We start from the raw sequence: 57671 nt of genomic DNA, 5'->3' as shown, positions 1-57671 counted from the left end.
TGGCCCGGTGGATATTCGACTGCGCCATGTCGCCACGATAGTGCGCGGCAGAAACGCCCAGAACGATTCGCCATAGCGCGCACTGGCCGGATCGGATGGCGTCGCCACCCGCACGTAATGCCCACGATTGTGCTCGACGAAAAAATGGCCGTAAGCGACCGGCGCCAGCGTGATTCTGGCGAGCCATCGCTCGAAGCGATCGGTCTTGTGGCCGAGTTCGTGCGCCGTGTTGATCGACACGCCAATTGCCGCGTGGAGTGAGAGCGAGAGCGCGAAGCCCTGATAGTCGTGCCACGTCATCGCAGGCGTGCCCACGATCCATAAACCACAAACAAAAACGGCGGCCCAAAGGCCGCCGTCCACTACTCACACAATCGCATCAGGCCACTACTTCAGCCTCAGCTTCTCCAACCACTTCCACTTCTTCACTATTGCGGATCAGATGATCGAACGCGGAGAGCGATGCCTTCGCGCCTTCGCCCACGGCGATCACGATCTGCTTGAACGGCACCGTGGTCACGTCGCCGGCGGCGAACACGCCCGGCACCGACGTCGCGCCGCGTGCATCGACGACGATCTCGCCGTGCTTCGACAACTCGACCGTGCCCTTGAGCCATTCGGTGTTCGGCACGAGGCCGATCTGCACGAACACGCCTTCCAGTTCGATCTGCTTCACTTCGCCCGAACGCAGATCTTTGTAGACCAGACCGTTGACCTTCTTGCCGTCGCCGGTGATTTCCGTGGTCTGGGCCTGCGTGACGACGGTCACGTTCGCGAGGCTGCGCAGCTTGCGTTGCAGCACTTCGTCGGCACGCAGCGTCGCGCCGAACTCGAACAGCGTCACTTCACGCACGATACCCGCGAGGTCGATCGCCGCTTCGACGCCGGAATTGCCGCCGCCGATCACCGCGACGCGTTTGCCCTTGAACAACGGACCATCGCAGTGCGGGCAGTAAGCCACGCCATGATTGCGGTACTCGCGCTCGCCCGGCACGTTGATTTCGCGCCAACGCGCGCCCGTCGCCAGAATGATGGTCCTGGCCTTGAGCACCGCGCCGTTTGCCAGACGCACTTCGTTGATGCGGCCCGGGATCAGCGCTTCGGCACGCTGCACGTCCATGATGTCGACTTCGTAGCTCTTCACATGCTGCTCGAGCGCCGTGGCGAACTTCGGACCTTCAGTTTCCGTCACGGAGACGAAGTTCTCGATGGCCAGCGTGTCCAACACCTGCCCGCCGAAGCGTTCCGCCACCACGCCCGTCGCAATACCCTTGCGCGCCGAGTAAATCGCCGCAGCCGCGCCCGCAGGACCGCCGCCGACGATCAGCGTATCGAACACGGGCTTCTTTTCCAGTTCCTTCGCGGCACGCGCACCGGCGTTGGTATCGAGCTTCGCAAGGATTTCCTTCACGCCGCTGCGGCCCTGGCCGAACACTTCGCCGTTCATGAACATGGTCGGTACCGCCATGATCTGGCGCGCTTCGACTTCGTTCTGGAACAGCGCGCCGTCGATCGCCACGTGGCGGATGCGCGGGTTGATCAGCGCCATCACGTTCAGTGCCTGGACAACTTCCGGGCAGTTCTGGCATGACAGCGAAAAATACGTTTCGAATTGATAGTCGCCGTCGAGGTTGCGGATCTGTTCGATCACGGCGTCTTCGAGCTTGACCGGATGGCCGCCGACCTGCAACAGCGCAAGCACGAGCGACGTGAATTCATGACCCATCGGAATGCCGGCGAAACGGATGCCCGTATCCTTGCCCGGCTCGCCGATCGAAAACGACGGCTTGCGCTCGGCGTCGCCACGACGCTCGATCACGTTGACGCGCTCCGACAACGTCGCGATATCGTTCAGCAATGCCAGCAGCTCTTGCGATTTCGCGCTGTCGTCGAGCGACGCGACGATCTCGATAGGCCTGCTAACCTTTTCGAGGTACGTTTTCAACTGAGTCTTGAGATTGGCATCAAGCATGGCTATTCGATTCCGTGACGATGGGTGTTGGGTTCCCGGCGCCGCACGCTTCCGGATAGGATAGGTGCGGCCCGGGGACGTGCGAACCACTGTAAGAAGCGGTCCGCACGGTGATGCGCCGCGAGGCGCTAACTGCGTAAGGTGGTGAGACCTTAGATTTTGCCGATCAGGTCGAGCGACGGGGTCAGCGTTTCTGCGCCCGGCGTCCACTTGGCGGGGCACACTTCACCCGGGTGAGCCGCGATGTATTGCGCAGCTTGCACCTTGCGCAACAGCTCGCCGGCGTCACGGCCGATGCCGTTGTCGTGAATTTCGGCCAGCTTGATTTCGCCTTCCGGGTTGATCACGAACGTGCCGCGCAGTGCCAGACCTTCTTCTTCGATCAGCACGTCGAAGTTGCGCGAGATTGCCAGCGTCGGGTCAGCGAGCATCGGGTACTTGATCTTCTGGATCGTGTCCGACGTGTCGTGCCATGCCTTGTGCGTGAAGTGCGTATCGGTCGACACGCTGTAGATTTCGACGCCGAGCTTCTTGAATTCGGCGTAACGATCGGCCAGGTCGCCCAGTTCGGTCGGGCACACGAAGGTGAAGTCAGCCGGGTAGAAAACGAAAACCGACCACTTGCCCTTCAGGCTTTCTTCGGTGATGGTCTGAAAATCGCCATTGTGATAAGCCTGTGCCTTAAACGGTTTGACTTGACTGTTGATGATCGGCATTTACTGAGTCCTCTTTCGAAGTGGTTGGAAAGTGGAGTCAGTATGTCAGACGACGCTTAATAGGTAAAGCGGTGTGTTTTAATGGTAGCGATAGTCTGACGCTATTTATCTCGCTACGCCTGCCTATCACGCCGTGGATCAGTCCTTCAGAAGCCGCCAGAGGGTAGTGCGGCCGATTCCTAGCGCCCGGCTGGCCGCAGCGCGGTTGCCGCCAGCCTGTTCGAGGGCGTGGAGAACGTCCTCGCGGGTCGGGCTGCTGCGGTTCGGGGCGGGTTCAGCGGCGGCATTCGCGCCGTTTGTACCGTTTTTTGTGCCAATGGTGCCGTTAGTGCTCGCATTAAAGGCCGCCGCCTGCCTCATGCGCCCAAATTCCGGAAACACCGCCTGCCAATCCTGACCGGCAACGCCCGCTGCGTCGCCGAGATAGATCGCGGCGCGCGTCAGCAGATTTTCCAGCTCCCGCACGTTGCCGGGCCACGCGTACTGCTCGAACAGGGGCGCGAGAAACGCCAGCACCCGCTCGAGCGCGGCCTCCGACAACCCATATTGAAGCGCGCTGCGGCTCAACAAGTGCCGCGCCAGTTGCGGAACATCGTCGCGCCGTTCGCGCAACGGCGGCAATTCTATCTGAAGCAGGTTCAGACGAAAATACAAATCCGCGCGAAACGCGCCCTGCTCGACGAGCGCGTGCAGATCTCGATGAGTGGCGGCGATCACCCGCACGTCGACCGGCGTGGCGCGTCCCGAGCCGAGCTTCATCACCTCGCGCTCCTGCAGGACCCGCAGCAGACGGCTCTGCAGCGCCGCCGGCATCTCGCCGATTTCGTCGAGGAAGATCGTCCCCGTGTGGGCGATTTCGAACAGCCCCGGCTTGCCGCCGCGCCGCGCGCCCGTGAACGCGCCTTCCTCGTGGCCGAACAGTTCGCTCTCGATCAGGCCTTCCGGCAGGGCCGCGCAGTTGAACGCGACGAACGGATTGCCGCGCCGCCGGCTGGCGTTGTGGATGCCTTGCGCGACCAGCTCCTTGCCGGTTCCGCTTTCGCCGCTCAGGAGCACGGTCGCGTCGTGCGCCGCGCCTGCGCGCGCCAGCCGCCGCACGCGCTCGAGCGCCGCCGAGTTGCCGATCAGATCGTCCAGTTGATGCCGCGCGACCAGATGCTTCGGCCGCTGGCTGGTGCGCAGCGACCGGTCGATCCGCTGCGCGATCAGTGCGTCCTGCAAGGTCACCACGGAGCCGGAGCGCACGCCCTGCTCCACGATCGGCACGCAATTGACGATCAGCGCGCGTCCGCCGATCTGCTCGATACGCTCCTCGATCGGCAGGTCGTGCTCGAGCGTCTCACGCAGCAACGGCCCGACGGCGCGTTCGACTTGCGCCGGCACGTCCTGGTCGCGGTCGAGACCCAGCAGATCGAGCATGGCCGGATTGACGGCTTCGACCTGGCCGGCATCGTCGAAAGCGGCGACGCCGTCGCGCAGATGCGCCACGATCGTGTTCAGGCGAACGCGCTTCGATTCCTTCTGGCGGCTCACGCGCGCCAGTTCGACCGAGCGCTCGAACGCTTCTTCGACCGCCCCGAGCGAGTACAGGAAAACGCTCGCGAGGCCGGCCTGCTGGGCGAAGTCGCAAGCCATGCCGGGCCCGATGATGACGCTGCAGCCTTCTGCGGCGAGGCTGTCGACGGCGAGCCGCACTTCGTCGATCGAACGGTAGGCGCGCTGTTTCAGGCTGACTTTCAGCCACGCGCTCAGATCGGCCAGTTCGTGCGAGATCGTTTCGTGCAGCACGAGGCCGATCTGGGCGTTCGGCCACGTGGTCGTGGCGCGGGTGATCGCGCTCAGCACGTCGAAACCGTTCACCTTGACCATCACGACCGGCACGTTCAGGTTGTCGCGCAGGTAGGCGCCGTTCGATCCGGCGGCCAGCACGACATCGACCGAGCCTGCGTCCACGTAGGCCTGCAAGGCCGTGACGGCCGCGCTGTAGCCTTCCCGGACCGAGAAGAATTTTGCGCGCCCGGCGTAGCGCGGCGCGACGGTCTCGCAAAGCGACTGCAACCGGCTGATACTCACCAAGGCAATGCCTGGGCGGCCCGGATCGGAATTCGCAAGGGACGACGTGAAAGTGGACATCGCGGCACTCGGTCTATGTTGAAACGTTCCATGGAACGTTTCATGGAACAGTACGCTCATTGTGCCACAGACCGCCGCGCCGCCGCCTTCCAGCTAACTTGTTGATTGTTTGGGACAAACCACCAAGGCCGCGAAATGGCACGCTTCCTGCGATTTCTCGTTCGCGCCATTTATCCGACTTTCCTGAAAGGAGACACACCGTCATGACCACATCCGCCACCCGCCGCGCCGCCTTCCGCGCCAAAGTCAACGAACGCCAGGGCCTGCTCGTGCCCGGTGCCTTCAATGCGATGAGCGCCCGTGTAATCGAAGACGCCGGTTTCGAGGCGATCTACATCACGGGCGCCGGCGTCACCAATATGTCGCTCGGCCTGCCCGACCTCGGCTTCATCGGTCTTGCCGAAGTTGCCGAACATACGGCGCGGATTCGCGACGCGGTCGCGCTGCCGCTGATCGTCGACGCCGACACCGGCTTCGGCAATGCGCTGAACGTGCGCCAGACGGTACGCGTGCTCGAGCGCAGCGGCGCCGACGTGATCCAGTTCGAAGACCAGATCATGCCGAAGAAATGCGGCCACTTCTCCGGCAAGGAAGTCGTCAGCGCGAGCGAGATGGTCGGCAAGATCCGCGCGGCCGTCGATGCCCGCGAAGACGGCAATCTGCAGATCATGGCGCGCACCGACGCGGCCGCGGTGCACGGCATCGAGGACGCGATCGAGCGCGGCCATCGCTTCATCGAAGCCGGCGCCGACATTCTCTTTATCGAAGCGACCGAATCGCTCGCCGACATCGAACGTTTGCCGGCGCTGTTCGACAAGCCGCAACTGATCAATATCGTGATCGGCGGCAAGACGCCCGTGCAATCGCGCGAGGCGTTAGCCAAGGTCGGCTACGGCATCGTGCTGTACGCGAACGCGGCGCTGCAAGGCGCGGTGCTCGGCATGCAACGCGCGCTCGGCACGCTGAAGAGCAATGGCCGGCTCGACGAGGACGCCACGCTGGTCGCGCCGTTCAGCGAACGCCAGCGGCTCGTCAACAAGCCGCTGTACGACAAGCTCGATCGCGAGTACGCCGCGAAAGACTGAGCGGCGCAGAGAAAACAGTATTTCCGGTAGATGGGCGGATGGGCGCTCCCGCTTGCGGGCACGCCGCGTCCGCCTGCCGTCGTCAACGGTATGGCGCCGTTTATTGCGTTAGGATTCAGGGCTAGCAGTCGTTTGCGACTGCCGGCGTGCCATCTTCGATGGCTTCGCCGGCGCGTCAACTGCGGCCGCGATCCTGTCGCTCGTCCGCCTCGTCCGGATACCGGAAACACGTTTTCAAAAGGTAGTCGCAAGAACATGAAGGCCAAACCATCGCGCGCAAAGCGCCGGCACCGCATCGGCGCTGATACGCGTTCGCACGACACTGCAGGCAGCGCGGCGGGAGCAGCGCAATGAGCGGCAGCGACACGCGCAACGCGCACATCGGCTGGCTGCCGTATATCGTCGCGGCCACCTTCTTCATGGAGTACCTCGACACCACGGTGATCGCCACCGCGTTGCCGCAGATGGCGCACTCGTTCGGCGTCGGTCCCAACAGCCTCAGTCTCGGCATGACGGCCTACATGCTGGCGCTGGCGATCTTCATCCCGGCCAGCGGCTGGGTCGCCGACCGCTGCGGCTCGCGCACGGTGTTCTTCAGCGCGATCGGCGTGTTCACCGTGGCTTCCGTGTTGTGCGGCCTGTCGCAGAACGTCACCGAGTTCACCGCTGCTCGTCTTTTGCAAGGCATGGGCGGCGCGATGATGGTGCCGGTGGGACGGCTGATCGTGGTCCGCAGCACCGAAAAAAGCCGCATGATGCAGGCGATCTCGACCATCACGTGGCCGGCGATTGCCGCGCCGGTGGTCGGGCCGCCGATCGGCGGTTTCATCACGACCTACGCGTCGTGGCGCTGGATCTTCCTGCTCAACGTGCCGTTCGGCCTCGCGGCCATGGCCGTTGCGCTCGCGCTGGTGCCGAACCTGCGCGGCACCGATCGCAAGCCGCTCGACGTGGTCGGCCTGCTGCTGAGCGGCACGACGTTGACGGCGATTCTCTACGGCGCGGAGTTGGCGAGCCAGCCCGGCGAGAATCCGTGGATCGCCGGCGCGATCATCCTCGGCGGCTTGCTGATGGGCGTGGTGGCGTTCAAGCATGCGAAGCGTCATCCGCATCCGCTCGTCGACGTCTCGACGCTGAAGATTCCGACCTTCTCCGTGACGGTGGTGACGGGCTCGTTCACGCGCATCGGCATCGGCGCGGTGCCTTATCTGATGCCGCTGCTGTTCCAGGTGGGCTTCGGCTTGTCGGCGTTTAAGTCGGGGCTGCTGCTGCTCGCAAGCGCACTCGGCAACCTCGGCATGAAAGCGCTGACCACGCGCATCCTGCAGCGTTACGGTTTTCGCATGGTGTCGATCGTCGACGTGACGGTGGCCGGCGTGTTCATCATCGCGTGCGGATTGCTGAGCCCGAACGTGCCGCTCGCGCTGGTGCTGTTCGTCGTGTTCATCTACGGCGTGGCGCGTTCGATGCAATTCTCGACGCTCGCCACGCTCGCCTATGCCGACGTCGCGCAACCGCAGATGAGCGCGGCGAGCACGCTGTGGAGCGCGGCCGCGCAGATGACGATTGGTCTCGGCATCGCCTTCGGCGCCGTGTCGCTGCGGGCGGCGGCCTTCTTCAACGGTGAGACCACGGGCCGCGTCTTCACGCTCGACGATTTCCGCCTCGCGTTTCTGTTCGCGGGCCTGGTGACGCTGGCATCCGTGATCGGCTACATGGGTCTTGCACGCGATGCCGGCCAGAGCATCGGCGGCGGTTCGCGCGGCAGCGAAGATCCGGCGAAGGGTTGACGGCGAAGCACTCTGATAAAACGGGCGGAGATACGCGGTGCAAGCACAAGAACTGACGTTTTCGAATAACAAGGCCGATCTCGACATCGAGATGGTCTACACGTTCCTGTCGCAAGAAACTCCGTGGGCCAAGGGCATGCCGCGCGAAACGTTCGAGCGGGCCATCGCGGGCTCGATGTGTTTCGGCGGCTATATCGATGGCAGGCAGATCGCGTTCGCGCGCCTGATCACGGACGAGGCGACCTTCGCGTACCTGTGCGACGTATTCGTGCTGCCGGACTATCGCGGCCAGGGACATGCGTCGGCGTTGATGAAGCACGTTTTCGCCAGCCCCTCGCTGCAGGGCCTGCGAAGAATCGTGCTGGTGACGACGGACGCGCATCGCGTGTACGAGCCGCACGGCTTCACCGGACTCGCGACGCCGGAGCGTTACATGGAGCTGCACAACCCGGACGTCTACAAGACGGCCTGAGCGCGGCGCGCGGCGCGAACCTCGCGGCGCTGTCATCGGCGTGCCACGTTGGACGGTTAATTTGCTGCGGGAACACAAACCGCAAAAACAGCAAAAACCGTCCCTAGCCCATGCCACAGCATTTCGCGCGCGAGTCCCGCAGTGATTCCGTCAATGGCGGCCGCCTTGTTTAAGGCCGCCTCCGCCAGCGCGCTGCTCAATGCCTTCCTTTCGGCGATGCAGATCGCCATCGGCCTCATGGCGCATTCGGACGGGCTCTTTGCCGACGGCGTGCACACCTTGAGCGACCTCGCCGCCGACGGCGTCGTGCTGATCGTGCTGTACCTCACTACGCGACACCAGCGTACGAAGCTGCGCGATGCTGGCCACAGCGCCGACACCGGCATCGAGCAGGCGCTGGCCGCGCTGTTCATCGCCGCCGTATTGATGATCACGGCCGCCGACATGCTCTGGACCAGCATCGCGCAGACCTCGACGCTGAGCGGCGGCACCGCGATGCATATCGGCGCGCTGGCCGTGAGCGGCTTCGTGATGCTCGCCAAGGAAGCGCTGTTTCGCTATATGCGCGCCGAAGGCGCACGCACGGGTTCAGCAATTTTGCTGGCCAGCGCATGGCATGCGCGCGTCGACGCGGTGTCGGCGCTGGTGGCGACGTTGGGACTCGCCGGCAGTCTGGCCGGCATGCCGATGCTCGATCACATCGCCGGCGCGGCGATCGGCCTGATGATCATGCGCATGGGCTACGCAAGCGGCCGCGGCGCGTTGAAGCAACTGTTCGCCGGCGCGCCGGGCAACGCGCCCGCCGGCCAGCCGGTTGAATAGAATCTGGAATCGGTTTGCGTCAGCCGTAAGCGCGTTCGCGCATCCACTTCGTCATGATCCATTTGTCGCCGCCGAGCACCGGCGCGCCGCCATGCAAGGTCAGCGGATCGAGTTGACGCTGGCCGTTCATATAGCGGAAATACACCGCGCCGCCCTGCCTTGCCGCGACGGACATGCCCGCTTCGGGAAAGATGGTTTCGCCGCCGTCGGGCACGTCATTCAGATAGATCACCAGCGTGGCGACACGCTGGCCGCCCTGCGCGGTATGCACCGCGCTGCCGGGTTGATCGGGCGGGAAATAGTCGAAATGCGGGCGGTATTCGCCGGTCGTGCCGTAGTGCAGAATCTGCAGCCCTTCGCCATTTTCGACCGGCCAGTTCATCAGACTCGAAATGCGCCGGTCCATCCGTTCGATGAACGCGTCTTCGCCGCGCTGATACCAGATGCCCTCGCTGGTGCGATTGCGGATCACGTCTTCCTTGCCGGTATCGGGATTGACCGTGGTGGAGCGCTTTAACCGATGCCGCGAGCGCTCGATCATCTCGGCGCATTCGTCCGGCGACAACACGTCGCCGAATACGATCACTTGCGGCCGCTCGCAGCGCATCAGCACACGCACGTCACGATCGTACGCGCGGATCACATTGCCGCGCGCGACGGGCGGGTCGTCGTATTGGTAAGTCTGTGGCGCGGCTTTGGCGAGCGCCGCCTCGGTCGCGGCCGCCGCGGCAAAGGCCGGATTCGCCGGATTAGCCGGGTCCTGGCCGAAGGTTTTGTGCACGGCCGCGCGCGCGGCGTCGGTGGCGAAACCGGCCTGCACCATGGCGTCGACCATCGAATCGGGACTGCAGCCGCGCGCCACGTTGCTGCTCAGCCACTCTTCCCATGCGGCATCCACTACTGGCATAGCATTCCTCATTCGTCCGCTTGAAGAAATTCAGCATCACGTGGCTGAATGATAGCAAGCGGGCGTGGCTCGGCCGGGGTCAAGCCGCAGATCAACCGCGCTGCTGCCGGCGCCGGTAGAGGTCGAGTCCCTTTCGCGCCTGCGCCCGAATGGCGCGCTGCACGAGCGGCGACCAGCCGAGCAGCGTCCCTTTGAGGCCGAGCGCCTGGCGCGTCCAGCTCCACAAGTCAAAGCTGTCGCGATGTTCGACGATGCGGCCATCGCGGAACACGAAACGGGCATCGATGCGGTTGACCACCGCGCGCCCCGTCTGACTGAAGAGATAACTGGCCACCCAGTGGGCGCGGCCGCTGCGGTCGTCCGCTTCGACGTCCTCGAACGTCAGCGAGAAGTCCTGTGCGCGGGCCACCAGCATGCGCCACATGTCGCGCGCTTCCTCGCCGCGCAACTCGCCGAACGCGGGGTCGCTGAAGACAACGTCGTCCGCGTAACAGGCCACCATGGTTTCGGCGTCGCGTTGCTGAAACGCCGTGTAGAAACGCTGGATCAGTTCGGTGTTGGTGTTGGGATGGCTCATTGTTTTGATATCGTGCGATGCCCGTGTTTGAAGTCGATCCGGAAAAGGCGCCCGGCGACCATTCGACGGCGGGCACGCCGCACACGATATCGGAAAACTGAGCCCAACGGGCGACGCGGCGTGCCTACCCGTTCGAGGCCGCGCCACGCATCCGCGCGGCCTCGCTTTTGCCGGCCAGCAGCCAGACACCGGCCGCGATCGACACCGCAATGAAAGCGGCCAAACCCAGCGCGGCGGCAAAGCCGCTCGCAAAGCTCGCATGCGCAGCCGACATCAGCGTGGCCCGTACGGCGGGCGGCAAGCTCGCCGTGGCCTGCGCCGTATCGCCGGCCAACACGCGCGACATGAAGCCGGCGTCGAGCGCGGTTTTCACCTCGGGCGTCAGCGGCGCCGCGGCGAGGAATGCCGTGTGAGTGCGCGCCGCGAGCACCGCGCCGAGCACTCCGACCGACGTCACGATGGCGGTGAAGCGCGTCGTCGTGCTGATGCCGGAGGCCATGCCCGTGCGATCCGGCGGCACACAGGCCATGATCGCCTTCTGCGTGTCGCCGTTCAGAATCCCGGCGCCGAGACCCGTCACGATCATGCCGAGCGCGACCAGTGCGTAGCGTTCGTCGCTCGCGATCAACGCCGTCAACAGGTTGCCGAAGGCGATCAGCAGCAAGCCCATCGACAGCACGGCCATGCTCGAAACACGCCTGCCGAGCGCGGCACCGATGTACGGGCCGATCACCATCGACAGCGCGAACGGCAGCATGCCGACGCCCGCGGCCACCGCCGACAGACCGAACGCGTTCTGCAAATACAACGGCAGGAACGTCATCATCACCTGGGCGCAGGCGGCGTAACCGAACATGGCGAGCACCGCGGCGACAAAGCGCGGTTGCCGGAACAGCGCGAGATCGACCATCGCATGCGCTCGCACCCGCTGCACCTGAACGAACGCGCCGAACAACAGCACGCAGGCCGCGAGCCGCATGGCGGTCGGCCAGCTTGCGAGGCCGTCGGCCGGCACTTCGATCAACGCCCAGATGCCGAGCGCGAGCGCGCTGCCGAACAAAAGACTGCCGGCGATATCGAGCGGACCGGGTTTCGGATTGCGCGACTCGACGATTGCGCGCGACGCGCACCACACGAGCACCGCGCACACCGGCAGGTTCAGCAGAAAGATCCAACGCCAGCCGAACCATTGCGTGATGACGCCGCCGACCAGCGGCGCCACCGTGGTCGCGAGGCCCATGCAGGTGCCCCACACGGCCCAGGCGCGCACGCGGGCGGGGCCTTCGTGAAACGTGTTCGCGATGATGGCGAGCGCGGCGGTGAGCAGCATTGCCGCGCCGACGCCCTTGACCGCCCGCGCGATGTTCAGCACCGCAGCCGTCGGCGCCGCGCCGCAACCGAGCGACGCCAGAAAGAACACCGCCAGCCCGAGCAGCAGCATTTTCTTGCGGCCGACGCGGTCGGCGAGACCGCCCGCCGGCAGCAGGCACGACGCGAACGCGACCATGTACGCGCTGACGACCCATTCGACGTCGGCGAAACTCGCGTGGAACGAGCGCGCGATCGACGGCAACGACACTGCCACGACGTTGGTGTCCAGCACGATCAGCGCGCAGGTGGCCGACGCGGTGGCCAGCACGAATGCGGGGTTGGCCGGCGCCGGGCGGTGGTCTGAGGAAGGAGACGGCATAGGGAGGCGAATGGCGGCGAGTTGAGGTCGACTCAATGTTAGCGACGCCTCTATTGCCTGTCATTGGCATAAAATCACAAAATAATTAGCTTCAGTGGAAATACAGAAAACCATGCGGCAACTCGAACTCCGTCATATCCATGCCTTCGTTTGCGTCGCGAAACAGCTTCATTTCTCGCGCGCCGCCGACGAATTGGGAATCGCCGCGCCGTCGCTGACCAAGCTGATCCAGGAGGCGGAACGGCTGCTCGGCGTACGGCTCTTTCATCGCACCAAGCGCTCGGTCGCGCTGAGCGCGGCGGGCAGTGCCTATCTCGCCGAGGCGCTGGTCGCGCTCGATCACCTCGCGCGCGGCGAGGAGCGCGCGGGGCTGGCCGAGCGTGGCGAGCTCGGGCGCGTCGAAGTCGGCTATGTGGCGTCGGCGGCGTATGCGGGCGTGTTGCAGCGCGATGTCGGCGGATTTCGCGGCGCGCATCCGGGCGTCGACATTTCGATCCGCGAGGTGCCGATGGACAACGTCGCCGCCATGCTGCGCGACGGCCTGCTCGACGCCGCCTACGTGCGCCCGCCGATGCTGCTGGCCGACGGCATTCAGGCCACGACCGTGCATCGCGATCAATTCGTCCTCGCTTTGCCAACCGATTCCGCACTGGCTGCCTCACCGAGCGTCAAGCCGGCGCAATTGCGCGACCAGTGCTTCGTGCTGCCGGAACAGGAAGCCGGCACCTTCGAAGTGGCGCGGCGCGGGCGCTTCTCAGCGCGGCTCGGACCGCGCCCCGGTACGCTCGCCTCCGTGCTGGCGTGCGTGTCGCTGGGCGGCTACGTCGCCGTCGTGCCGCATACGCTGGCGGACTGCATCGCTTTGCCGGGTGTGGTGTACCGCGACATCACCGGTCAGCCCATTCCTTCGGAGATCGCGATTGCCTTCCGGAAGTACGAGCGGGCCCCGGCCGTCAAGGCGTTTCTCGACTTCGCACGGCATAAGTGACTCCGGTCTGAAGGCGGCGTGAAGCCTGTCCGACGGCTCAGGAAACGGCGTCTGTTCAACACGCCGGCCGCTTTTCGCTATATCCTGCCGAATATCACGGTAGGCTTCGTGGTGCGTGGCGGCGTGTCTTTCAGCGCTTCTGAGAGCCCCGCGCGACGAGGCGAAACGAGCCAGCAGGAGCCAGTAGCGGTGCGCAGTCGATCCATTTCATCCGCCCCGGCAAGACGCCGCGAGCGTCCGCCCAACGAGCTTTCATCGACCATCGTCGCGGTGAAGTCGGCGTCCGAGCGCGGCCGCGCCGAATCGATCCGCGATGTCGTCGACGCCTACCGGCGTCTCTACGGCAGCGTGCAGCGCTTCGTGCTGATGCTGACCGACGACCAGTTGAATTTCGCCTCGGTCGGCACGTCCGGCTCGCATTCGCTGAACCAGTTGCTGTCGATCCTCGCCGAGCGGGCGAGAGCCGCGGCGTTCGCGCGTCTGCGCGACCTCAAAGCGGCGATCGAGGAAGCGCGCTGCGCCGAACAACTGCGCGACGCGATTTTTTCCGACACCTTCAGCAACGACCTGGCTGCCCTGCGCAAGGTGGTCGCGGAACTCGAACGGCTCGACGCGGCCTTCGTGGGCCTGTGCGTCGGGCATGTGCTCGAACAGCACGCACGGGCTGCGAATGACATGAGCCCGGCGGCCGGCAAGCGCGCCGCCACCGCGCGAAGCCCTGCGGACAGGTCGGCCGTGCGGCGCAAAGCGCGCGTCGCCGAGCCCGCCCTCGCCCCCTCCAACGACTGATTAACGACAGCCGCAGATGAACGCTCTCTTTCGCCCATCGTTATATCTTTCCGAATATATCGTCGGCCGCGCTTGCGCGGCGAATGTGCGCCATGAGCTTCACCTGCACTTTCAACTCGCCTGACACCGAACCGGATTCGAGATTCCCATGCACACGCCCCCGTTCCGTCTCGCCCAGCCCGCGCGTCTGAAACTGTCCGGCGACGAGCTTGCCGGCACCGGCATGCACGTCGCCGACGCATGTTGCGCCCCCGCCAAAGTGTCGTTCTCGAACACCAAACGACGCGCGCGCCTCGCCGAACTCGACAGCCATCTGCATTGTTCGATCATCGGCACGTGTCTGAGCACGCACGAGTTGCGCAAGCTGGTGCCGAAATTCACGGGACTCGATCGCCGCGACGCGAGCGATCTGGAGATCCATCACTCGGCGGTCGAACTCGCTATCGAAGGCGGCGCGGCCGCGAAGGCGCTGCAGAAACTGCTCGACGAACACTATGCGGGCGCGATCCGCCGCTTCGACAAAGCCACCGACGACGTCGACCTGCTCAAGCTCTGGGACGAAGCGCTGAAGAGCGGCGACATCCCGCCCGCCTACTGGGCGTTGATGACGCATCCGTTTGCGACCATGCCCGTGCGCCAGAAAGCATTCGGCGAATTGCACATGCTGTCGCATCTGGTGGGCGCGGCCAATCGCGCGGACATTCGCCGGCTGGTCGCGCTGGAAGAGGAGAACGCCGCATTGAAAGAGAAAATCGAGCGTCAACAGAGCCGTTTGCAGGAACTCAGCCTGCAACGCGACGCGTCGATTGCGGCGCTCAACGAGCAGATCGCGCAGCTCACGGCGCAGACAAGCCGCCAGATCCCCGGCGATGTCGCCGGTCTCGAAGCCGAAACGCAACGGCTGCACGACAAACTGGCCGACGCCGATCAGCGCGTCGCGCTGCATACGAGCCGTCGCGAGGCCGCGGAACAGCGCGCGCTGCAGGAACAGGACGCGGCGCTCGCGCTGCGCAGAAGCCACGATCAGACGCTGACGCTGCTCAAGCTGGTGCAAAGCGAATGCGACGCCCTCGAACGCGCGACGGTAGACGCAGCGGACGCGGCGAGCGGAGCCGGCACGCGCCGGGCGAGCCTCGACAGCGTGCAAGGCAAACGGATCGCGTATGTGGGCGGCAGGCCGGGTTCCAACGCGGCGCTCAAGCGGCTGGTGGAAGCGGCCGGCGGCGAACTGATCGTGCACGACGGCGGTGTGGAAGATCGCAAGGGCCTGCTTGCCGCGGCGTTGCCGGGTGCGGATCTCGTCGTGTTTCCGGTCGATTGCATCGACCACGATTCGATGAATACGCTCAAGCGCGTCTGCGAGCGCCATCAGATCGACTATCACCCGCTGCGCACGGCGAGTGTGGCGAGCTTCGTCGAATTGATGGCGCGCCTGCACCCCGAGCAGCTTGCGCAATTGGGCAATCCGCCGCCTTCGGCGTTTTGCCTGCGTCACGGCTGAACGCACTTGCGCGACCGGGGACGCTCAGGAGCGGATCAGCCTGGTCAACTCGGCGATCTGTTTCGCGCAACTTCGCTGCGCCTCGACTTCAACGTCGCGGTACAGGCGAATGATGGTTTCGCCCACGGGCGTGAGCGTGCAGCCGCCGCCGCTCTGGCCGCCCTGCTCCGAATGCGTGGCAGGCGACTTGAGCGAACGGTTCAGTTCATCGATCAGCAGCCAGGCGCGACGGTACGACATATCGAGGCTGCGCGCCGCCGCCGAGATCGAGCCGAATTCGCGCACGGCTTCGAGCAATTCGACTTTGCCCGGCCCGAGCGCGACCGCGTCGCCGCTACGGATGCGCATTCTGAAGCGCACTTCGGGACGCGCCTTCGCGGCTTTTTTTGCCGCGGGTGCGGGTTTGGTTTTTGGGGTGTCAGCCATGCGCGAAAGCATACACGAACCGCCTCGTACTGCCACCCTGGCCGAACGGCCATCACAATCCTCCCTGAAGCTCCGGGAAGCAATGCCCGTAGTCTTCACAGCCGGGACAGCCTGGCGCCGGGCCAGGCTGCAAACCCAGTGACAACGCGCGTTGTTCAGCGAGGAACTTCTTCCACCGCAAGTTGGCGGTATTGAGCGCGACGAGCGTGGGGAAATAACGCGTCAGCATCCACGTGACTTCGTCGCGGCCGGCGAGGCCGAGGTCGCGCCACAGGTGATCCGGACGCAAACAGGCATGGGCGATGATTGCAGCTAGACACTGCGCGTCGTCTGCATGGATCGTGGCGCTAGCGTACGTGAGCAATAGCGCGTGGAGCGTGCGGACGAATTCCGCGTGCTCGCTCGAAGTGACCACGAGCGGCAACGCGGCCGGGACAGCGGCACGCGCGAAGTGCCGCGCCACCAGCGCGCGCCACGCCGGTTGCTGAAGTCCGAGCAGCGCGAGTTCGTTGCGCGCGTCGCGCTCTGCGATCAGTTTGGCGAAGAGTTGTGTGTCGGGTGATGCGGCATTAGTCGCTGCGTCCAGCCACTTTGTCATGCGCGCGGCGGTCAATGCGTCCTGCGGCAACGACAACGACCGCACCCACAAAGGCGCGTCTTCGCCAGTTGCGGCAACACCAACAACGCGTGCAAGCGGATCGTCAGACATGGCGGCAACGTGATAAGGATCAGCGACCCATGTTACGCCTACCGGCTGTGCCTCGCGTTCACCTACGCCAACGGTCCCAACACATGCGCCTCGATCCGCGCGAGCCGTTTGACATGGCGCGGCGCGGGCAGGATGTCGGATCCGGAAAACAGAATCGGCGCGCCGTCTTCAGCGTCGAGCGCTCGGCCGCCGCATTCGTAGGCGACCATCACGTTCTCGCCGATCGGCGTGTTGAAGAGTTCATGCCACGAAAACGTCACGACATAGCCGTCGTGCCCCACCGCGACGAACACCGTGCGCTTGAATTCGCCCGGCACGCTATTCGGCAAGCCCGCTTCCGTGATCAGCGTCGTCAGGCGCACGCCGCGATACGGCTCGACGCTGCGAATAAAGCGGTTGGTCGTATAGCAACGCAGATCGAACGGCGTGGCCACCACGCTTTCGTAGCGTTTGAGTTCATCGAGCCCGAATGAAAGCGGCCGCTGGAATCGTCCGCTCAGGACGAGCGCGCTGTCGACAGCGGGCGCGGCAATCACATTCACACTATCCATATCCGTTTATCTCCAGCATGTGCGCCTGAGCGGCTTGTTCACCCGTTATGTCCGTGTGTATATTACGCTGCGATGGCGGCTTGCGCGCAAAACCGCGTCGATACGCGTCATATCGCCGGGAATATAGCCCGGCCTCACCTTCATTCATAACAATCACGGCACGCGTGGGCGCGCCGGCATACGGCCGGTGCGCAGCCGGGCTGCTCAGGAGATCACATGCGCTTCTCACCCGCCTGGCGACGCACCACGTGTCTCGCTTTCGTCTCCCTCGGCCTGATCGCGGCGCTCGCCGGTTGTGGCGGCGACGAGATTACCGCCACGCCGCAAAAGGTCGCCGTCAGCGCGTCGCCGAACGGCATCGCGGTGCGCGCGGCGGACGGCGCCGTCTTCATCACCGACGACCAGACCAATAGCGTGCTCTCCTCGCCCGACGGCCGCACGTTCGCGCATTACGCGAGTGTGCCGGCGGTGGCCGGCCAGTCGAACAGCCTGAGCCAGTTGAGCTTCGCCGACGCGTCCACGCTGATGATCGAACGCTTCGGCTTCGGCACGGCGAGCGCGGTGTTCAGCATCACGGGCGTCGATGCGATCGCGGCGCTGAGCGGCCCGGATCCGGCGCGCCGCCGCCTCGGCCTGATCTCGATTGGCTCCAATCGTTTGCTCTCGACGTGGTTCGTCAAAATCGGCAGCAATCCGCTGCAAGGCGGGCTGAGTCTCATCACATACGATCCGGCCGCTCACACGGCGGTCGAGCGCGATCTGCTGAGCGGACTCGGCAAGCCGGTCGGGATCGCCGTGTCGGGCGACGCGGTCTACGTCTCCGACCAGGCCAACAACGACATCGTCAAAGCGAGTCTGAGCGCGTTGCTGGGCGGATCGCAGGCCGTGACGCCGAGCGGCACATTCGTGCGGATCACCAGCCCGGACTTGATGGCCGTCGACGCGGGCGGCAAGCTATACACCAAATGCAATACCACCGGCCTGTGCCGGATCGCGCCGGACGGCACGATCAGCGTGCTTGCAAACGACTTTCAGGACGCCCGCGGCGTAGCCGTCGACGCGCCGCGCGGCCGGCTGTACGCCATCGACCGCGCCGCCAGTGCGAGTGGCACCAGTTACGTGCGCAGCTTCCCGCTTGACTGATGCAGAGCGGCGTCGTCACACAAGATAATGCGATGACGTCGTAATATAGCGCTCTTAATAACGTATCGGGGTTATCGCATGATTCGCAAGCTGCTCGCTTCTCTCGTCGTTCCTCTCGTGGTCGTTACCGGCATCGTGACGGCCGCGCCTGCTTTCGCGCAGGACAACACGGTCAACGTGCTGTACGCCGGCTCGCTGGTCAATCTGATGGAGCGCAGCATCGGCCCGGCATTCGAGAAGGCCACCGGCCAGCATTTCCGCGGCTACGCGGCGGGCTCGAACAAGATCGCCAACGAGATCAAGGGCAAGCTGCGCCGCGGCGACGTGTTCATCAGCGCGAGCCCCAAGGTGAATGACAGTCTGACCGGCGCGGCGAATGGCGATCACGTCACGTGGTATGTGAATTTCGCCGAATCGCCGTTGATGATCGGCTACAACCCGCAGAGCAAGTTCGCGCCGCAGTTCAAGAGCAAGCGCTGGGACCAGGTGCTGCAGGAGCCGGGCATCCGCATCGGCCGGACCGACCCGAAGCTCGACCCGAAGGGTGCCTTCACCGTCGAGATGGTGACCAAGGCGGCTGAGCTCTACCACCAGCCGGACCTCGTCGAGAAGACGCTCGGCGCGGCGGAAAACCCCGACCAGGTTTTGCCCGAGGAAACGCTGGTTGGCCGCCTGCAATCCGGCCAGCTCGACGCCGGCTTTTTCTATTCCACCGAAACGTCCGATCTGAAGATTCCGGCGATCCGCCCCGCACCCGAATTGCAGGCCAAGGCCAGCTACACGCTGACAATTCTCAGCGACGCGCCGAACCGTGAAGGCGCAAGCAGCTTCGTCGACTTTCTGTTGAGCGCGAAAGGCCGCGCGCTGCTCAGGCAACATGGCGTGGACGTCATCAAACCCACGGTAAGCGGCAACGGGCAAGCCATGCCGCCTTCGGTGCAAGCCGTGATCGACGCCGCCGCGCAGTAAGCGCGGTGAAACGTACCGCTGCGCGTCCGCTGCTGTGGCTGGCGGCGCTGCTGGCCGTCTATCTGTGCGCTCCGTTCGTTGCGAGCGTGCCGCAGCTCGGCGCGGCGGACTGGGCGAATGTCGATTGGCGCGCGACGTGGTCGGCGGTCGGCATCTCGGCGGCGAGCGCGAGCGTGGCCTCGCTCGCGATTCTGCTGGGCGGCGTGCCGCTCGGCTATTTCCTCGCGCGTTCGACTTCGCGCAAGGTGGCGCTGCTCGGCTTCGTCGTGCAGTTGCCGCTGGCGTTGCCGCCGCTCACCAGCGGCGTGCTGCTGCTGTTTCTGCTCGGGCCGTATAGCTGGGTTGGCCGCTTCACCAATGGCGTGCTGACGGATTCGTTCGCCGGCATCGTGCTCGCGGAAGTCTTCGTCGCCGCGCCCTTCCTGATCATTGCCGCCAAGTCCGCGTTCACCGCCGTCGACCCGGTGCTCGACGACGTGGCCGCGACGCTCGGCCATCACGCCGGCAGCCGTTTTTTCCGCGTCATGTTGCCGGTCGCGTGGCCAGCGATTCGCGCGGGACTCGCGCTCGCGTGGCTGCGCGCGTTCGGCGAATTCGGCGCGACCGTGATGGTGGCCTATCACCCGTATTCGTTGCCGGTCTATACGTACGTCGTATTCGGCGGCCAGGGGTTGCCGGCGATGATGCCCCTGCTGCTGCCGACACTCGCCATCGCGATCGTCTGCGCGGCGCTGACGATTTACAGCCTTCGGCAAAAGACCACGCTCGAGCAAACCGAAAACGGCGACGACGCGCTCGAACCCGGCGCGGACCTGACGGCGAGCCGCGGCGAAACCGCGGACCTGCGCCTCGCTTTCCATTTGCAACGCCGGCTGGGCGCGTTCGATCTCGACATCGCATGGACGCCGGTCACGCGACGCCTCGCGATCATCGGGCCGTCGGGCTCGGGCAAGTCGTTGGCGCTGCGTCTGATCGCGGGGCTCGAATCCAACGCGTCGAGCAGCGTGACACTCGGCACGACGCCATTGAACACGCTGCCGCCCGAGCGCCGGCAGATCGGTTATATGCCGCAAGACTACGGCCTGTTTCCGCATATGACGGTGGCGCAGCAACTGGCCTTTCCCGTCGATGCCGATCCCGCCAGCGCGCGTTACTGGCTCGATCACCTGGGCCTCGCGCAACTGGTCGCGCGCCTGCCCCATCAATTGTCGTTCGGCCAGCGGCAGCGCGTCGCGCTCGCGCGAGCGCTGACACGGCATAGCGAACTGCTGCTGTTCGACGAGCCGTTCGCCGCGCTGGATACGCCGCGGCGGCGCCGCTTGCAGCAGTCGTTGCGCGCCTTGCAGCGCGAGATCACGGCGGTGACGATCATCGTCACGCACGATCCGGATGAAGCCGCATTGCTGGCCGATGAAGTTCTGGTCGTCGAGCAGGGCCGCGTGTTGCAAGCGGGTTTTATCGACGCCGTATTCGAGCGGCCGGCGTCGATACGAGTGGCCGGCCTGCTCGGCTTGCACAATGTAGGCGAAGGTGCGATGAACGCTCCGGGCCACGTCGAAATCGCTCAGGGCCTCGTGATCGGAACGGGCGACAGCGGACTCGATCTCGCCGCCGGTCAGCGGGTCATGTGGCGCGTGTCGTCGCATGCCATTGTCGTGACGGTGGGCGGCACGCATGCCGGTGTGGTCGACGCGGTCGAATTGCGGCGCGGCGAGCGCTATGTCCGCGTGAATATTGCCGGAGTCCGCTTCGACATCGCCAATGAAGATGCCCGCCTGCGCGAAGGCGCGCCGTGCCGGATCGAGATCCGCGCTTCAGGTGTTGCCGTCTGGCAAGCGAGCAGTCCGCATTAACCTTCGTGCGCGTGAGCGCGGCCTCTGATTTCGGCAAGCGACATATCGACCAGCAGCTTGCCGGAATCGAACACCGTCACCAGCGCATCTTCCCAATCGCCTTCGACGGTGCGCTCGTCCCAGGCAACGGGCAGCGTCGTCGTTCGATATTCGCCCGTGTGGCGATTCACCAGCAGCGTCAGGCGCCCTTTCATCGAGCGCTTTCCGGCGTCCGTGACCGGGTCCTTGAGCACGTCGTGCCACTCGTCGCCTAAACGGATCGCGGAACACTTCATCGCGAAGCGCTGCGTGTCGCGGTTGATCTGCTGCAACAACGCGCCGCCCATGCCGAACACGATGTTGTCCGCCGCGAAGCCGGCTTCGTCCATAGCGGCAAGAATCGCTTCAATCGAATCGGGGTTCACGCCGTCGCCCTGGATCACCCGCACGTTGTTGAGCACGCGCCGCCCTTTGCCGTTCACTACCGATCCGAACGACGTCTCGAGTGCCCGCAGGGTTTGCAGCACGATCGTCCGTGGATCGCCGGAGTCGGGCCGGATCACCAGCGTGCCACCGGAGTCGAGCACCGCCTGCTTCAACTCCGTGCCCCAGGCGTCGAGCGCGGCGAACAGATCGTAGGAATCGGACACCACGGAAACGATTGCCCCTGGCTTGCCGAACTGCGCAATCATGTTGCGAAACGCGTCGGTTTCGCGCTCGCGGCCCCATGACGTGATCGTGCTGTGCTCCGCCGCCGGCACGGAAAACGCCGCCATCGTCTCGTTGTAGTAGTGGTTCGCCGCGATCACGCCGAGCACGGTGTCCGAGCCCATGAAGCTGACGAGGTGCGCGGCGCCGCCGATCGCCGCCGACTCCGCGCTCGACACGCCACGCGCGCCGAAATCGTGCAGCTTGAACGGCAGTTGCGTGAGGTCGTCGCTGCTCTTTAGCAGATAGCCGCGGATCGTCTTGCGCAGATGCCAGCTTTGCGTCGCCACCGTGATCGGATACCACACGCGCAGCAGCATGGTCTCCATATACGACGCCAGCCAGAACACCTGCGGATCGTCGCATTCGACCGTGACGAGCACGTTGTGCGTCGGCACGACCGAGCCTTCCGGCACCGCGCGAATGCGCACCGGCAGATAGCCGCCGTGGTGTTCGACGATGTAGCGCCAGCCCGCTTCGTTGAACGGCTCGCCGTGCGCCGTGAAAAAAGCCTTGGCCTGCCCGATCATGGCCGGAGTCACCGGGCGGCACAGATATTCCTTGATCAGCATCTGTAGGCCGAAGAACAGCGTGCGATCGTAGCGCCCGCCGCGCGATTCAATGTAGGAGAACATCGCCGACGCTTCGGGCGGATATTGCAGGTAGTGCGACGCCTTGTACGAATCCGTGTTGAGGATCGGATTGGACAGGATCGACGCGATATCGTTGAGACCGTTGGACTCGTTTTGCATGGACGATGCTGCGCTCACAGGCGCTCTAGAGAGTAATCAGACGGGCCGCGCAGTGGCTGGCCACAACGACACGATACACTGTCAAAACACACCGGGAATCAAGCGAAAGCACAGCTTGCGTCGATACGCGCTATAGCTGCTCGCCGCGACGCTCTAACGGCGGAGTGGTCCACGTCATTGCCTATTCGTTTCGACATGCGAATTATTATTCTGGCAGGTTACGCCAACGGCTGCCCGCCTCCCATGATCGCAGCGTAGCAGCGGCACGGATCCGCTATCCAGATCATGCCACCGACGTGCGGATTCGCTTCTGACGAGTCTGTCCAGTTTGACAGAACGGCCTCAATGGCCGGGTTTGAGCTGCGGCGGCACGTTCGGCCGCGACGCGAACAGCCGGCCGAGCACGCCTTTGCGGCGCTCGGCGCTGGACGGCCACAGCATGTCCGCCAGCAGGCTGATACCTTGCGCAAGCGTGCTGTCCCGGGCCGATGTCACCAGCGGCACGCCGCGGCTGAGCGCTTCATTGGCCTGCTTTTCGTCGCGCGGAAGCTGATGCGCCACCCTCGCGCCGAGCGTCTGTTCGAGCTTCGACAGGTTGATCTGGGCGTTCTTGTCGTAATGATTCACCACCACCCGCACCTTGCTGGCCGGATAGCCCAGTTCTCTGAAAATATCGAGCATGCGACGCCCGCCGTGCAGGTAAAGCAGGTTCTGACGCACCACCATGCAGATCGCGTCGCTGCGATCGAGTGCATGGATCGTCAACGGATTCAGGCTCTGGCCGACGTCGATCAACACTGCGTCATAGCGCTCGCGCGCCAGCGCGAGAATGCTCTCCATCTGCGCGGGCAGCAATTCCGCGGCCTTGAGCGGATCGCCCGCACCGGCCAGCACATCGAGATTTGCGTGGACATGCATCACGCATGATTCGAGTAGCGCGGCGTCGAGGCGCTCCGCGTGGGAGCAGAGATCGGCAAGCGTGGTGGGCGGCGGTTTGTCGGCCATGAGCAGGCTGGCGTCGCCGAATTGCTGGCTGAGATCGATCAGCAGCACACGCCGGTTGCTCAGCGCGGCAAGCGAATACGCGAGATTCACGGCGATTAGCGTGGTACCGCTGCCACCCTTGCTCGAAGCGAGCGAGACGACACGGCCGACGCGGCGGCCGATGGCGTTTTTCCGCACGTCGGCCTGGATGAGGATGGTGGTGATCTCGTCGGCGTCGAGCGGCCACGCCAGCACATGCCGCACGCCGACACGCATCGCCGCGCCCAGCAAGGCGGTGGACGGCGCCGCCGTCATCAGCACGCAATGCAGGGCCGGCGTGCAGGCCAGCGCTTCCTCGACGCCGTCCAGGTCGCGCGCATTCAGATCGGCATCGTCGACGATCAGCATATCGGCGCTTCGAATCGCACGGTCGTGCGCCCGCACTTGCCGGGCCGTGCCGTGAGCGGTGCGCAGCCGGTAAGCCACGCCGCTTGCCTCGAGGCGAGCGACGATCTCCGGCGCGCGCTCCATGCTGGATGAAATCAGGAAGATGTCGATCATGTCGGCTCTCCGCCGGTCTGACGCCGTTCGGTTGGCGAAGCCACCTCGATAGCGATCGATGTTCTGGTTATTCGTCGGAATCGGACCGGTAAATGTCCGCACCGCGCTCATAGTTTCGTTCCTGCGACACCGGCATCTCATACACCGAGTCGCGCAACGCCTCGCGCTGAAGCTCCGCTTGCGCCCGGCGCTTGATCGCCTCGGCAATCACCAGCGTCGTCAGATCGACCGGCGGCGCGGCGAACAATGCGCGCGGCGCGGCGATATGCCGTTGATAGGCGACATCCGTTGAGTACACGGTGGTTTGACGAGCCGACTGTGCTGTGCCGGCCGGCTTGGTGAACTGTCTGGTCATGACAACCCCCAAAAAAAATCTGTTTTTTTCACTGCTCTGTCCAGGTGAGCCGTGTCCGCACATTCGCGGACACGGCGCCCGGTCCACCTCGTAAGCTGCGCCTCTCTACGGAGACTCTGGCCATTCCTCCACGCTCCATCGCGCCCGGTTGGTCCTCGACCGCGCGCTACCCCGCCGCTCTTCCTTCGCTGTCTTCTTGTTGTTGTGCGTATCGTTCGCTCACCAACTCCGCGAGCGCGGTACTTGTTGTTTTTTGCCATCCCCTTCATGTCCGCCGAAACAGACGGAAAAAGTGGCGAGGTCGACCTTTACATCGTCCGGTCACATTGACCGGTACGTTGTACCGATCATTCGCGCCGTGCTCTTATGTCGTTTGTTTTTCAGTGGCCCCGCCGCCCCCTCGTAAAACGCATTGGCTTCCCCCCGCCGCGCCTACGAAGTTTTATGTGCCGCCGATCTCTCTTCACTCCGGCTTCCCGGAGTTCGGACCGGGCGGCAACAGCATTCGCTGTGAAGTGCTTATTGCAACGGCTATGCCATGTGCCATCAAACCCTTATGCCACCGTGATCGTTGCTGCGGCGCACCCTGCCCGCGCACTCTTCGCATCTCGCGTTGATTCGAATTCGACACGCACTTAGGCGTCCGCCGACGCGCCGCGGCGACGCGTAGCTGGCCGTTGGCTCGCCGGGCAATCCGCACGTCCCGCGTGGGGCCGGGCGCTGCGTCACATCCCGGTCAAATATGCCGATGCTTCGGAACCCTACCGGGTAGTCTCGACCCCCTGTCCGATGTGTCGCAAGCGTGAGACGAGGCAAATCCCGAACTACAGTTCCGTTTCACATTTGCCGTAAAACGAATTGAGGCGCTATGTGGGATGCCGAGCATAGCGGGACTTGACCGTCTATTTTTTTACCGCAAGCACAATGGGGTGATATGAAAAACGTTTCTGAATCCAGACTTGTTTGTATGGCGCTCGAAAGCGGTTTCGCTTATCGTTAAGCCCATGCGCCAAGAAGAGTGCTTGTATCAGGCCAACGAGGTTAAAAACGGTTTGAGTGATTCGGGGAAAAGATCGTGTGACGGTTACAACGGTGAACACCGTTCCCGCCATTCGTCCGATATGTAGCACCTCGCGGCTCGCGCCGCCCGCTCCATGCCCCCCGAGATTGCCGCTACCGTGAATCGTCACCGCCGGGCGTCGAGTCGCAGAACCCCAAAGCGGTGGATCAATCCATGTCCGGGTCCGCACACGCGGACCGGCTGGCTCAGTTGGCCGGAAGCCGGCATCTTGCCGGTCTGTTGGGTACGTCGCAGAACAGTCCTGAGAGCTGCATCAAACCGGGGGTAACATGAACACGACTTGCACGCCTGTCGACACGGAACGCACTGTTCTGTATGTGTCGAATTCGCCGGATCAGAAACTCGCCGCTTTTCTGGCGGCTTCTGGCTGGCAAGCGGTGCACGCCAAAAGCACGGCCGTCGCCGAGCGTATGCTCGAGCGCGGCAATATCAAGGTCGGCCTAGTCGAGCTGCCGGGCGACTGTACCTCACAGCATCTGTCCGCACTGGCGTCCTGCATGCGGCGCGTGGAAACCAACTGGGTCGCCCAGATCGCGCCGGGCCAGGCGGAAAACGAACTGGTCAGCCGTTTCATCCTCGACTATTGCTTCGACTTCGTCACGCGACCGTGGCTCAACGACCGGCTCGTGTTCGCGCTCGGCCACGCGCATGGGCTGTCGAGCCTGCGGCATGTGGAGGTCGCGCCGGAGCCGTCGCTCGGCCGGCACGGCATGGTCGGGCAATGCGAGGCCATGCAGCAGTTGTACCGGCGCATCGACAAATGCGGCGTGACCGACGCGCCGGTGTTCGTCGCCGGCGAATCCGGCACCGGTAAGGAACTGACCGCCAAGGCGATTCATGAACGCTCGCCGCGCGCCGGGCGACCCTTCGTCGCGATCAATTGCGCGGCGATTCCGCCGAGCCTCCTGCAAGCCGAATTGTTCGGCCACGAACGCGGCGCCTTTACCGGCGCGCTCCAGCGCAAGATCGGCCGGATCGAGAGCGCGCATGAAGGCACCCTCTTCCTCGACGAAATCGGCGACATGCCGCATGAATGCCAGGCGGTCCTGTTGCGCTTCCTGCAGGAAGGCACGATCGAACGGCTGGGCGGCAATGGCCCGATCAACGTCAACGCGCGGGTCATTTCGGCGACCCACGTCGATCTGGACAAGGCGGTCGAAGACGGGCGCTTCCGCTCCGACCTGTATCACCGTCTGTGCGTGCTGCGCCTCGTCGAGCCGCCGCTACGCGAGCGCGGCGGCGACATCAAGCTGCTCGCCAACTATGCATTGAGCATGTACAAACAGGACGGCGCGCGCAAACTGCGCGGTCTGTCGAGCGACGCGATCGTGGCCATGTCGAACTATCCGTGGCCGGGCAACGTGCGCGAGCTAATCAATTGCGTGCGCCGCGCCGTGGTGATGAGCGAGGGCCGCTTTATCACGGCAAGCGATCTGGGGCTGCCGGAAGCCGACAACGGGCCGGCCGTGACGCTGGCGGAAATCCGCAGCAAGGCCGAGAAGGACGCGATCGAGCATGCGTTGCAGCGGCATGGCTACAAGTTGTCCGAGGCGGCGACCGAACTCGGCATTTCGCGGGCCACGCTGTATCGATTGATGCACGCCAACCGGCTGCATCAGGAGCCGGCAGCCGGGCGCGCGTCGAACGCCACCGGCGGCGCGGATGCCGACGGCGAGACGGAGCGGCGGGCGCCTTCGCTGGTGTGAGCAGGTAAGTTCGGCGTCGCTTCTGCTTCGCTGGGTTCCGCCGGGTCCGGTCTGAACCTCGCTCGCCCGGATGATCGCGGGCCGCGCGCGCCACCATTTCGCGCGCACCATAGGGCGAAATGACGTGACAAGGTGCGCTAGCAGCGCCTGACGCATTCTTCGCGCCTTTCGCCGACACGCCGGCATTGCTATGCTGAAGGCCGTTCATCCATCCGGGAGCGGACTTGGCCGACCAGCACGTACCGGCGCTCGAGCGCCGTTCCTCGTCCGTCCTGCCCGCTCAGGCGAGCCCGTGCGACGCGCTCGTCATTCGCGCGCAACATCCCAGCGTTGTCCATCCGTGCCGGCGTAAAAAACTCGCGCTGGCCGCGACCATTCTCGGCTCGAGCATGGCCTTCATCGATGGTTCCGTGGTCAACGTCGCCTTGCCGTCCATCCAGACCGAACTGGGCGCGAGCGTGGCGGCGATCCAGTGGGTCGTCGACGCCTATCTGCTGTTTCTCGGCGCGCTGGTGCTGGTGGGCGGCTCGCTCGGCGACAAACTCGGCCGGCGCACGGTGTTCATCGCCGGAATCGGGCTGTTCACGCTGGCCTCGATCGGCTGCGGCCTCGCGCCGGGCGCCGCCGCGCTGATCGCGGCGCGCGCGGTGCAAGGCGTGGGCGCGGCGTTGCTGGTGCCGAGCAGCCTCTCGATCATCGGCGCGGTATTCGACGACAAGGAGCGCGGCCAGGCGATCGGCACCTGGGCCGGCGTCGGCGCGATCACCTCGGCGCTCGGGCCGGTGGCGGGCGGCTGGCTAGTCGATGCGTTTTCGTGGCGGGCCATCTTCTTTCTGAACGTGCCGATCGCGTGCGCGACCGTCGCGCTGGCGGTCATGGCCGTGCCCGACAGCCGGCAGGACGACGACGGCGATCCGTCAACCCCCGCCGCCGCCACCGGACATGCGGCGGCCGGACTCGACTTGCCGGGCGCGGTCACGGCCACCGCCGGACTGGCCGCCTTGACCTACGGCCTGACTCTCGCCTCGACGCATGGCTTCGGCAACCGCTGGGTGCTGGCGTCGATCCTCGGCGGACTGCTGGTGCTGATCGCCTTCGTCGCGCTCGAAGCGAGAACCCGCAATCCGATGATGCCGCTCGACGTGTTCCGCTCGCGCGACTTCGTCGGCGCCAATCTCGTCACACTGCTGCTTTACTTCGGCTTGGGCGGCGCGCTGTTCTTCCTGCCGTTCACGCTGATCCGCGCCTATGGTTACAGCGCGACCCAGGCGGGCGCGGCATTGCTGCCGGTGCCGGTCACCATCGGACTGCTGTCGCGCTTCACCGGCGGCCTGACGAGCCGCTACGGCGCGCGAGCCTTGCTGACCGCGGGGCCGGTCGTCGCCGCGGCCGGCTTCGCGATGCTCGCGCTGCCGTGGGTACGCGGCGAGTACTGGCGCGGCTTTCTTCCCGCGTTGACCGTGCTCGGACTCGGCATGACCATTACCGTCGCGCCGCTGACGACGACGGTGATGACCTCGGTATCCGCCGCCCGCACGGGCGTCGCTTCGGGCATCAGCAACGCGGTGGCGCGGGTGGCGAGCCTGCTGGCGATCGCGGTGCTGGGGATCGTGTTCGTGTGGTCACACGATGCGGCGCTCGCTGCGCGGCTCGATGCGCTGCATGTGCCGCAGGCGGCGCGCGCAGCGGCGAGCCTGGCGCAGGTCGGCATGGATTCGGGCGCTGGGACCGATGCGTCGGAAGGAAAAGTGGGCGCAGCAGCGGCAAGTGCCGCAGCGGCGCAAACCCACGCCGATCCGGATGCAGGCGTGGCCCAAACACATGCAGAACCGGCACGAGCGCAAGCCGAGGTCGCACAGGCACAAGCCGAAGCCTTGGGCGCGGCATTGCGAGCGGTGGCGCTGGTGTCGGCGTTTTGCGCGCTGGCGGGCGCAGCGCTGGCGGCCTTCACGATCCGCTCGCAACGGCCGCTTTAGATGCCCGGCGTCTGATTCATGACTCGCGCACGGCCACCATCCATAGTTCAGAGCGCGCTGAAACATCGCCGGCCGGCGCTCGCCATACTGCAGTCATGGTGCTTCAGACCACGCCTCTCAACCGACCCGGAGCTATGCACATGACAATTACCTGCTTCATCCGCTATCAGATCGATCCTTTCCAGCGCGATGCCTTCGACGAATACGCCCGCAACTGGGGCCGCATTATTCCGCGCTGTGGCGGCCACCTGATCGGCTACTTTCTGCCGCACGAAGGGACCAACGACATCGCGTGGGGCTTGATCGCGTTCGACAGCCTCGCGGCGTATGAGACATATCGCGCGAGACTGCGCGCCGATCCCGAGGCACGCGACAACTTCAAGCTGGCGCAGACGAAGCGCTTCATTCTGCGCGAGGAGCGCACCTTCACCGAAATCGTGGAAGGCACCTTGGGCGTGCCGGCGGTGCGCGCGTCGGCAGCGACGGAGTAATTGCGAGGGCTTGCGATTGCGATTGCGGCGGTGAAGGTATACGCACGGGCCGGGGGGAATTCCTGCGCGTCGCAGCCGGCATGGGACAATCGGATACTGTCTGACAGGCAAGTTTTTTGCTACCGCAAGGTGCCGCTGCACGGGGCTCGCCGGATTTCCGGCGCCTCGCGCCACGGCGGCTCAAGGAACTTGTACGGCCAAAACCGTGTCGGTTCATGGTCACGCCGCCGAACCGGTCCGTATGTATTGGCACAGCCGTCCGCATCTGTCCCCCGCTTTACACCCTATGCGCAAATTATTCCAGGTCTGGTTTTTCGTTCTTCTCGCCTTCATCACCGCGCCGGTTTTCGCCGCAACAGCGCCGGCCACGCCCGCGTCGTCGGCCTCCGGCGTCGGCGTCACGCTGACGCCGGAGCAGGCCCGCCAGGCTCTCGCCGTTCTCAATGACCCCACGCGCCGCGCGCAAGTCGCCGACACGCTGCAGGCCATCGCCGCCGCCGGCGCGCTGAGCGCGCCGCCCGCTTCCGCGCCCGCGGCCGCCTCGGCGCCCGCTGCGGCGAGCGGCGCCGCCGCCATCGTGCCGGCGGCGTTCAAGTCCAACGGCCTCGCCTCGCAACTGGCCCGCCAGGGCGCGCATTGGGCCGTGGACCTCGGCAAGTCGTTACGCAGTTCGGTCGCCGCGCTGCTCGACCTCGCGTCGGTCCGCGCCTGGTGGAACTGGCAATCGACCAACCCGCAAGCGCGCGCCGTGCTGGGCCACGTCGCGTGGTCGCTGCTGGCCGCGCTGATTCCCGCGCTCGTGCTCGAATGGCTGGCGCGCCGCCTGCTGCGCCGCGCCTACCGGGCGCTGGCCGCGCGCCGCGAACTGGCAGACGAAGACGACGCCGCGCAAGCCGACCTGCCCGTCGACGTCGCGCCACAACCCGCCGACGCGCCGAACGCCGCGCCGCCCTTGCCCGTTTCGCCGCCCTCGCCGGTGAGTACGGCAGAGGCGCGAGCCGCGGCCGTGCCGTCCGGCACATCCGCCGCGACGAAGGCCAAAGGCCGGGTCAACGAAGCCAAAGGCAAGCAGAACGCCAAACATCACTGGACGCTGCTGCGGCGCCTGCCGCGCGCGCTCCTCTCCATGGCGCTGCGGCTGCTGCCGCTCGTGGTGTTCGTCGGCGCGGCGAGCGCGCTGATGTCGATCTTCGCCGACGACGGCACGCCGCAAGACCGCGCGCTCGATTCGCTGGTCGACATCTACGTGCTGTGCCGCGTGATCGTGATCGTCAGCGGTTTCTTCCTGCAACCGGCGGCGCCGCGTCTGCGTCTGCTGCGCATGAGCGACGCGTGGGCCGCTTTCGTGCAACGTTGGATGGTGCGGATCGTCAGCGTGGTGGGCGTGGGTTCCGCGATCGCCGAGATCGCGCAGTCGCTCGGTCTGAACGACGCGGCGCATCTCGCCTTGATGAAAGTGGTCGCGCTCGCCGGCCACGTCATGATCTCGATCCTGCTGCTGCAATGCGCGACCCCGGTCGGCGAATTGATCCGCAAGCGCCTCGCCGCGCGCAAGTCGCTGGAGATGTTCGGCAACGTATTCGCCGAAGTCTGGGCGTGGGCCGCGGTGTTCGTCGTCATGGCGCTGTGGTTCATCTGGGCGCTCGACGTGCAGAACGGCTATCACGCGCTGCTGCATCTCGGCGGCATTTCGCTGGCGGTGCTGGTGGGCGCACGGGTCGTGTCGATCGTGGTGTTCGGGGCACTGGCCCGGCTCTTCAATGTGCAGGACGACGCGGCCAAATCGCTCGTGCATCAGCACGCGTACCGCTATTACCCGCTGTTGCGCCTCGTGGTGGCGTGGCTCATCGGCATCGTGACCGCGCTCGCGCTGTTGCAGGTGTGGGGCGTGCATGTGGGCGACCTGTTCCGTACCGGCACGATCGGGCACCGGCTCGCGTCGGCGATCATCACGATCGGCGTGGCGGCCGTGATCGCGCTGCTCGTGTGGGAAGGCGTCAACGTATCGGTCGAACAACGGCTGGACAGTTGGACCACCAGCGGCGACCTCGTGCGCGCCGCGCGCTTGCGCACCCTGCTGCCGATGCTGCGCAGCGCGCTCTTCTGCGCGATCGCGCTGGTGGTGGTGCTCACCGGTTTGAGTGAACTCGGCGTAAACATCGGGCCGCTGCTGGCGGGCGCCAGTATCTTCGGCGTGGCGCTCGGTTTCGGCTCGCAAAAACTGGTGCAGGATTTCATCACCGGCATTTTCCTGTTGATGGAAAACGCGATGCAGGTCGGCGACTGGGTCACGCTCGCGGGCGTGTCCGGCACTGTCGAATATCTGTCGATCCGCACCGTGCGGCTGCGCGGCGGCGACGGTTCGCTCTACACGGTGCCCTTCAGTTCGGTATCGACGGTGAACAACACCAACCGCGGCATCGGCAATGCGGCAGTGAAGGTCAATATCGTGTTCGGCGCGGATGTCGATCTCGCCATCAACACGCTGAAGGAAATCGGCGCCGCCCTGCGCGAGGACGACAAGTTCAAGGACGGCATTCTGTCGGACTTCAGCTTCTGGGGCGTCGATGCGCTGGACGGCTCGGCCATCACGCTGGCCGGCCAGATCCAGTGCCGCGACAGTGCGCGCTGGGGCGTGCAGCGCGAATTCAACCGGCGCATTCTCGACCAGTTCCGCGAGCGCGGCATCGAGATCGCGAACCCGCAGCGCAATCTGCTGACGTGGGACCCGGAAAGCGCACCCGCGAGAATCGAAGCGGATGACACACACAAAGACGCACCTGACGCAGTTGATGCACCGAAGGCCGCGCCGCCCGCCGCTGCGCCGTCGTCCGCCGCAGCGGCGCAGAAGGACGCGCCGGTGGAAGACCAGTTGCCCGTCGACCCTAAACCGGCTGGCGGCCCAGGAACGCCAGCAAATCCCGGTTCAACCTCTCCGCATGAGTGAAGTAAAAGCCGTGACCCGCGCCTTCATAGACATGCAGTGACGCGCCGGGTATCAGCGCCGCGGTGGGCCGCCCGGTCAGTTCGAGCGGCGCCGACGCGTCACGATCGCCATGCAGGATCAGCGACGGCACCTCGATCTTCGCCAATTCCGCGCGGAAATCGGTGATGGTCTGCACGCGGGCCAGTTCGAGCATCGCCTGATGCGAGGTTTGCAGCATCATGCGGATCGTCCAGTCGAGCGGCGCGCGCGACACGCCCGGCCCGAAGTACGGCGCCGCATTCGCCTCGATCCAGTCGGGAAAGGAACGGCTCAGCGCGAGGCGGCCTTGCTCGAATAAAGCGGCGTCGATGCCGTTCGGGTTGTCCTCGGTTTTCAGCAGATACGGCGTGGCCGCAGGCGCTATGAACGCGACCCGGGCGACGCGCGCCGAACCGTAACGCGTCAGATAACGCACCGCTTCGCCGCTCGCAATCGAATGTGCGACCAGGGTGACGCCGCTCAGATCGAGCGCGCTCAACACGCTTTCCAGATCGTCGGCGAGCGTGTCGAAGTCGTAGCCGCGGCCCGGATCGCTCGAACGGCCATGCCCGCGCCGGTCGTACGCTATGCAGCGGCAATCGAGACGCGACAGCGGTTCCATCTGGTACGCCCACATGTCGGAGTTCAGCGTCCAGCCGGAGAGGAACACCAGCGGCGTGCCCTGCCCCCAGTCGCGGTAGAAAAGACGCGTGTTGTCGGCGGTGCGGATGGTGTTCGGTTCGTCGGCGAGATACGGTGCGGTCGCGTTCATGGAAGTCTCCTTGCCTCAAGTGGGAGTCGTGATGCCGTGACGCCACTGTGCCGGGCGACGGTAGGCAGGTCGATTACCTGGGAGGTAAAGAGGCGCGCTAATAACGCGCCGGGCTGCCGCGCTATTGCACGTCCCACCAGCGCGGCAGCAACCGCCGCACTTCCGGCCGCCGGTAGCGGTCGTCGATCAGATGCACCACACCCTGGTCCTGCTCCGTGCGGATCACGCGTCCGGCCGCCTGCACCACTTTCTGCAAACCCGGGTACAGGTACATGTAGTCGTAGCCGTTGCCGAACTTCTCCTCCATCGTGCGACGCATCTGTTCGTTGATCTCGTTCATCTGCGGCAAACCGAGCGTGGCGATGAACGCGCCGATCAGTTGCTGGCCGACCAGATCGACGCCTTCCGAAAACGCGCCGCCGAGCACCGCGAAGCCCACGCCCTGATTCATGGTGCGAAAGCGCGCGAGAAACGCGTCGCGCGCCGCTTCGTCCATGCCGGGTTCCTGCGCCCAGACCGGCAAGTCCGGATGCCGCTCGCGCATCAGCGCGACCACGCGCTGCAAATACTCGAAGCTGCTCAGAAAGCCCAGATAGTTGCCCGGCTGCGCCGCATATTGCCGCGCGATCAGATCGACGATCGGCACGAGCGAACGCTCGCGGTCGCGCCAACGCGTCGATACGTTGCCGGCCACGCGCACCTGCAACTGTTCGGCGCGAAACGGCCCTTCCACGTCGAGCCATTGGGTTTGTTCAGGCAGGCCCAGGGTGTCGCGATAGAAATGATGCGGGTTGAGCGTGCCGGAGAACATCACCGTGGTGCGCGCGGCCGCGTAGCGCGGCGCGAGGAACGGCGCGGGAATCACGTTGCGCACGCAGAGCGTGGCATTCGTTTTGTCGCGCGGCGCGTAACGGTCCGCGGTCAGCGTGAGATCGAAGATCGAATGCTCGCCGAACTGCTCGGCCAGCGCGACGAAATGCATCGCGTCGAAGAAAAAGCGCAGCGACGCTTCGTCGATGGAAAGCGGTGCTTCCGCCAGCTGATCGGTGACGGCGCCGATCAGATTCTGCGCGGCCGAGAGCAGTTTGCCGGGGACGTCGGCATAGACCTGATAGGTCGCGGTCTGCGCGCGCTTGACGGCGTTCCACTCGCGTTGCAGCCGTTCGAGCGGCTTGCGCAAGGTGGCCGGCGCCGTTTTGCGCGCGAGCCGGAACGTCGCCTGATCGAGCGACGCGGTGTACATGCGGCGCGCGCGGTCGAGCAGATTGTGCGCCTCGTCTACCAGCACGCCCACGCGCCACTGGTTGATCTGCGTGAGCGCATACAGCATGGCGCTGCTGTCGTAGTAGTAGTTGTAATCGCCGACCACCACGTCGGCCCAGCGCGTGAGTTCCTGCGCCAGGTAGTACGGACAGACGTCGTTGGCGAGCGCCGCTTCGCGCACCGCCGCGCGGTCGAGGCGCGGAGCGGCCAGCGCCGCGCTGCGGGCCGCGTCGAGCCGGTCGTAGAAGCCCCGCGCAAGTGGACAGGATTCGCCGTTGCAGGCTTTGTCGGGATGCTCGCAGGCTTTGTCGCGCGCGACCAGTTCGAGGGTTCTCAACGGCAGGCGCGTGACGCCTCGATGGAGCGTTTCGATCGCATCCAGCGCCAGCGCGCGGCCTGGCGTCTTGGCGGTCAGGAAGAACACCCGGTCGATCTGGTCCGACGCACACGCTTTAAGCAAGGGGAAAATCGTTGCGAGCGTCTTGCCGATGCCAGTCGGCGCCTGCGCCATCAACGGCTTGCCGTCGCGTGCCGAACGATACACCGACACCGCCAGCTCGCGCTGTCCGCTGCGAAACTGGCCATGCGGAAACTGCAGCGCGTCGAGCGCCGCATTGCGCGCGGCCCGATGCGCTTCTTCCTGAACTGCCCAATCGAGAAACCGCTCGCATTGCTCGACGAAGAAAATCTCCAGGTCGCGCGCGGTATGCGTTTGCGTTAGCAACACTTCTTTCTGGGTGCCGATATCGAAGTACACCAGCGCTACCGTCAATTCCGTGAGTTCGCGTGTCCGGCACAGCAGATGTCCGTAGACGAGCGCCTGCGCCCAGTGCAGCGTACGGTGATTGGCCGGCATTCGTTCGAGATCGCCGCGATGCGTCTTGACCTCTTCCAGCCGGTTCGCGCTCGGGTCATAGCCGTCGGCGCGGCCGCGCACGGTCAGGCGGCGATGCGTGCCTGTCAGCGTGATTTCGGTTTCGTAGCCGTTCGCGCGCCGGCCGGCGACCGTCATGTGGCCCGCCATGCCTTCGAGCGAGGTCGGCGCCGGCGTGAAGCGCAGGTCGAGGTCGCCGCGCCTTGCGGTGAATTCGCACATCGCCCGCACGGCGACCATGTAGGTCATGCGGTGGCCTCGGTGGTGGCTTTGGCGGCGACCTCGATGGTGGCCGCGGTGGCGGGTTCGGCAGTGGCCTTGGCGGTGAGCTCGCCGGTGGCCTCGGCGGCAACCTCGGTGGCGGCCTCGGTAGCAACTTCAGCCACGCCACCTCCTTCCGCGACTACGGCTTCATCGGCCCAGCGCACGTCGAGCACGCGTACCGGCATGCCGTGCTGCGCGCAATACGCGAGCCAGCGAATCTGATTGTCCTGCAAGCGGTCGCCGGGGCCTTTCACTTCGATCAACTCATAGCGACGCTCGGCCGGCCAGAATCGGATCAGATCCGGCAAGCCGGACCGATTACCGCGAATATCGCGCAGCAAACGCTCGAACCACAGTTTCAGATGTGCGGCCGGCAGACAGTCGAGCGCCAGCGCGACGAGTTCCGGCGTGAGCATCCCCCAGAACACGAACGGCGATTGCAGCCCCGCCTTGCCATGCAGATGCCGCAAAATCGTCTCGCGATAGACGCCGCTATCGAGTTGTTCGAGACACCCGGCGAACTGATCCGCGCGGCGCGCATGAAAATCCGGCGCGTGCAGATCGGCCGGACCACGCTGGAACGGATGAAAAAACGCCCCCGGCAACGCCGCGAAAACCGGCTCCCAGCACAGCAGCCCGAACAACGAGTTGATCAGCGCGTTCTCGACGTAATGCACCGGTGCGGTCTCGCACGTCAAATGGTCGCGGGCGACGTACTCGACCGGTATCGGCGCCTCGGGCCGCGGCAGCACCAGCGCGCTGCGCTCGACCGGACGGGCCGCCGGCACACGCGCGACCGCCTCGCCACGCTTGCGCTGCAAACGCGGCAGCATGCGCGCGAGGCGTTGCGCCTCTTCTTCGCTTTCAGGCGCCGCGGAGGCTTGCAAGGCCAGCGCGAAGGCATCGTCGAAACGCTCGCTGCGTTCGAGCACGCGCATGCGCCGATGGCGCGCGCCGGGCCACGCACAACGCTCATAAACCGCGAGCGCGGCCGCCCAGTTCTGCCGACGCTCGCACAGATTGCCGATGCGGAACAGCAATTTCGCGCGCCGCGTCTCGAGCCAGGGGTTGGCAGTCTCAATGGCGGCGACCGACGTGACAAGCTCGTGGATTGCCGCCGCTTCCGCGTCGCCACTGGGCAGCCATTCGAGCGCCTCGCGGCACGCATGCAAGGCGAGATAGACGTCGACGTCCGCGCGCTGCTGGAACGCACGCGACGAAGGCGCGAACGCCACTTTCTCGTACTGGAACACACCGAGGTCGGCGAGCACGAACTCCGACCACTCCTGCTGCAAATTGCCGAAGAACATCAAACGCAAACGTTCGCAAAGCGGCGCGATCGCCACGTGAAGGACGCGGTCTTCAGTTCGACCGTGCCATGCCGAAAGCGGGCGCGCCGTGGCACCTTCCTCGTCGCTCTCACTCGCATAGAAAGGGCGCAGTGTTTCCAGCAGGTCCGGTTTGCGCAGGCTCCTCGCGCCCGGAATCAACGCGATGGTGTCCGCGAAAATCTCCATCAACTCGGCACGCGTGGTGAGCGAGAACAACTCGTCGAGCGTCAGACACGGTTCGGTATCAACCCAGCCGAGCGCCGCGATCGGCGCGGCCGCCTGCAACGGGCAGCCGATCTCGTCGTAAGACAGGCGGCTCGCGCGGAACAGCGTACCTTTGCGCATCAGCATGCGAACCAGCAGCGCGCGCGAAGACTGCGGCAACGCGGCGAACTCGCGCAGAAACGCGCGTTCGTGAGTGTCGAACACATCGTCGTAACGCTGCGCGAGCCACGCCAGGGCGCGCTCGAAGTTCAGCAGATAGTAGAGAGCGTAGGGAGAGACAGGTGTTGCCACGGCACTTTCATGAAACCTGTATGTTTATACAGTGATGATAGCAAAATCCGTGGAGAGCCCGCCCAGATTGCCTCAAAGGCAACGTCATGGTGCGGCGTCAGCGTACTGCCATTCGAATCCGTCCGCGCCGCGCCTCACCCGCCCCGCCGATGTCTGCGGAAAATGCGCGGTGAAGAGCGTCGCGTCGCGATCGGCCGCGTAGTTCAGCAACCAGTGCCGCGAGTTACGCGCAGACGCCGCATCGAGGCAGAACGTCGAGTTCCACTCCGGGCGGTAGACCTGGATGGGGTTATGCATCACATCGCCGGTAAAGATCGCTTCCTCGCCGCGCGAACGGATCGATATCGATATATGTCCGGCGCTATGCCCCGGCGTGGGATGAAATACGATACCTTCGCGCCACGTGCCGCCCTCGGCAGGAATCGTTACGGCTTGACCGGATTCGATCACAGGCACGACGCTGTCATCGAAAACCACGCGGCGGCTGTCACCCGCCGGGGTCGCGAAGAAATCCTGCTCCGCTTGCGGGAACACGTATTTCGCGTTTGGGAAGGTCGGCTGCCAGCGGCCGTCGATCCACTGCGTATTCCAGCCGACGTGGTCCGCGTGCAGATGCGTGAGCAGCACCTCGTCCACCTGCGCCGGCAAGATGCCCGCGTCGGCGAGACGCTCCAGATACGGGTTGTTCAGCTGATGAAACAGCTTGCTGAACGGCCGCTCCTTGAAATTGCCGATGCCGGTGTCGATCAGCACGGTCAGGCCATCCATCTGCACGACCCAGGTGTGCACGCTGAGCGTCACTTCGTTGTGTTCGAGGTCGAGACTTGCCGACGACAGGCGGCGGCCCAATTCGTCGGCTGCCGACGACGCCCACTCCGGATAGAGGACCGTAGGCGCCAACGGAAAGCAGGTTTCGCTGACGCGGGTGATGCGCGCGTCGCCTATTCGGTGCGTGAGGACCTCAGTCGGCATCATGTGACTCCGTGAAAAGTGCGGCGGCAGCGAGTGGATCGGTTTTGCCACTCTTCTGCGGTGAATGGCTTCACTATCGCAAATCCGTGGCTTGCCGGCTAATGCCGTTTTCTGCGTATGGCGATGCTTTGTGGGCATCGCCATGTGAGGCTCGGTGTCCATCGGTCTACGGGGGCGCGACGCGCCTCCATGCAACCATCTCTTGCGCCGGTTCACGCGGCCGCCACCATGCGGGCCATGTCATGCACCGATTCACGCGGACGCGGCCATGCAAGCCGCGTCATGCGCGAGCCAACACCGGCGTGCGTCGCGCCGCCACGCCATACAGCAGCGCGCTGAGCGCAGCCGCCACACCGCCGACGCACGCCAGCGCCACGCCCAAACCAGCGCTTTGCCCGCCGAGCCGCTCATTGATGAAGCCGACCGCGAACGGCCCGAGTCCGCCGCTGATCGCGTTGGTGAGAAACACCAGCAACGCAATCGAACGTCCGCGCATACGATTCGGAATTGCGATCTGGATCGGCACCGGCGCCAACGCCATCGCGACACTCGCAGCAAACGCGGAGGCGCCATACAGGACCACCGCGATATGCACATCGCCGACGAGCGGCATCGCAATGGCGGCCGGCACGAGCAACGCAGCCGCCGACGCGGACAGCACCAGCACCTTGCGCACGGCGGCGGCATCGCTGACGCGCCCTGCGAGCCAGCCCGCGCTCAGCACACCGAGTATGCCGCCGAACATATAGGCCGGCGCTGCCATCTGTCCGACTACGCGTGGCGTCAGATGAAAATGCCGGATCAGCAGCGTCGGAAACCAGGCCGCGTGTGAGTAGAACAGCGTGATCAGCGCGACATAGGCGGCGAAGTACGGCAGGCAGAAGCGGTTCTTCACGAACAGTTCACGCAGCACGTCTTTCAGCGGCGGCGTACTGTCTTGCAAGGCCTCGGCCACCACAGCGGCCGATGGCGCAGTTTCAGTCGGGACGACACCCTGCGTGGCCGGGTCCGCGGCCACGTTCCGAAGCGCGGACGACACCCCGCGCCGTTGCGGCTCCCGCACCGACAACGCGACGATCGCCGCAAGCGCCAGCCCCGGCAATCCGACCGCGACGAACACCGCCTGCCACCCGTTCAAACCCATGCCCGCGAGCCACGCAGCGCCCGCGCCGTGCTCGATCGAACCGAGCAGCATGCCGCCGCCGAACAGAGCGACGCCACCGCCGATGTACGGTCCCAGCATGAACACGCTGCTTGCCCGAGTGACTTTGCGCGGCGGATACAGATCGCTGAAGATCGACAGCGCCGCCGGGCTCAGGCCCGCTTCCGCGATCGCCGTCCCCGCACGCGCCGCGAGCAGTTCGCCGAAATTGTGCGCGAACCCGCACAGCGCCGTGGAGACCGCCCAGATCGCCACGCACACGGCAATCAACCGCACGCGATTGGAGCGATCAATCAAGCGCGCGATGAACACGCCCGCCGTCGCGTAGCACAGCGTGAACGAAAACCCTTGCAGCAGGCCGATTTGCGTATCGGTGAGCGCCAGCGTTTCCTTGATCGGTTGCACGAGAATGCTCACGATCTGCCGGTCGAGATACGAAAACGCAAAGCAGACAAAGAACAGGACGACGACGTAGGCGTGCCCACGACGCGCATCGGCGGCGTCGGCATCGGTCACGGTGGTGACTGCATTCATGGCGAATCTCCGGCTGGCTTCTGTTCGATGGACGGGGTCATTGCCACTGCGCATCCGCGGCCAGCACGGCGATACAGTCGCCCGGTTCGACGCGTGCGAACGAACGCATGCAGACCACCACACCATCGCCCGCAAAACGGATCTCCTGCGGTTCGCTCCACGGCGCGTACGGATCGAACACCCGCGCGGCCAACTGATCCTTTTTGACCTGATCGCCGAGTGCGAACACGGGTTCGGCCACGCCCGCCCGCGAGGCGAACACGTAGTGCCGCGCGCCGTCCACTTTCAACCAACGCGTGTCGTGCCGCGGCGCAGGCGGACGATCGTCAGGCGTGACGCCGAGCGTATGCAGCACACGCCGCAGACCATCCTCGACGATCGCGACGCCGTCGGGATCGCAGGCCGCGTAACCGCCGAATTCACCGCACAGGAACAGCTTGCCGTGCCGCTCTACGGCCGCGCCATACGTGCGGTCCTCGCCGAGCAGATCCATGAGCATGGTTTGCGGCGCGGCAAACGCCTGCACGAGCCGCCGGTATTCGGCACGGCGCGACGCGTCGGCTGGCGGCGCCGCGAGCAAGGCTGGCAGATGATTGAACGACGCGCCGCCCGCGTGCAGATCGATCACGACGTCGGCGCGTGGAAACAGTTCGGTGTCCGCATAGTGCGCAATCATTTCGGTGATATGGCCGTTGCGCGTGCCGGGAAAAACACGGTTCAGGTTGCCCTTGTCGATCGGCGAGGTGCGCGAGCCGTTGATAAAGGCCGGGAAATTCAGCGCCGGCACGACGATCAGCCGACCGTTAATCGACATCGACAGCATGCGCCGGATCAGTTTCATCAGCGCGACAGGGCCTTCGTATTCGTCGCCGTGATTGCCCCCGGTCAACAGTACGGTAGGACCGTCACCGCCCTTGAGCACGGTGATCGGAATCGGAATGTGCCCGTACGCGGAGCGGTCGTGCGAATACGGCACGCGCAACGTGCCGTTTTGCAGGCCGGGGCGTTCGTAGTCGATGTCGGTGGAAATCAGCGATGGTGTGGACGGCATGGTTGTCTCCCGATAAGAAAGCGGACCACGGCGCTGTCGTCGGATGACGCGCCGTGGTCGTGCATTCAATATCGTCGAGGCAAAAAAGCAGCGCCAATGCCGATTTTTAGGGAAGCCGATGCCTTAAAGGCATCACAGCAAGGTATTGCCAGCCGCTCACTTCTGCGCCTTGAGCAAGGCAATGAACTGCGCGAGCGCCGGATTGCGATGCTGCTCGTGATAGGCAAAATGCAGCGGCAGCACGATCGACAGATCGGACAGTGTGAGGAATTGCACCAGCGCGGGCGGCCGTTCGCGATTGGCCGAGTTGACGATCGCCGCGCCCACACCCGCCGACACTAACGAGAGAATCGCGGCTTCCGTCGACACTTCCTGCACCACGTCGAGCGTCAAACCGGCGCGCTCGCATGCGCCGATCAGGCGGTCGTAGTAAGCGGGATAAACATCGCGCGGAAACGTGATGAAGGGCTTGCCGGCCAGTTGCGCGGCAGGCACGGTCTTGCGCCGGCCGAACGACCACGAAGCCGGCGCCGCCAGCACGACACCGTTTTCGAGCAAGGGCAAGCTGGCGAACTGTTCGGGCAGCGCGCCGAAGTGGTAGATGAAGCCGCCGTCCAGCTGACCCGCGTCGATCGCGTCCAGTTGCTCGGGCGTGTTCATCGGCGTGAGTTCGATGCCGACCTGCGGCGCCTTCTGCTGGAACGCTTGCAGCGCGTTCGGCACGAGGCCGCCCCACACCGCGTTTTCGACGAACCCCATGCGCACATGACCCGACACGCCTGCCGCGACTCGTTGCGCGACGCGCGCCGCTTGCTCGACCTGCTGCAGAATGCCGCGCGCCTCGCGCAGATAGGCGTCGCCCGCCAGCGTCAACTTGAGGCCGCGTGGCGTGCGCTCGAATAGCGCGACGCCCAAGGTTTCCTCGAGGTCCTGGATTTGCCGCGAAATGGCCGGCTGGGTCACGTGAAGTTGCTCGGAGGCGCCGCGCACGCTCGCGTGCTCCGCAACGGCGACGAAGTATCGGAGATGCCGGAGTTCCATGTCAGCAGAGTGGCAGGCTTATCGAACGGGATGCCGCATTGTGCCATTCGATCACGCCGCGGTTACTGCATTTTCATTGCGCCGCGAGCCACACCACCGTCAACGACCGCACGCCTTGCGCGCCGCGAATCAGCACGCCCTCGATATCCGCCGTCGCCGAAGGTCCGGTGACGAGCGCCGCATAACGGGCGTCACGAAAATCATCGCGCCGGTACACGTCCTGCAAGCCGTCGATCAATTGCGCCGGGTCGAGCAGCACGACCAGATGCTGCACGATGTAGCCCAGCGCGTTGACCACATACTCGCGTTCGCTGAACCACACCGAGCCGGTTTCCGCAACGCCGAAGCGTGCCCGCACCACGCCGACGTCGATGTCCTGCAACGAGGCGGGTTCCGTATCGGCTGAGAGCGCGCGCGTGCCTGGCACTTCGGCAGTCGCCGAAGCCACCGATGCCACCGCACCAAAGCGCTCGCGAATCAGCCCGCTCACATCGGCTGCGGAACTGGCTTCGACGCAGGCGCCGCCCATTGCCTGCAAGGCCGCCGTGAAGCGCGCGCGCAGATCGCCTCCTGCCGAGTCGAACAGCGGCACTTCGGGTCGTGGCCGCGACGGCGGCTGCGCCTGCCGCACCTTGTCCAGAAAAGCCTCACGCGTTGCCATTGTCGCCTCCACGATTCTTCTTGTACCAGGCGTGGAAGGTCAGCTTGGGCGCCTCGGGCAACTCGCGCTGCTTGCCCCAGATATTGAGCGGGTTATACAGCACGAAGTTCGGCAGCCGCCGCAGCGCGCTACCCATCGACGACACCGTCGCGCGATACAAGGTCGGACTCGCCAGCAAACGCCCCGCCATTTTCAGCACTTCCTGCTTCACGAACGGCACTTCATGACGCTCGGCGATCACCGTGCGCCACTTGTAGATCTGCTCGTGGATATTGATCTTCACCGGACACACGTTGGTGCAACTGCCATTGAGCGTCGACGCGAACGGCAACGCGCTATAGCGCTTCAGATCGAAGGTCGGATTGATGATCGCGCCGATCGGCCCCGAGTACGTGCCGCCATACGACAGCCCGCCGCTGCGCCGGTACACGGGACACGTATTCATGCAGGCGCCGCAGCGAATGCATTTGAGCGAGTACCAGAAGTCCTCCATCGCGAGCCGCTCCGAGCGGCCGTGATCGACGAGGATGAAATGCATCTCCGTGCCTGGACGCGGCGCGCGGAAATGCGAGGTGTATTGCGTGATCGGCGAGCCGAGCGCGCTGCGCGACAGCATGCGGATGAACACGCCGAGGTCCGACACCTTCGGAATCAGCTTCTCTATACCGATCGACGCGATATGCAAAGGCGGCACGTTCGCCGACAGATCCGCATTGCCTTCGTTCGTACACACCACGACCGTGCCGGTCTCCGCCACCGCGAAATTACAGCCGGTCATGCCGGCCGTTTTCTCGCGCACGAAGTACGGCCGCGTGTTCATGCGCTGGCTTTCCGCGAGGTAGTGAATGTCGCTATTCTTCGGATCGGTGCCGATGGTGCGGCCGAACAGTTCGGCGACATCGGCGCGCAGTTTATGCACCGCCGGCACCACCATGTGGCTCGGGTCCTGATGATCGAGTTGTTGGATGCGTTCGCCCAGATCCGTTTCCATCACCGTGATGCCGCGCGGTTCGAGATACTCGCGCATCTTGCATTCGTCGGTGAGCATCGACTTGCTTTTGACGAGCGTGGTCATGCCGCGTTCCGACATGATCTGGTGCACGAGCGCGTTGTGCTCTTCGGCGGTGGCGGCCCAATGGACCGTCACGCCGTTGGCCTCGGCCGCCGCCGCGAACTGTTCGAGATATGCGGACAGATTAGACAGCGTATGTTCCTTGATACCCGATGCGAGTTCGCGCATCGTCTCCCATTCAGCAATGCCGTGCGCCTGCACATCGCGCTTCTCACGCAAATCCCACAGACGCTTGTCGTGAAACGCCACATGCTCCGTCTTGCTGATAAAAGCGCCCGCGGCTTTCGCGTGATCGATCCGGTTGCTCATACGCGTGCTCCATTGAGGACCTGCGCGATATGGATGAAACGCGCGTCGGCTTTCATGCGTTCCGCGCAGCCTTGCTGATGCATGAGGCACGACATGTCGCCCGACACGATGTATTCGGCGCCCGCGTTCAGATGATCGCGCACCTTGTCCTGTCCCATGCGCACGGACACCGGCTCTTCGGTGACGGAGAAGGTGCCGCCGAAACCGCAACATTCGTCAGGCCGCGCCAGCTTGACGAACTCGATGCCCTTCACGCCTTCGAGCAAGGTGCGCGGCTTCGAAAACGGCGTGCCCGCCACTTCCGAAATCGACGCTTCCTTCAGATGCCGCAACGCGCTGCAACTGTTATGCAAGCCTACGCGATGCGGAAACTCGGCCCAGGGAAATTCACGCGCGCCGACCACGTCGTGCAGAAACTCGACGAGTTCGTAAGCGTTCGCGCGGACCTGCTTCACTTCGTCGGTTTGTTCGAGCGCGGTCAGATGCTCGCGCACGTGGTGGATGCAACTCGCCGACGGCCCGACGATGTAGTCGTAGCCCGCGAAGTTGCGCGCGAACACACGCTCGGTGCCGGCTGCCTCGGCATGCGCGCCGCTGTTGGCCATCGGCTGGCCGCAGCAGGTTTGCTCCTGCGGATAGTCGACCTCGATGCCGAAACGTTCGAGCAATTCGAGCGTGGCGATCCCCACTTCGGGATAGAACGCGTCGATGAAGCACGGGATGAACAGGGCGACTTTCATAAGCTTATTGAAAAGAAAAATGGCAGCCGGCGACCACCTACTCTACTGCGGAATCGCGCCGGGGAACCAGTACGGCGTCGCGGCGGCATGGATCGACCTTGACAAGGTTTTCGTCGTTCCAGTCAGACTGGTAAGGTTGGTCTGACCAAGAATATAAGGGAAGTTGTGAGAGGGTGTCAATCGCGGGATCGCGACGGATTAGCGGCGATCAGGAACGATAAGGCCGCGCCGTGCGCGCAAGCATCCGCGGCAATGAACCAGCACTGAAGGGGATTTAAAGCGAAAGATTGAAACCGCGACCACGTGGGCGCCAGGCTAGCGTCCAGACAGCATTCAAGCGCTTACGCAATCAAGAAACCGCACTCGACGAAGGCTTCGCCGCGTCTTCCTTGTAGATCTCGCGCACGAAAGTCAAATGACGCTCGGCGGCCTTGCGCGCCTTTTGCGCGTCGCGCGCCATGACGGCGTCGTAGATGGCCTGATGCTGACTCATCAACTGCTTTTCCATCGCGTCGTCGTAATCGATCAGCCGATGGTACTGGCGCATGCCTTCGCGAATCAGCGTATGGATGCCGTGCATCACATGCGCGAGCGCGATGTTGTGCGTGGAGTCGGCGATCGCGAGGTGAAATGCGGCGTCCAGTTCCGCGAGGTTCACGCGATCCTGCGACTGCGAGCCGGCCTTCAATGCTTCGAACGCCACGCTGATCTTTTTCAGGTCGGCGGCCGTGGCGCGCTCGGCGGCATACACCGTCGAAATCGATTCGAGCCCCTGGCGCAATTCCAGAATATCGGCACTGGTACGTGGATTTTGCAGCAGCAGCTCGGCAAGCGGCTTGGAGATGATCGGCGCCGTGACGTCGACCACCGTGAAACCGCCGCGCCCGGAGGTCTCGATGTAGCCGTCCGCTTCCAGCCTGATCAGCGCCTCGCGCAACGACGGCCGCGACACGCCGAGCTGCGTCGCCAGATCGCGCTCGGCCGGCAAGCGGTCGCCGGGCATCAGCGTGCCGTCCGAGATCAGTTGCTTGATCTGGTCGGACACCACGTCGGACAACCGTTTGCGTGTGAAGGACTGGATCGGGAGAAATGGCATGGGCAGCGGTGAGTGAAGCCGGTTGAGCGAGCGGTTTTCAGGCGGTGGAAGCGTCCAGGCGCGGTGCGCTGAAACGTTGCAGTCATACCGCGACGTTGCAACGAATTATACCGTTCAACCGAACACGCCGAATCCGCTTGTAAGGCAAGCCCCGACCGCCGCGCGAGTTCTTCAGAGCCAGCTAGCGCGCCCCCGCCGCATAGAAACTCGCCAGATCGCGCTTGAGCGTATGCAATGCCGCGTCGTCGAGATAGATCATGTGACCGGTCGGGTAGTAGGCAATTCGCACATTGGCGCGCAGCGGCCCATCCACGCCAAGATGCGCAAGCGCATATTCGGTCGCATAGAAAGGCGTGGCCAGATCGAAATAGCCGTTCACCGACATCACGCGCAAATGCGGATTCTGTCGCATCGCCTCGGCCAGATCACCCGCCGCGTATGGCACAGGCAGATGCTCGCCCCACCATTCGCGATGCTTCCAGTCCCACTGCGCCAACGCTTCGTCGTTGAAGACGCGGTAGCGCTCGGCCGGCGTGAAGTGCAGATCCTGAGCGAAATGCTGGTGCAGCGCCGCGTCGAAAGCACTCGAGACACTGCTTACCGACGCATCGTAATCGGGACGCTCGGATACGCTGTCGAAGTCGATGCCTTCGAAACGCGCATCGTAACGGCCGACGCTGCGCGCCTGATCGCGCAGCAATTCGCTGCGATAACGAGACGGATAGAGACGCAAGCGGCTGCGCTTCACATAGCCGACATCGAGGCCGGTGAACTGCGCGACGCGCGCCGCGATCGCGTCGCGCTCGGCGTCGGGCAGCGCATCACCTTGCGCGAGCGCCTGCGCATACGGGCCGCGCGCGAACGCGCGGGCTTCGTCGAGAAAGGCCGGCAGACTGGTCGGCTTCGGCACGATCTTGTCGTGATACCAGGCGATCGCCGCGAAACTCGGCAGATAGCTTTCGCTTTTGAAATCCGAGCCGGCCGAAAACGCGGCCGAGTCGAGCACCGACGACATCAGGATCACACCGTTGAGCGCGATATTGTTCTGCCCCAGTTGATACGCGAGCATCGCGGCGCGCGCGGTGCCATACGATTCGCCCAGCAGGTACTTGGGCGAATTCCAGCGCTGATTCACCGTCAGATAGCGGTCGATGAATTGCGAAAACGCGCCGAGATCCTTATCGACGCCCCAGAAGTCTTTGCCGGTGCCATGGCCGACCACCCTCGACAGGCCCGCGCCGACGGCGTCGATGAATACCAGGTCGGTCGTATCGAGCAGGCTGTCGGGATTGTCGGCGAGCGTGTAAGGCGCGGGCGGCGTGATGTCGGGACTCGCGGTGCGCACCCGCTTCGGTCCGAACGAGCCGATCATCAGGAACACGGTGCCGGCGCCGGGGCCGCCGTTAAACAGGAACGTGACCGGCCGCTTTTCCGGCGTTTTGCTAGCGACGGTGTAAGCGACATAAAAGACGCTCGCGTTGGCCTGCCCCGTCCTGTCGCGCAACAACAGGTTGCCGGCGGTGGCCGTGTAGTCGATCTTGCGGCCATCGAGCCGGATGGAATGCTGCGTGACCGACGAGGTTTCAGGCGGTACCGGAATCGCCGCCGGCTCAGGTTTCGCGTTGCGCTGCGCCGTGCTGCCCGATGCTTCGTTCTGCGTCGTCGCGGCGGGGCGTGGCTGGCGAGGCGTGCGCTGCGGCGGGGCTGCGTGCGACTCATCGAGCGGTTGGTCGTTCGCCTCCGCGCGTTGATTGGGCGTGCCGCTCACGATGCGTGGCGCGTCCGGCGCAGATGCCTCGACGTCCGTGCTTGCAGCGGCTTCCGGCGAATCGTCTGGTTCAGCCGCCGCGCACATCGTGCTGAACGTGGCGAGCGCGAGCAGCACGAGCGCCATCGCGACGAGCGCGGCCGCCATCGATCCTGCCATCAGTGATTGGCGCAACCAGAAGGTGAAGCGAAGGCCCATGAGTTTCCCGACCGAGAGTCGATAGGCGCCGAAGTCCGGAAGGTCAATGGTTAAGACGAACTCGGCGCTCGATTTTTGACGCAAGCATTTGCGGCGTCAATCGAAAACTGGCGAGGACGCGCACTCCTCCCATAGCGCATCGCTGCGTGACGCTAATCGAAAAGCAAACGAAATGTTGACGAAAGACTCAACGACGCGGCAATGCACCGACGAATACAGCGATCCGCTCGCACGCATCGATGAGGCGCGCTTCGTCGACGACGAATCCCAGCCGCACGAACCCATTCGCCGTCTCGCCGAAAGCGCTCGCGTCGAGCAGCGATACGCCCTGCGCGCGAAACAGTTGCCAGGTGAAATCGACCGTATCGAGGCCCGTGCCGCTCACGTCCATCATCATGAACATGCCCGCCTCGGGCAACAGGCACCGCAAGCCCGGCACACGATGCAAACGCTCGAATACCACGTCGCGCCGGCGCCGGTAGATCTCACGCATCTCGGCGGCGATCTGAGCCTTGTGCTGCAACGCCGTCAATGCGGCCTGCTGGATGAAGCCGGGCAAGCCGTACAGCATCGCAAGCGCGAGCCGCCCCATATGCTCGATCAGTTCGGTGGGCCCGATCGCCCAGCCCACGCGCCAACCCGCCATCGCATGCGATTTCGACAGACTGCCGAGCGTCACGGTGCGCTCCGCCATGCCGGGCAGCGCGGCAATGCTCACGTGCTCGCGTTCGAAGGTCAGCTCGGCGTAGACCTCGTCGGACAGCACCCATAGGTCGTGCTCGCAAGCGAGCCGCGCGATACGTTCGAGATCGGCGCGTTGCATGACCACGCCGGTCGGATTGCATGGCGTCGCGAAGAAAATGGCCTTGGTGCGCGACGTGACGGCCGCCTCCAACGCGTCGCAGTCGACGTGAAACGCCCGCGCCGCATCGACCGGCACCGTCACGAGCGTGGCGCCGGCCGCGCGCACGCAGGCCTCGTAGGTCAGATACATGGGCTCCGGGACGATCACTTCATCGCCCGCTTCGAGCAGACACAACGATGCGGCGAACACGCCGTTCTGCGCCCCCGCGGTCAGGATCACGTTGGCGGCGCTCGCGGCACAGCCGGTCATGCGCGTGTGTTCCGCGGCAATCGCCGCGCGCACCGGCTCGCGGCCGGACACGGCGCTGTAGTGCGTGTCGCCGCCGCGCAAGGCCTCGATTGCACGCTCGACGATCGGCGCGGGCGTGGCGAAATCGGGGTCCCCCACGCTCAGCACGATGACGTCTTCACCTCTCGCCTCCGCCTGTTGCGCGACACGATGGATTTCCCACGCGGAGGTGCGCCGGCCCTGCAAGCGTTCGACCAGATTCGAGTACTTCATTGACCCCACCCCGTTTCCCATGGACCCGCCAATGTAAAGGGGCACGCGCGAAACGTCCAGATACGAAAAAGCGCCACGCGAGCGAACAGCCTCGCGTGGCGCTTGAGCGTTGCCCCGTTTTAAGGGGCGGCGCGTTAAAGCTGGCGGCGCAACTCCGCCGGCGGTACCTTCATCAGGTGCCGGTATTTCGCCACGGTGCGGCGCGCCACCAGCACGCCCTGATCGGCGAGCATTTTGGCGAGCGTCACATCCGAGAGCGGATCGCGCGTGTTTTCCGCGGCGATCATTTCCTTGAGCAGCGCGCGCACGGCCGCGGCCGAACACGTACCGCCGCTTTCCGTGCCCAGTTCGCGCGGGAAGAAGTGCTTGAATTCGAAAATACCGCGCGGCGTGGCCATATATTTGTTGCCGGTGGCACGCGAGATGGTGGACTCGTGCAGGCCGAGTTCCTCGGCGACGTCGCGCAGCACCATCGGCTTGAGCGCGATTTCGCCGTACTGGAAGAAGGCCTTCTGATGCGCGACGATGCATTCGGCCACGCGCTGAATCGTGTCGAAGCGTTGCTGCGCGTTACGGATCAGCCAGCGTGCTTCCTGCAGTTGCTGCGCGAGCGGCGAACGGCTCGCGCCGGCCGACTGCGCGAACAGTTCCGCATACATGCGATGGATGCGCGCGCGCGGCTGCACCGCCGGGTTGATCGCTACGACCCACTTGTTGCGGACCTGACGCACGATCACGTCCGGCACCACGTAGTTGTCTTCGGTACGGCCGTAGCTGTTGCCCGGTTTCGGGTCGAGCTTGCGCACCAGCGCGCAGGCCACCCGCAATTCTTCGGCGCTGCAGCCGATCTGCTTTTGCAGTTCGGCCTGCTCGCGGCGCGCGAGCCGTTCCAGATGATGTTCGACGATTTGCCGCGCGACTTCGCGCCCCGGCGTGTCGGCGGGCAACGCGTTCACCTGCAGCGACAGGCACTCGGACAACGAACGCGCGCCCAGACCCGGCCGATCGAGCGATTGCACGAGACGCAGCGCCACCAGCAATTCTTCTTCGGTCAATTCGGGTTCGAGATCGACGCTGTCCGCGAGATCGGCGAGTTCCTGGCGCAGATAACCGTCGTCGTCGAGCGCCTCGATGATGAAGCGGGCCACCGCGCGGTCACGGTCGTCGAGTCGGTAAAGGCGCAGCGAATCGTGCAGTTGCTCGCGCAAGGTCGGCTGCGAGCGCGCCCATTCGGCCGGGTCGCTGCTGTCCGAGTCGCCGTTCTGGCGAGTCGAACTGCGGCTGCTGTAATCGCCGGAGAAATCGCCCGGCATGTCGTCCTGGCCCGCGCCTTCCAGCGTATCGTTGGCGCCGGATTCAGCCTGCACCGAATCGGGTTCGGCGTTTGCGACGGTGTCGGCGGCGGGCAGCGCGCCGCCGTCTTCGCCGGAGGTTGCGGTTGACAGCGCAACGTCTTCCGTCTCCGACGAGTCGTACTCGAGGAACGGATTGGTGTCGAGCGCCGTGCGCAACTCCTGCTGGAACTCCAGAGACGACAACTGCAACAGACGCACTGATTGCTGCAGACGCGGCGTGAGTGCGAGAGACTGCCTTGTGCGTAGTTCAATTGAAGGCATTGTAGTGAGGTCCCGTTAATAGCCGAAAAATGGTGAGTAACCTCCCAAGAGCAACTGTCGTACCAGCTCGCGCAACGCCCTGTTTTTTCTACGCTTTGCGTTTTCAGGCCCGCCAATTGCGCAGGCCGCCAGGCGCTTTTTTTACAAGCACCCGGCAAATTCCGGTCCCTCCCGCCGCGAGCCGCCGAGCGTGCCGCCCGCGCTTCGCGGCGGCCCATTCCTCAGCCTAAATACCTGTGTCGTAACGGCTTTCCTGCGACGGCAGTCTTTTGACGCCATGGCGGGCACACCGCTTGCGTCCAGGCACTATGTGGACGGACGCCGGTCTTTGCATGCAACGCGCAAGCGCAGCGGATGCAGACCGTCATTCGGTGTCGATAACGGGCCCTGACGGAACCGTAGCGGCAACGATCCCACGCGTGTCATCGGCGGTTCCGGCCGCGATCGACCGCAGGCAACAAGACCGCAATTTTCATCAACACCCGAAGGAGAAACCATGAAGACCATCCAACTTTTGAAGACCGCAGGTAGCATCGCTTGTGTCGCTTTCGCACTGAACGCGACCAACGTCATGGCGCAGAGCAGCGCTCCGTCGGCGGCGTCCGAAACCATCGGCCAGCACGTCGATGACGGCACCATCACCACCAAGGCCAAGGCAGACCTGCTGGCCGCGAAGAACGTCAAGTCGACGCACATCCACGTGAAGACCCGCAAGGGCGTGGTGTGGCTCACGGGTACGGTGCCTTCGGCCGACGACAAGGCAGCAGCCGGCGAAGTCGTAGAGGCAGTGAAGGGTGTCTCGAGCGTCAAGAACCATCTGAAGATCGCTGCTGAATAAGAGCGGCCGATCGACCCGGGAAGTGCCGGCTTCGGTTGGCGTTTCCTGGTGCTTCTGGTTCAGGAAACAGAAAAGCCATCCGCGTTGCGGATGGCTTTTTTATGTGCAATCGGCTGCCGAATTGAAGCCGGTCGCAGTTAAGGAAGAACAATAACCGGCGCCCTATCGAGCGCCGATTGCTCAGCCACTTTTAGCGCTTGGCCGCCGCATATTGATCGCGCAGATCACGCACGCGGTCATGATTCTGCAGCACGCCCTGGTACTGCCGCTCGACGATCGCCCGCACATCCGCCGGCAATTCCTTTTCGAGCGCATCGTGATAGCGCTTCTTCGCGACGTCCTCGCCCTTCTCGCACTCGGCCAGAATCTCGTGGTCACTGCGATCAGTCACGGCCGACTTCACGTCGACCCAGCCGCGATGCAGCGCGCCGCTCATGCTGCCGCCCGTTTCGGGCTTGCCGCCCAGCCCTTGAACCACGTCCTGCAGCTCACGCGCGCCGCGTGTGCAGTCTTCCGCACGCGACAGGAACAGCGTTTTCAGCTGCGCGTCGTGCGCATCTTCGGCTGCTTTGCGAAAGCCCTTCTCGCCGTCCTTCGACGTTTCGACCAGATCGTTCAGCACGGAAACAACGTTCGTAGCCATTCAATACCTCCAAGGGTTTCGTTAGTCATGGAATCCGTCGCCGGAGAATCGTCGCGCTGTTGCAAGGCGCTCGCCCTCCAACGATGGAGTTCATACATCTATTCGCACGAGGCGTGCCCGACGGCTATCGCCGTGGACGTATTGCGCGCTGCGTCGACGACGCACGTGCAATCTTGCCAACGCGCGTAAATGTTGCCCGCCGCGAAGCCTCGCGACCGCCCGCAAAGCCCCGCCCAGTGGGCATCCGCTCGATGGCACAGCGGTTGCTTTATATGCTCCGCCCCCAGCACGCGTGCAACGCAACAACACACTGCAAGACGTGCCAATGGATTGAAAACAATGGGCAGGCAACAACGACAGGGACTATCACTATGAAGATCAGGAGCGCAGAATTTCTGGCCGCCGTCGCGATCATCACCTCGGCCGCCGTGATGCAGATTCGAGAACATGTGCAAGTGCGGGAAGCGCCGTCCGCTAATGCTCAGGCAACGTCGCCCTCGTGTGGCGTTATGCATGATGGACTCGTGCCGGCTGCTTGCGAGCCGACGCGCGACGAGCGCCAGGTGGATCGCGCGCCGCAGCCGCAACGCAATGCGCCGCAAGTCTGGGTCTGAGCAGCGTGCTGATTGTTCGCAGGCACAAAAAACGGCCCGATTGATGTCGGGCCGTTCTGCTAGTGACCGCAGCGAAAACGCGCGTCAACTCAAGCGCTCCTCTCGCTGAACTCACTGAGCGGCACAGGTTGCTTCAACGGATCGAAATCGGCCCAGCGTCCCTGCTGCCAGCGTCCGCTTGCCCGCTCGATCGCCATGCCGCCTGCTTCGCGCAAAACGCGCGCGGCATCGAACTGATTATCCGGCGAGACGTGCACGGCCACGAGCACGCCGGAATCGCGCGTCTCCTCGTGGAATGCCGGACGATGGCCCGTATGGCCAGCGTCACGCGTTCGCGACATTGCCCCGACCAACGAGCCGACATACGCGCCGACGCCCGCGGCAATCAACGACACGATGATCGGCGCGGAGAACGCCGCGAAGATCCCGACGCCCACCACGGCGCCGACTACCGCCCCGATGGTGACGCCCATGCCGGCACCTTTGGGCGCATCCCTCGCGCCGGCATCAGTGCTGGTGTCGCCGCCGATCGGAAAACGCGCGTGCTGGCCACGCGGATTGACGAAGAACAGCGTGACGTCTTCCTCGACGAAACCTGCATTGAAGAGCTTTGCCGCCGCATCTTCAGCGGCGGGAAAAGTCGTAAAGCGTGCTGCGACGATGAGTGACATGAGGCCTCCTTGCATCGTTGGATAGCGTTTGCGGACCATGCCGCCGCATTTCGCCGCGCCGCACAGCGCGCGCAAGCGACGGCACGCGCCGGCACTACGCCGTGGTGCCGCGATCCGGTTCCATGCCTTCCACTCTGAACAGTCCGCTATGCAACACTACGCCTTCACCGTCGTTCTGGTCGAGTGCTTCTGCGCAAACCGAACGGATACGTTGACGGCCTTTGTCGAAGGCGGCCATCAGCGCGGCTTCCAGGGCGGAATCGGCGCCGAAATGATCCTCGAGCGCTTCGGCGGTAATCGTGCAGACGACCGGTTCGCCATCCACCCGCGCCATGAAGCGCACGGTCAGATTCGCTCCGTCGAAGACCGGCTTGTCGTCGGAAAAAGTGATCTGCATAAGGGAATCCTCATAGGCCGGTCGCGGCAGGATCGCGTTCATGGCGAACCCTTCATTGCGCCGGCGAGTTGCTGCGCCATCGCGAGATGATGTTTGATGGTCGGCAGCGCGTGCAGAGCCGCCGCCTTGAGTTGCGCATCGGTGCCGCTGGTGCTTTCCTGCTGGAACAGATCGACCGCTCGCTGATGCGCTTCCACTCCGATCTGCTCGACGTAGGCTTGATCGAATTCCTTGCCCTTGAGCGTCTGGAGTTTGCCGACCAGCGCGGAATCCGCCGACGGCGTCGACGTGAAGCCCTTCTTCGAGACGAGCGCCGCCATCGCGTGGGAGAGTTTCGTGTGGTCCGTAATCATCTGTTGCGCGAATTTCTTCACTTTTGGATCGCTGGAATTCTTCAGCGCGACCTTGCTGGCCGCGATTTCGGTGGCGTCGGCCTGCGAGGCGTCCTGCACGAATTGCTGATCCGCTGGCGAAAGCTTCGTGGCGCTGACCGGTGCATCGCTCGCCGGAGCGTCGCTGGCTTGCGCGTAGACCGCGCCGATGGACGCCGCGCTCAAACTCAGCGCGACAGTCATCGCTTGTAGGGAATACCGGAATTTCATGCACTTTCTCCCAGGTCGACGGATACACCGAAGCGGAACTGCTGACACCAGGCGCGGCTTTCATCCCATCCGCGCGCCGGGTTCATTACTCCGCTCATGCCGCCTTGCGCTTCGACAATTGCGCAACGAGCGTTCTGTTAAAAGCCGGCAGGTCGTCGGGTTTGCGGCTGCTAATCAGATTACCGTCCTCGACCACTTCCTGGTCCACCCACGTGCCGCCCGCATTGCGAATGTCGTCCTGCAAGCTCGGCCAACTCGTGAGTGTGCGGCCCTTGATGATGCCCGCCGACACCGGCAACCACCCCCCATGACAGATCACGGCGATCGGCTTCTTCGCGTTGTCGGCGGCTTTGACGAAAGCTTGTGCCTGCGGCAGCAGACGAATCGCGTCGCCGTTCACCACGCCGCCCGGCAACACCACGGCGTCATAGTCGTCGGCGCTTGCCTTGTCGAACGTCGCGTCCACCTCGACGGCGTCGCCTTTGTCCACGTGCTTGAAACCCTGGATCTTGCCGGGCTTGGCTGAAATGACGTGCACCGTTGCGCCTGCTTCAGCCAGTGCGCGTCTTGGCTCGATCAGTTCTGCCTGCTCGAAACCGTCCACCGCGAGTACCGCCACCTTGTAACCCTTCAGCGTGTCAGACATGCATACTCCCCTTCCTGTAGGTGCTGGACCGGGCTTGTCGCGACGCCCGACCTCATCATTAATGTCATTTCAGCAAAAGACGTGCCCACGCATTCGACCGCCTGCCCGAGCCATGCGCCCATCTCTGATCGCTGCCCGAAGCAGAATCAAAGACCTTGCGGGTCATCGTCGAGGCCATCATCGTCGTTAGCCAGCGGATCGATCACCCGGTCGGGCTCGATATCACCGTCCGGCACAAGCGTCGAATCACCGTCGGCAGCGGCGCGTTCGCCTGTGCCGGCACGATCCGTATCGCTGCCAAGTTCGGTGTCGCCGGTTTCGAGCGCGTGGTTGTCCAGTTCGGTATCCACGTCGAACTCATGACGCTTCGCACCGGCGACGTCGCTGCCGCTATCGGACGAATCGCTCGGACCGAGCGCGCCGGTCGTGCCGGCAGTTTGTTTGACGACCTGTTGCGGCTCTTCATCGGGATTCAGTGTGCTGCTCATCGCGCTCTCCTTGGTTCGTTCGTTCATTCAGTACCCGTAGCGAGAGTTCGCAAGGACTGTTCCGCTCGTTCACGAAGCAACCAGAAGCAACCAGCAGCAGCCATGCGCGCCACGCCGCAGGCAGTGCCAGGCATTGCCTTTGCTTGCAGGCACAGTCACCGGCGCAAAGCGCGCCCTCTGCTTGAAACTTCTACCTGCGACGATGGCTGCCACACCTACTTCGATTCAACGCCGCCCTGACCGCGCGGACGACGACAACGCGAAACAGCCCGCGCCGGCCGCCATGCCGCCGGGCTTGCGCCATGCCGACGATACGAAAGCCGGCATCACGCGTCAGCGTGAAAAGGACGGCTTCGCGTATTTCGATGTGGCGGGCAAACGCATCGACGATGAAGACGAAATCAAACGCATCAACGCGCTCGCGATTCCACCGGCTTATGAGGACGTGTGGATCTGCCCGGATGCGCGCGGCCATATCCAGGCGACCGGCCGCGACGCGCGCGGCCGCAAGCAATACCGCTATCACCCGCGCTGGCGTGAGACGCGCGATGCCGACAAATACGAACGCATGGCCGAGTTCGGCCGCGCGCTGCCGAAAATCCGCGCCCGCGTCGCGCGTGACCTCAACCTGCCGGGCATGCCGTGCGACAAAGTCATCGCCGCGATCGTGCAGTTGCTGGACACGACGCTGATCCGGATCGGCAGTGTCGAATACGCGCGCGACAATCAGTCGTACGGATTGACGACGCTGCGCAAGAAGCACGTGAAGATCGAAGCCGGCCAGTTGCGTTTCAGGTTTCGCGGCAAGAGCGGCATCGAACACGACGTGACGGTGAACAATTCACGCGTGAAGCGCATCGTGCGGCGCTGCGCCGAACTGCCGGGCCACGACCTGTTCCAGTACCTCGACGAAGACGGCACGCGCCGCACCGTCGGCTCCGCCGATATCAACGACTATCTGCGCCGCGCGAGCGGTGCGGATTTCACGGCCAAGGACTATCGCACGTGGGCCGGCAGCGTCTATGCGTTTGCCGCGTTGCGCCGCTTGATGTGCAGCAGCGCGGCGGAAGCGCGCCGTCATATCGTCGCGACCGTGAAGGATGTGGCGGCGTTACTGCGCAATACGCCGGCCGTGTGCAAGCGTTGCTACATTCATCCCGCGGTGATCAGCTCATTCGAAGCGGACGAATTGCAGAGCCTCGCGCCCGCTCAACCGCGCCGCGGGCTGAGAGTGGACGAGGTCGCGTTTGCCGCGCTGCTTGCGCAAGCCGAGAAACGCGCGGCGAAGCTCGCGCGGCAGGCCGGCGCGAAGGGGCGCAAGGCGCGCGAATCGGCGGTGGCCGACAGCATCGGCGATTCGATCACTAGCCTGCTGAAGAAGTCGCGTGTGGTGCGTAAAGCAGCGGCGGCAAAGGCCGATGCAAAGGCTGGTGCGCAAGGAACCCGGCGCGCGACTGCATCTCGGGTTGCAGGCGTGGGGGGGGCGGGGGGGGGGCGGCCCCGCCAACACCCCCC

Annotated in this window: 49 protein-coding genes and 1 pseudogene; 17 read left to right on the top strand and 33 right to left on the bottom strand. The window is 64.6% G+C overall.

Going from position 1 to position 57671, the window contains the following annotated elements; translation table 11 throughout:
- Positions 1-18: 18 nt before the first annotated feature.
- The 4 genes and pseudogenes from P0D73_RS36735 to prpR all read right to left on the bottom strand — a co-directional run.
- Positions 19-348, bottom strand: a pseudogene (locus tag P0D73_RS36735) (alkane 1-monooxygenase); the annotation flags it as partial.
- A gap of 31 nt (positions 349-379) precedes the next feature.
- Positions 380-1972 carry an alkyl hydroperoxide reductase subunit F gene (gene ahpF / locus P0D73_RS36730; protein ID WP_132377360.1) on the bottom strand — a complete coding sequence of 531 codons (1593 nt, stop codon included), beginning with the start codon at positions 1970-1972 and terminating at the stop codon, positions 380-382.
- A 152-nt stretch (positions 1973-2124) separates the two neighbouring features.
- Complete coding sequence (gene ahpC, locus P0D73_RS36725) at positions 2125-2688, bottom strand: alkyl hydroperoxide reductase subunit C (RefSeq protein ID WP_408180035.1); 564 nt, start codon at positions 2686-2688, stop codon at positions 2125-2127.
- A 138-nt stretch (positions 2689-2826) separates the two neighbouring features.
- Complete coding sequence (gene prpR, locus P0D73_RS36720; RefSeq protein ID WP_408435064.1) at positions 2827-4821, bottom strand: propionate catabolism operon regulatory protein PrpR; 1995 nt, start codon at positions 4819-4821, stop codon at positions 2827-2829.
- Between the two features lie 203 nt (positions 4822-5024).
- On the opposite strand from prpR, the gene P0D73_RS36715 reads away from it, so the two are divergent.
- The 4 genes from P0D73_RS36715 to P0D73_RS36700 all read left to right on the top strand — a co-directional run bounded on the left by P0D73_RS36715 (position 5025) and on the right by P0D73_RS36700 (position 8990).
- Entirely contained in the window at positions 5025-5906 is an 882-nt protein-coding gene (locus P0D73_RS36715) for an isocitrate lyase/PEP mutase family protein (protein WP_408180033.1), read from the top strand.
- Between the two features lie 350 nt (positions 5907-6256).
- Positions 6257-7696: an MFS transporter gene (locus P0D73_RS36710; protein ID WP_408314428.1), complete on the top strand. Its 1440-nt coding sequence runs from the start codon at positions 6257-6259 to the stop codon at positions 7694-7696.
- Between the two features lie 37 nt (positions 7697-7733).
- Positions 7734-8168 (top strand): GNAT family N-acetyltransferase, encoded by a 435-nt coding sequence (locus P0D73_RS36705; protein WP_408314426.1) that lies wholly within the window; start codon positions 7734-7736, stop codon positions 8166-8168.
- Positions 8169-8333: 165 nt separating this feature from the next.
- Complete coding sequence (locus P0D73_RS36700; RefSeq protein ID WP_408314424.1) at positions 8334-8990, top strand: cation diffusion facilitator family transporter; 657 nt, start codon at positions 8334-8336, stop codon at positions 8988-8990.
- Between the two features lie 19 nt (positions 8991-9009).
- Here P0D73_RS36700 and P0D73_RS36695 read toward each other — a convergent pair whose 3' ends face one another.
- The 3 genes from P0D73_RS36695 to P0D73_RS36685 form a co-directional block, all read right to left on the bottom strand.
- On the bottom strand, positions 9010-9897 hold the full coding sequence (locus tag P0D73_RS36695) for a 2OG-Fe(II) oxygenase (protein WP_408314422.1): 888 nt from the start codon (positions 9895-9897) through the stop codon (positions 9010-9012).
- A 91-nt stretch (positions 9898-9988) separates the two neighbouring features.
- A complete protein-coding gene (locus P0D73_RS36690) occupies positions 9989-10474 on the bottom strand; it encodes a nuclear transport factor 2 family protein (protein WP_408314420.1) in 486 nt (161 codons plus the stop codon).
- Positions 10475-10598: 124 nt separating this feature from the next.
- A complete protein-coding gene (locus tag P0D73_RS36685) occupies positions 10599-12164 on the bottom strand; it encodes an MFS transporter (RefSeq protein ID WP_408314418.1) in 1566 nt (521 codons plus the stop codon).
- Positions 12165-12276: 112 nt separating this feature from the next.
- Between P0D73_RS36685 and P0D73_RS36680 the strand changes: the two genes are divergently transcribed.
- The 3 genes from P0D73_RS36680 (at position 12277) to P0D73_RS36670 (ending at position 15442) form a co-directional block, all read left to right on the top strand.
- On the top strand, positions 12277-13152 hold the full coding sequence (locus tag P0D73_RS36680; RefSeq protein WP_408314582.1) for a LysR family transcriptional regulator: 876 nt from the start codon (positions 12277-12279) through the stop codon (positions 13150-13152).
- Between the two features lie 18 nt (positions 13153-13170).
- Entirely contained in the window at positions 13171-13941 is a 771-nt protein-coding gene (locus tag P0D73_RS36675; protein ID WP_408314416.1) for a hypothetical protein, read from the top strand.
- Positions 13942-14089: 148 nt separating this feature from the next.
- Positions 14090-15442 (top strand): DUF2325 domain-containing protein, encoded by a 1353-nt coding sequence (locus tag P0D73_RS36670; RefSeq protein WP_408180024.1) that lies wholly within the window; start codon positions 14090-14092, stop codon positions 15440-15442.
- A 24-nt stretch (positions 15443-15466) separates the two neighbouring features.
- On the opposite strand, the gene P0D73_RS36665 is transcribed toward P0D73_RS36670, so the two are convergent.
- The 3 genes from P0D73_RS36665 to P0D73_RS36655 all read right to left on the bottom strand — a co-directional run bounded on the left by P0D73_RS36665 (position 15467) and on the right by P0D73_RS36655 (position 17128).
- Positions 15467-15868, bottom strand: a complete 402-nt coding sequence (locus tag P0D73_RS36665) for a winged helix-turn-helix domain-containing protein (protein ID WP_243658296.1) — start codon at positions 15866-15868, stop codon at positions 15467-15469.
- Positions 15869-15920: 52 nt separating this feature from the next.
- Positions 15921-16466, bottom strand: coding sequence for a nitrogen fixation protein NifQ (locus P0D73_RS36660; RefSeq protein WP_408180044.1), 546 nt, complete (start codon positions 16464-16466; stop codon positions 15921-15923).
- A gap of 173 nt (positions 16467-16639) precedes the next feature.
- Positions 16640-17128, bottom strand: coding sequence for a molybdopterin-dependent oxidoreductase (locus tag P0D73_RS36655; protein ID WP_408180023.1), 489 nt, complete (start codon positions 17126-17128; stop codon positions 16640-16642).
- 216 nt (positions 17129-17344) lie between these two features.
- Here P0D73_RS36655 and P0D73_RS36650 point away from each other — a divergent pair, with 216 nt between their 5' ends.
- The 3 genes from P0D73_RS36650 (at position 17345) to P0D73_RS36640 (ending at position 21093) form a co-directional block, all read left to right on the top strand.
- On the top strand, positions 17345-18271 hold the full coding sequence (locus P0D73_RS36650) for an NHL repeat-containing protein (RefSeq protein WP_408291072.1): 927 nt from the start codon (positions 17345-17347) through the stop codon (positions 18269-18271).
- A gap of 78 nt (positions 18272-18349) precedes the next feature.
- Complete coding sequence (locus P0D73_RS36645; RefSeq protein ID WP_408435061.1) at positions 18350-19240, top strand: extracellular solute-binding protein; 891 nt, start codon at positions 18350-18352, stop codon at positions 19238-19240.
- Positions 19241-19245: 5 nt separating this feature from the next.
- Positions 19246-21093, top strand: coding sequence for an ABC transporter ATP-binding protein/permease (locus P0D73_RS36640; protein ID WP_408435059.1), 1848 nt, complete (start codon positions 19246-19248; stop codon positions 21091-21093).
- Here the strand turns inward: P0D73_RS36640 and P0D73_RS36635 are convergent.
- The 3 genes from P0D73_RS36635 to P0D73_RS36625 form a co-directional block, all read right to left on the bottom strand.
- Positions 21090-22532: a nicotinate phosphoribosyltransferase gene (locus tag P0D73_RS36635; protein ID WP_408435057.1), complete on the bottom strand. Its 1443-nt coding sequence runs from the start codon at positions 22530-22532 to the stop codon at positions 21090-21092. The two genes, P0D73_RS36640 and P0D73_RS36635, sit on opposite strands and share 4 nt — an antisense overlap.
- 342 nt (positions 22533-22874) lie before the next feature.
- Complete coding sequence (locus P0D73_RS36630; protein ID WP_408180018.1) at positions 22875-24077, bottom strand: CpaE/TadZ family protein; 1203 nt, start codon at positions 24075-24077, stop codon at positions 22875-22877.
- Between the two features lie 67 nt (positions 24078-24144).
- Complete coding sequence (locus tag P0D73_RS36625) at positions 24145-24432, bottom strand: hypothetical protein (RefSeq protein WP_408180017.1); 288 nt, start codon at positions 24430-24432, stop codon at positions 24145-24147.
- Between the two features lie 1350 nt (positions 24433-25782).
- Between P0D73_RS36625 and P0D73_RS36620 the strand changes: the two genes are divergently transcribed.
- The 4 genes from P0D73_RS36620 to P0D73_RS36605 all read left to right on the top strand — a co-directional run bounded on the left by P0D73_RS36620 (position 25783) and on the right by P0D73_RS36605 (position 32633).
- Positions 25783-27219 carry a sigma 54-interacting transcriptional regulator gene (locus tag P0D73_RS36620; protein WP_408435054.1) on the top strand — a complete coding sequence of 479 codons (1437 nt, stop codon included), beginning with the start codon at positions 25783-25785 and terminating at the stop codon, positions 27217-27219.
- 224 nt (positions 27220-27443) lie between these two features.
- A complete protein-coding gene (locus P0D73_RS36615) occupies positions 27444-29195 on the top strand; it encodes an MFS transporter (RefSeq protein WP_408435052.1) in 1752 nt (583 codons plus the stop codon).
- Positions 29196-29335: 140 nt separating this feature from the next.
- On the top strand, positions 29336-29686 hold the full coding sequence (locus P0D73_RS36610) for an NIPSNAP family protein (protein ID WP_408435050.1): 351 nt from the start codon (positions 29336-29338) through the stop codon (positions 29684-29686).
- A gap of 286 nt (positions 29687-29972) precedes the next feature.
- Entirely contained in the window at positions 29973-32633 is a 2661-nt protein-coding gene (locus P0D73_RS36605; protein WP_408435048.1) for a mechanosensitive ion channel family protein, read from the top strand.
- On the opposite strand, the gene P0D73_RS36600 is transcribed toward P0D73_RS36605, so the two are convergent.
- The 14 genes from P0D73_RS36600 to P0D73_RS36535 form a co-directional block, all read right to left on the bottom strand.
- On the bottom strand, positions 32572-33423 hold the full coding sequence (locus tag P0D73_RS36600) for an alpha/beta fold hydrolase (RefSeq protein ID WP_408435046.1): 852 nt from the start codon (positions 33421-33423) through the stop codon (positions 32572-32574). The genes P0D73_RS36605 and P0D73_RS36600 overlap by 62 nt on opposite strands.
- 121 nt (positions 33424-33544) lie before the next feature.
- The gene (locus tag P0D73_RS36595) at positions 33545-35809 is read right to left on the bottom strand and encodes an ATP-dependent DNA helicase (RefSeq protein ID WP_408435044.1); all 2265 of its coding nucleotides are present in this window, start codon (positions 35807-35809) and stop codon (positions 33545-33547) included.
- On the bottom strand, positions 35806-37671 hold the full coding sequence (locus P0D73_RS36590) for a VRR-NUC domain-containing protein (RefSeq protein WP_408435042.1): 1866 nt from the start codon (positions 37669-37671) through the stop codon (positions 35806-35808). The genes P0D73_RS36595 and P0D73_RS36590 overlap by 4 nt, the downstream gene beginning before the upstream one ends.
- Positions 37672-37755: 84 nt before the next feature.
- A complete protein-coding gene (locus P0D73_RS36585) occupies positions 37756-38643 on the bottom strand; it encodes an MBL fold metallo-hydrolase (RefSeq protein WP_408435073.1) in 888 nt (295 codons plus the stop codon).
- 280 nt (positions 38644-38923) lie between these two features.
- Entirely contained in the window at positions 38924-40339 is a 1416-nt protein-coding gene (locus P0D73_RS36580; RefSeq protein WP_408291045.1) for an MFS transporter, read from the bottom strand.
- A gap of 37 nt (positions 40340-40376) precedes the next feature.
- Positions 40377-41390, bottom strand: coding sequence for a succinylglutamate desuccinylase/aspartoacylase family protein (locus P0D73_RS36575; RefSeq protein ID WP_408180008.1), 1014 nt, complete (start codon positions 41388-41390; stop codon positions 40377-40379).
- Positions 41391-41546: 156 nt separating this feature from the next.
- A complete protein-coding gene (locus P0D73_RS36570) occupies positions 41547-42431 on the bottom strand; it encodes a LysR family transcriptional regulator (protein ID WP_408180007.1) in 885 nt (294 codons plus the stop codon).
- Between the two features lie 73 nt (positions 42432-42504).
- Entirely contained in the window at positions 42505-43092 is a 588-nt protein-coding gene (locus tag P0D73_RS36565; protein ID WP_408180006.1) for a LutC/YkgG family protein, read from the bottom strand.
- Positions 43079-44473: a lactate utilization protein B gene (locus P0D73_RS36560; RefSeq protein WP_408180005.1), complete on the bottom strand. Its 1395-nt coding sequence runs from the start codon at positions 44471-44473 to the stop codon at positions 43079-43081. The genes P0D73_RS36565 and P0D73_RS36560 overlap by 14 nt, the downstream gene beginning before the upstream one ends.
- Positions 44470-45213, bottom strand: coding sequence for a (Fe-S)-binding protein (locus P0D73_RS36555; protein ID WP_408314396.1), 744 nt, complete (start codon positions 45211-45213; stop codon positions 44470-44472). Before P0D73_RS36555 ends, P0D73_RS36560 begins: the two co-directional genes overlap by 4 nt.
- A gap of 349 nt (positions 45214-45562) precedes the next feature.
- Positions 45563-46309 (bottom strand): FadR/GntR family transcriptional regulator, encoded by a 747-nt coding sequence (locus tag P0D73_RS36550; protein ID WP_408291039.1) that lies wholly within the window; start codon positions 46307-46309, stop codon positions 45563-45565.
- A 181-nt stretch (positions 46310-46490) separates the two neighbouring features.
- Complete coding sequence (locus P0D73_RS36545; protein ID WP_408435040.1) at positions 46491-48275, bottom strand: S10 family peptidase; 1785 nt, start codon at positions 48273-48275, stop codon at positions 46491-46493.
- 187 nt (positions 48276-48462) lie between these two features.
- Entirely contained in the window at positions 48463-49641 is a 1179-nt protein-coding gene (locus tag P0D73_RS36540; RefSeq protein WP_408435038.1) for a pyridoxal phosphate-dependent aminotransferase, read from the bottom strand.
- Positions 49642-49775: 134 nt separating this feature from the next.
- Positions 49776-51257, bottom strand: a complete 1482-nt coding sequence (locus tag P0D73_RS36535; RefSeq protein WP_408180001.1) for an RNA polymerase factor sigma-54 — start codon at positions 51255-51257, stop codon at positions 49776-49778.
- Positions 51258-51753: 496 nt separating this feature from the next.
- Here P0D73_RS36535 and P0D73_RS36530 point away from each other — a divergent pair, with 496 nt between their 5' ends.
- Entirely contained in the window at positions 51754-52095 is a 342-nt protein-coding gene (locus P0D73_RS36530; RefSeq protein WP_408180000.1) for a BON domain-containing protein, read from the top strand.
- A 190-nt stretch (positions 52096-52285) separates the two neighbouring features.
- On the opposite strand, the gene P0D73_RS36525 is transcribed toward P0D73_RS36530, so the two are convergent.
- A complete protein-coding gene (locus tag P0D73_RS36525) occupies positions 52286-52738 on the bottom strand; it encodes a PA2169 family four-helix-bundle protein (protein WP_132377396.1) in 453 nt (150 codons plus the stop codon).
- Positions 52739-53109: 371 nt separating this feature from the next.
- Here P0D73_RS36525 and P0D73_RS36520 point away from each other — a divergent pair, with 371 nt between their 5' ends.
- On the top strand, positions 53110-53352 hold the full coding sequence (locus P0D73_RS36520; RefSeq protein WP_408179999.1) for a hypothetical protein: 243 nt from the start codon (positions 53110-53112) through the stop codon (positions 53350-53352).
- An 89-nt stretch (positions 53353-53441) separates the two neighbouring features.
- Here P0D73_RS36520 and P0D73_RS36515 read toward each other — a convergent pair whose 3' ends face one another.
- From P0D73_RS36515 to P0D73_RS36495, 5 genes are all read right to left on the bottom strand, one after another.
- On the bottom strand, positions 53442-54023 hold the full coding sequence (locus tag P0D73_RS36515; RefSeq protein ID WP_408179998.1) for a hypothetical protein: 582 nt from the start codon (positions 54021-54023) through the stop codon (positions 53442-53444).
- Between the two features lie 94 nt (positions 54024-54117).
- A complete protein-coding gene (locus P0D73_RS36510) occupies positions 54118-54462 on the bottom strand; it encodes a DUF1488 family protein (RefSeq protein ID WP_132377399.1) in 345 nt (114 codons plus the stop codon).
- Positions 54459-55022, bottom strand: coding sequence for a DUF4142 domain-containing protein (locus P0D73_RS36505; protein WP_408435035.1), 564 nt, complete (start codon positions 55020-55022; stop codon positions 54459-54461). Before P0D73_RS36505 ends, P0D73_RS36510 begins: the two co-directional genes overlap by 4 nt.
- Positions 55023-55116: 94 nt before the next feature.
- Positions 55117-55668, bottom strand: coding sequence for a type 1 glutamine amidotransferase domain-containing protein (locus tag P0D73_RS36500; RefSeq protein WP_408435033.1), 552 nt, complete (start codon positions 55666-55668; stop codon positions 55117-55119).
- Between the two features lie 146 nt (positions 55669-55814).
- On the bottom strand, positions 55815-56156 hold the full coding sequence (locus tag P0D73_RS36495) for a chemotaxis protein (protein ID WP_132377402.1): 342 nt from the start codon (positions 56154-56156) through the stop codon (positions 55815-55817).
- A 202-nt stretch (positions 56157-56358) separates the two neighbouring features.
- Between P0D73_RS36495 and P0D73_RS36490 the strand changes: the two genes are divergently transcribed.
- The coding region (locus P0D73_RS36490) for a DNA topoisomerase IB (protein ID WP_408435071.1) at positions 56359-57671 on the top strand (1313 nt) is incomplete at its 3' end.

Source organism: Paraburkholderia sp. RL18-101-BIB-B (assembly GCF_046026985.1).
In the GTDB taxonomy this organism is placed as follows: domain Bacteria; phylum Pseudomonadota; class Gammaproteobacteria; order Burkholderiales; family Burkholderiaceae; genus Paraburkholderia.
Note: the sequence above shows the minus strand (reverse complement) of the source record. Positions and strands in the feature narration are given on the sequence as shown.

Bases quoted from the DNA above. Each gene is read 5' to 3' on its own strand.
- ahpF (WP_132377360.1), bottom strand. From the start codon at position 1,972: ATGCTTGATGCCAATCTCAAGACTCAGTTGAAAACGTACCTCGAAAAG.
- ahpC (WP_408180035.1), bottom strand. From the start codon at position 2,688: ATGCCGATCATCAACAGTCAAGTCAAACCGTTTAAGGCACAGGCTTAT.
- prpR (WP_408435064.1), bottom strand. From the start codon at position 4,821: ATGTCCACTTTCACGTCGTCCCTTGCGAATTCCGATCCGGGCCGCCCA.
- P0D73_RS36715 (WP_408180033.1), top strand. From the start codon at position 5,025: ATGACCACATCCGCCACCCGCCGCGCCGCCTTCCGCGCCAAAGTCAAC.
- P0D73_RS36710 (WP_408314428.1), top strand. From the start codon at position 6,257: ATGAGCGGCAGCGACACGCGCAACGCGCACATCGGCTGGCTGCCGTAT.
- P0D73_RS36695 (WP_408314422.1), bottom strand. From the start codon at position 9,897: ATGCCAGTAGTGGATGCCGCATGGGAAGAGTGGCTGAGCAGCAACGTG.
- P0D73_RS36690 (WP_408314420.1), bottom strand. From the start codon at position 10,474: ATGAGCCATCCCAACACCAACACCGAACTGATCCAGCGTTTCTACACG.
- P0D73_RS36685 (WP_408314418.1), bottom strand. From the start codon at position 12,164: ATGCCGTCTCCTTCCTCAGACCACCGCCCGGCGCCGGCCAACCCCGCA.
- P0D73_RS36680 (WP_408314582.1), top strand. From the start codon at position 12,277: ATGCGGCAACTCGAACTCCGTCATATCCATGCCTTCGTTTGCGTCGCG.
- P0D73_RS36670 (WP_408180024.1), top strand. From the start codon at position 14,090: ATGCACACGCCCCCGTTCCGTCTCGCCCAGCCCGCGCGTCTGAAACTG.
- P0D73_RS36665 (WP_243658296.1), bottom strand. From the start codon at position 15,868: ATGGCTGACACCCCAAAAACCAAACCCGCACCCGCGGCAAAAAAAGCC.
- P0D73_RS36660 (WP_408180044.1), bottom strand. From the start codon at position 16,466: ATGACAAAGTGGCTGGACGCAGCGACTAATGCCGCATCACCCGACACA.
- P0D73_RS36655 (WP_408180023.1), bottom strand. From the start codon at position 17,128: ATGGATAGTGTGAATGTGATTGCCGCGCCCGCTGTCGACAGCGCGCTC.
- P0D73_RS36650 (WP_408291072.1), top strand. From the start codon at position 17,345: ATGCGCTTCTCACCCGCCTGGCGACGCACCACGTGTCTCGCTTTCGTC.
- P0D73_RS36645 (WP_408435061.1), top strand. From the start codon at position 18,350: ATGATTCGCAAGCTGCTCGCTTCTCTCGTCGTTCCTCTCGTGGTCGTT.
- P0D73_RS36635 (WP_408435057.1), bottom strand. From the start codon at position 22,532: ATGCAAAACGAGTCCAACGGTCTCAACGATATCGCGTCGATCCTGTCC.
- P0D73_RS36630 (WP_408180018.1), bottom strand. From the start codon at position 24,077: ATGATCGACATCTTCCTGATTTCATCCAGCATGGAGCGCGCGCCGGAG.
- P0D73_RS36625 (WP_408180017.1), bottom strand. From the start codon at position 24,432: ATGACCAGACAGTTCACCAAGCCGGCCGGCACAGCACAGTCGGCTCGT.
- P0D73_RS36620 (WP_408435054.1), top strand. From the start codon at position 25,783: ATGAACACGACTTGCACGCCTGTCGACACGGAACGCACTGTTCTGTAT.
- P0D73_RS36610 (WP_408435050.1), top strand. From the start codon at position 29,336: ATGACAATTACCTGCTTCATCCGCTATCAGATCGATCCTTTCCAGCGC.
- P0D73_RS36605 (WP_408435048.1), top strand. From the start codon at position 29,973: ATGCGCAAATTATTCCAGGTCTGGTTTTTCGTTCTTCTCGCCTTCATC.
- P0D73_RS36600 (WP_408435046.1), bottom strand. From the start codon at position 33,423: ATGAACGCGACCGCACCGTATCTCGCCGACGAACCGAACACCATCCGC.
- P0D73_RS36595 (WP_408435044.1), bottom strand. From the start codon at position 35,809: ATGACCTACATGGTCGCCGTGCGGGCGATGTGCGAATTCACCGCAAGG.
- P0D73_RS36585 (WP_408435073.1), bottom strand. From the start codon at position 38,643: ATGCCGACTGAGGTCCTCACGCACCGAATAGGCGACGCGCGCATCACC.
- P0D73_RS36580 (WP_408291045.1), bottom strand. From the start codon at position 40,339: ATGAATGCAGTCACCACCGTGACCGATGCCGACGCCGCCGATGCGCGT.
- P0D73_RS36575 (WP_408180008.1), bottom strand. From the start codon at position 41,390: ATGCCGTCCACACCATCGCTGATTTCCACCGACATCGACTACGAACGC.
- P0D73_RS36570 (WP_408180007.1), bottom strand. From the start codon at position 42,431: ATGGAACTCCGGCATCTCCGATACTTCGTCGCCGTTGCGGAGCACGCG.
- P0D73_RS36565 (WP_408180006.1), bottom strand. From the start codon at position 43,092: ATGGCAACGCGTGAGGCTTTTCTGGACAAGGTGCGGCAGGCGCAGCCG.
- P0D73_RS36560 (WP_408180005.1), bottom strand. From the start codon at position 44,473: ATGAGCAACCGGATCGATCACGCGAAAGCCGCGGGCGCTTTTATCAGC.
- P0D73_RS36555 (WP_408314396.1), bottom strand. From the start codon at position 45,213: ATGAAAGTCGCCCTGTTCATCCCGTGCTTCATCGACGCGTTCTATCCC.
- P0D73_RS36550 (WP_408291039.1), bottom strand. From the start codon at position 46,309: ATGCCATTTCTCCCGATCCAGTCCTTCACACGCAAACGGTTGTCCGAC.
- P0D73_RS36545 (WP_408435040.1), bottom strand. From the start codon at position 48,275: ATGGGCCTTCGCTTCACCTTCTGGTTGCGCCAATCACTGATGGCAGGA.
- P0D73_RS36540 (WP_408435038.1), bottom strand. From the start codon at position 49,641: ATGAAGTACTCGAATCTGGTCGAACGCTTGCAGGGCCGGCGCACCTCC.
- P0D73_RS36535 (WP_408180001.1), bottom strand. From the start codon at position 51,257: ATGCCTTCAATTGAACTACGCACAAGGCAGTCTCTCGCACTCACGCCG.
- P0D73_RS36530 (WP_408180000.1), top strand. From the start codon at position 51,754: ATGAAGACCATCCAACTTTTGAAGACCGCAGGTAGCATCGCTTGTGTC.
- P0D73_RS36525 (WP_132377396.1), bottom strand. From the start codon at position 52,738: ATGGCTACGAACGTTGTTTCCGTGCTGAACGATCTGGTCGAAACGTCG.
- P0D73_RS36520 (WP_408179999.1), top strand. From the start codon at position 53,110: ATGAAGATCAGGAGCGCAGAATTTCTGGCCGCCGTCGCGATCATCACC.
- P0D73_RS36515 (WP_408179998.1), bottom strand. From the start codon at position 54,023: ATGTCACTCATCGTCGCAGCACGCTTTACGACTTTTCCCGCCGCTGAA.
- P0D73_RS36510 (WP_132377399.1), bottom strand. From the start codon at position 54,462: ATGAACGCGATCCTGCCGCGACCGGCCTATGAGGATTCCCTTATGCAG.
- P0D73_RS36505 (WP_408435035.1), bottom strand. From the start codon at position 55,022: ATGAAATTCCGGTATTCCCTACAAGCGATGACTGTCGCGCTGAGTTTG.
- P0D73_RS36500 (WP_408435033.1), bottom strand. From the start codon at position 55,668: ATGTCTGACACGCTGAAGGGTTACAAGGTGGCGGTACTCGCGGTGGAC.
- P0D73_RS36495 (WP_132377402.1), bottom strand. From the start codon at position 56,156: ATGAGCAGCACACTGAATCCCGATGAAGAGCCGCAACAGGTCGTCAAA.